This is a genomic window from Rothia nasimurium (assembly GCF_004569295.1).
Taxonomy (GTDB): Bacteria; Actinomycetota; Actinomycetes; order Actinomycetales; family Micrococcaceae; genus Rothia; species Rothia nasimurium_B.
Genome location: NZ_SPQC01000024.1, coordinates 1 through 43,744, shown reverse-complemented (window position 1 = coordinate 43,744; position 43,744 = coordinate 1). Strand labels below are relative to the sequence as shown.

Below are 43,744 nucleotides of genomic sequence, written 5' to 3'. Positions count from 1 at the left end.
CAAGAAATTCATGCTACTTGATAGGCATGTTCATAGCGTCATCCTCTTCATCTTCAAAAGGAAGATTCGCACTTTCTGGCTTTGCCTCTTGCACCGGCTCACCCTCTAACAGGTGCTCCCAGGGGTTCGCCGGTTTCTGCTTGACCTGCGGGGCCGGTTCCGGGGCTGCTGCCGATTCGGTCGGCTGCGGTACTTCCCGCACGGCCTCAACCACAGGGGCGGCCGCTGCTGGTTGTGGCTTCGGCTGCGCTGCTGGTGGTTGCGGTAGCCCAGTCTTACGTACTTTCACCTTTTCCACCATGCGCGGACTTTTGACCACGGCCACCACTTCGCTATTGTCCTAAGTCTGTTCCCTGCTAACCTCCACCATCCTCGCCCGTCCCTAGGTGAGCACAGGCCGCCTTGCTTGTGCTTCTGAGTCTTAAGTAGCCTGCCCCCTTACCCCCTCGTACTGGCCCACAGGCTTCCAGGGTAAGCAAACCCTCCCGCCCTCTGTCGCGCTCTGCGCGTCAAAGAGGGTGGGGTTTTGTGCGGCAGCCGGTCAAGCGCGGCGCTTGCGCGGGTGTGTGTGGGGGGGGCGTCAGCCCCCGCAATACTCTTCTAGATGAGAAGAAGTATTTGTGGAGGTAAGAAGGCTTTTCTCTCTTGTGCAGAAGTTTGAAACGGAACCCTTGTACGAGGGTATGCGACCGCATACACTGAAAGTATGACTACCATCCAAGCGCCCAAAAAAATCCTCACTGTACGAGTGACCCCACAGCTCAAAGAACGCCTGGACACCCTGGCCGCTGCAACCGGTCGCCCGCTGTCCTACTACATCACAGACGCCCTTGAAACCGGACTTGATGCTATCGAACACGCCTACCTGCTGAAGCGGGATGCAGAACTAGCCCGCGCCGGTCGCCTACCTACTCGCTCACTTGATGACATAGCGAAAGACCTCGGTCTATGAAATGGGAACTAGATTTCACCCCTCATGCGGAAAAACAACTGTTCAAACTTGACAAGCTGGTTGCTCGGCGAATTACTAAGGAACTCTTCAAGCTTAGAGACTCATCAAACCCCAAAGAACACTGCAAAGCGTTAACTGCGCAGTATTCTGGGCTCTGGCGGTACCGCGTCGGAAATTATCGTGTGATTCTTGACCTGAATCAGAAGCAGCTAGTGATTTTGGCGCTTGAGGTTGGACACCGCTCGAAGATTTACCGGTGACTTTACCAGTTCCCGTGCTTGTTGGTGCAGCTGGCTTACTCCTCTTTCTGCGTGGGGAGGGGTAGGCTTGTTCATCTTTTTACCCTTATACTTTTTGGCTTACGCTACCCAATGAGATCCCTCAAATAACCGCCCTCAACCATCGAATAATTAAACACCTTATTAATATTCTTAATCGCGCTTCTCAAATCTTCCTTCTGTTTATCCCATCCCCTGCCATCGGTAATATAAATAAACTCGTGATTAGTTTTATGGATATCAGAGCCCAGTCGGGCGAACTCCACCCCCATAGACTTCACCTTAGAACCTGACGAATTAAAATTATTCACCTCAAAGAGATATAACTGCCGCCTCTGCTTGTTATACAAAATACCGTCAAAACGTTTCTTCGCTAAAGAATCCTCTAAGGTAATGCCATACAGCTTTTTAATATCCTCAGCTCTTGTTTGGCCCCGCTGCTCATAGCCAGTCCGCATACTGATTCCTTTAAGTACGGAGGTAAGATAACCCTCACCTGCGTTACCGCTGCGATTTTTCCTGCCGTTAGAATCCATTCCAGCTTCAACGCCCACAGCATAGTCATACGAGGACTTCTTTACCCCAGAGGTCAGCAACCAGCTCAACCCACTATCGCGCACAAAGCGAAGATACTGCTCAATATTTCCTGTCTCAATCGCTTGAAAATTGAGGTCATAGCTACCTGATGAGTCACTAACTCCAAGAATCCGATTCTCTGTTGGCTCTTTGAATGCAGTATTTCGAATCCCCAGAAGGTAGGGAACTAACAATAGAGTCTCAGGTCTGCTTCTGAAGAAAACATCAACATCATCATCAGTCTTCCCGATAAGATAGGTCAAAGAATGAAGGTCAGGGCTGTCATATTTCGCTACATTCTTCTTGACGTTCTCAAAATTAAACCAGTAGGAAGCTACATGACTTATCTCTGAGCGAGTCTTGAGAAAATAGTTATATCTTTCATCAGGAGTGAGGCTGAGGTAGTCAAAGACTGAATATTTTGCCTGGCTCATACTATTTCCCATAGTTCTTGATGAGTACTTCTTTGACAGGTCCTCGTCGTGAGGCCTTGGAATTTACCAAGCGCGTAGCCTCAACTTCTCTAATCGAGGTGGCATACGGTGCGTAGAGGTCATAGACCAAATCGGCTGAGGAATTAGACAGAAGAACCTTCACACCTCGTTCACTCAGATCGATGAAAACGTCTCTTAGGCGTAGCTGCTCATCAAGCCCGAAGCCAGCGGAGGTATAGCTGGTGAAACTCTCTGTCACTGATAGGGGGATGTAGGGTGGGTCGAAGTAGATAAAATCATTCGCCTTTGCTGTGTGCACAGCTTCTTGGAAGTCGCCGTTGACGATAGTGACGTCATTGGTGTTCAGGTAGGTGCTGATACGCCGGAGATTCTCTTCATCAAGGATGGTGGGGTTGACGTATTTTCCGTAGGGGACGTTGAATTGGTTTTTAGAGTTGACGCGGTAGAGGCCGTTGAAGTTGACCCTGAGCATGTAGATAAGTCTGGCTGCTCGTTGAGTGCTGCTCATGTGCTCTAGGGTGCCGGTTCTATCGGCTGCTCGCAGGGTGAGGTAGTGCTCTTTAGAGTTACTGGCTGCGTGGTGCTTGAGTTCTGTGATGAGGCCTTCTATATCGTCTTTGATGCTTTGGTAGGCCAGGATGAGTTCGGTGTTGCTGTCGTTGATAGCTGCTGATGCTGGTGCTAGTTCAAGGAAGAGTGCCCCCCCCCCCGACGAAGGGTTCAAAATATTTCGTGTAGCTGTCTGGGGTCTCTGCTAGGAGGGCTGGTAGTAGCTGTCTTTTGCCACCGACCCATTTGGTGAAAGGCTTCATGCTCGCTTGCTCTTTATCTGTCTAGGGAGTGAGGTGCGGGTTTAAGTTTATCGCTGCTGGGAGGTAGCTACACTAGTGTGGGTAGTAATCGTGGAGAAGGAGATCGGTGATATGACGATTTCAGGTGCAGACTTCGACGCCTGGCTAGATGGTCTGGAGCTGGATTGGACGGTCAAGCTGGCAGCGGAGAAGGGGCAGATAGCTTTATCGACCCTTGCCTTGCAGCGTAAAGAGAACCGGGTGAAGCCTCAGAATATTTTGAAGATAGCTGAGGGGTTCGGGCGTAATAAGTTACAAGAGCTTGCTCGTTTCAAGGGGTATGAGGCTATGTGGCCGGTTGAGGCTACGGATGCATCCCCCTGGTATGTGTGTGTGCCTTTGGTTGATATTGTCACGGAGCTTCTGGTGCGGTCTGGTGTGGTGGATTACGCACGGGGGTATGCTCTTGGGGTGGCTTCTGATGCTTGTGACCGGTGGCATGATGTGGTTGCCAGTAGTGTTCAGCGTAAGGATGTTGCTCGGCAGGTGGGCATTCCGAAGAATCAGTATTCTCGGATGATTGTTGCTAATGAGTTGCAGTTTGACACGATTGTTGAGGTCTCTCGGTCTTTGGGGGTTAAGCCTCATGTTGGGTTGGTGGCCTGTGGATATCTAGGGTTGGAGGATATTGGAGTAGTGGATAAGAGGCGTTCTTTGGCTCACGTGGATAGTGAGGTTTTGCTGGGTGAGTTGGAGCGTCAGGATCGGTCTTTGGTGCGGGTGCTGGGTGATGCTGTAGAAGACCTATAGCCGTTTCTTAGGTGGCGGGTGTCTCGTTGTTCCAGAAAATATTTCGTAAAACTGTACTTATATAAAAAAGTGCATATACTTGGTTATGTTGGTTGTGGCTACACACGGTAGCTCAATCAACCTCCCCCTTCCGGCAGGAATCAGGGTGTGTGTATTTCCCTAAAAGGTATATGTGAGTGGCGAATAAGACCCCTGCCTGCTGCTGTAAGAACGCTTTTTAAGCTATTCTGCACCGCAGTAGTGGTGGCAGGCAGGGCACGCTCGCATGTGCTTGTAAGGGAGTTACCGTCTGAGCACGCACTCCTTTCCCTGATGGGGGATAGCAATACTTTTGAGAACGAGAGAATCGCTCGATTCACGCACCCATTGGAGAAAGGACACCTCTCGTGTCACCTGCACGCTCACACCTGAAGGCCATGACCACTAAAACCGGCGCCCTGGTTGCAACCGGCCTGGTTGCATCCTCCATTTTTGCCTCCATGCCCGCGTCAAACGCGGTCGATACTGGCTCCTTCGGTACAGTCATCTCAGCCACCGACGCCCAAACCACTACCCGCACTGTCCCGGTCGATAACACCGCCCTCCTGGCAGCTGTCGAAGAAGCCCGCGCAGCCGGTATTACCGTTAACGAAGAAGCTATCAAGAAGCTCACCGTTGGCTCTACCTCCGAGGTCACCGGCGCACTAGCTGCCATCACCGCCGACCATCAGGGTCAGGCAGAGGCTCTCAAGCAGCTCATCACCGAATACGCCGAAGCTAAGAAGCAAGCTGAAGCTGACCATGCTGCTGCCCTAGTAGCCTGGGAGCAGGCTAAGGCAGATACTGATGCCCGCAACGCTACGCTCAAGGACGAGTACGAGGCTAAGGTCGCTAAGTACCAGGAAGACCTAGCCGCTTATGAGGCTAAGGCTGCTGCTTACCAGAAGCTCATTGAAGCCTTGGAAAATAACGGGGACGTTGACACCGAAGAATTCCTAGCCCAGTGCCGCCCGCAGAATCTGGCCGTGGTCATTGACGTGACCTGGTCTTTCTCGGCAGGAGATTTGGCGACTCAGGTTGCAGCCCAGCGAGCCTTCTTGCAGAAGATGTCTAAGCTACCGGGCACTACCGTTGATTTGTACATGTACGGCAATATTGGTGGTATCGGTGCCCCCGGTGATAATCCTTGGACTCCTGACCTGGCGACCCAGAACTTTAATATCTCTACCCCTGAGGGCCTAGCAGCAGCTAACGCCGTTCTCGATGGCATCACTAACGAGCGTCGCAACGCTAACGCAGATACCTCGTGGTTCTCTGCCGGCACCAACTGGGAAGCCGGCCTGCGTGACGTGCTCAAGGGCATTAACGAGTCGGGCCGTAACTACACTAATGTCATTTTCTCCTCTGATGGTGCCCCCAATAAGACCCTGTCAGATAGCGGCGAGTGGGAAGATCCCGGCGTGTACGGCTACTGGCAGCCGGCAGCTGATGAGGCTTTGCGCTATGCCCATGAAATCCTCGATAAGGGCATTAAAATTGCCCCGGTCTTTGTCCGCTCTGCTGAGGATTATCTCTCCATCATTCAGCTTGATCAGCGTGAACCGGGCACCTTGCAGCTAGCTCTAGATGCTATTGGCAAGCTCTCGGGTGCTGAGAGTCCTGAACTGGGTAAGGATTACTTCTCTGCTGAGACTATGGACGGGCTTACTGGTGATTTGTGGCGCGCTGCCATCGCTGACTGTTCACCGGCTAATAACCCGAAGCCTACCCCTCCTGCTGAGCCTGACTATGAGCAGTTTGATACTCCTGCTCCTGCGCCTGCTGTGGTTCAGGCTCCTGTAGGTAGCTACCAGCTCACCGAGCTTTCAGCACCTATCCCGGTCGTCGATAAGGTCGCTGATGGTGAGGGTAAGAAGGTTCTGGCCGGTGAAACCACTACCCAGACCGTCTCCTACGCAACCGGCTACGAAGTTCCTAGCTCTTTCGTCATTGGTGATCACATCTACAAGACCGAAGACGGACGTCTACCTGTTTCTGTGGATATGTCTAAGGTGGCTGTCACTGATGCTGAGGGAAATAACGTCACCGCAGATTTCACTATCACCCAGGAAGACGGCACTCTTGGTGGCAAGGCTGGTGTGCAGATCCTTGCTACCGCAAAAGACCCCGCTTCACTAAAACTGAATCACACCTATACTCTGCATGTGAACCAGACTTCCCTCTTTGACGGGGTAGCTGATACCTTGCAGGACGCTGGTTTCTCTATCACAAACGATGAAATCCAGTTCACCGACATCAAGACTTACCACGAGCCAAAGCTGAACCCTGATAAGACTGTGGTGAACTCCGTTGGGGTTGAGGTAGACGGCACTAAGGTACTGCTCGGCGCTGAACTGAGCTACGAGCTGACCCTCTCAGCAGCTGATCTGACCAATACCATTGGCGATGTCACCGTTCTGGGTATGGTTGATGACTACGATGAGACCAAGTGGCAGCCTAACGGTAAGTTCACCGTTAAGGATTCTGAGGGCAAGGATGTAGACGCTGATAAGTTCACTTATGAGGATAAGGATGGCGTTATCACCGTTTTGGCCAAGAACCCCGGTGAGCTGGTCGGTAAGGACTACAGCATTATCCTGTACGGTATGGTCAAGTGGGATGCAAAGCCCGGTTCATTCTCTAACCAGGCCACCCAGCTGACCAACCAGGATAAGATCGTCACCAAGGTTGTCACCAACTATGTTCCAGTCATTACTCCCTCTAAGGTTGAGACTTCCCCCGTCAATGGTGCCAACCTGGATGGTAAGACCCTGATGGTTGGCGATGTCATCAACTACACCCTGGTTGAGGACACTACTGATCTGGTCAATTCTTCTGAGAACATCTCCCAGTCCGGTATGAAGGACGATTACGACGAGTCTGCAGGTGAGATTGACCTCTCTGCTGTGAAGGTCTATCAGGTTCCTGCCGATACCGACACGTCTACTCCTGAGGCAACTGCTGCGGCTATCAAGGCTGCTGGCGCTGTAGAGGTAACCGACTCCTACGACTTCACCATCGGTACTGTTGAGGGCTTTACCAACGGCGGGGCTGAGGGTTATACCGGCTTCATGAAGACCAGCGGTGAGGGTGAGGCTAAGAAGGTTGTACTGCCCATGGGCTACAAGTACATCCATATCCTGCCTTACACTGTGACTGCTAACGTGGACGGCGAAATCAAGAACACCGCCTGGCAGGTTACGAACGGTGTAGAGGCCCAGACTCAAACCGTTGCTAACCCCATGAAGAAGATTCAGCCCTCTAAGGATGTCTCGATTGAGGTGGGTGGTGCGTCTGTCGACGGCGGAACTTTGGCTCTGGGGCAGGTCTTTAACTACAAGCTCACTTCATCTGATCTGCCGTCGGATCGGGTCAAGAATATTGACTCCTGGACCCTAGTTGATGATTACGATGAGACCAAGGATGAGTACCGGGGTAACTACCTGGCTCAGGCCCGTTTTGATCTGGTCGATGAGTCCGGTAAGACTGTTATCAAGGCTGGGGCCGATATTACTGCCTACATCACCCAGGACTGGGATGAGGCCGCTGGTAAGACCACGTTCTCTGCTAACGATGAGCTGCTAGAACTCATTAACCTGGATGAGAATAAGGGTAAGACCGCTGGCTTTGAGGTCTTTATGCAGGCTAAGCGCATCGGAACTGGTGAAATCGTCAATACCGTCACTGAGTTCGTCAATGGCCAGGAAATTATCGCTGACTCTGACACCGTTACTCCTGATGATCCTAACGGTCCCACCACCGTTATCACTCACACTTATGATTCTGATTTGAAGGTCGATAAGGAATGGGTAGATGCTGATGCCTCTGATGGAAAGGTCTCTGCTCGTATTAGCGGCACTAACGTAGGTCAGGGGACGGCTCTGGGGGCTAAGCTCTCTGATGACGTGTTCAAGGGTCTGGGTAACCCCACGATTGTTGATGTTCAGAACGGTACTTCTGGTCAGTACACTGCTGAGAGCACTGCCCTGGTCTTTGAGCAGGTAGCTACCGGCGATGTAGTAAGCATGGTTCTGGAATTTGATGTCGTCCCTGGCGCTAAGGTGCTAGATAACACTGCTTCCTTTGAGAACGAATTTGATAAGGCAGGAGACCCGGATAACATTCAGGAGAACGATGGTCTTGAGGCTGATACCGATCAGCGCGATAAGGTAAGCCTGGAAATTCCTGAGGCTCCTGTCACCCCTGTTACTCCTGAAGCTGGTAAGAATACCCCGGTGATTAAGGGTGAAGGCGCTCGGACCGGTGGTGAAGCTAGTGTGGCTGGTCTCCCGGTGGGCGGTCTGGTTGCTGCTGGTGGTGTACTGCTTGCAGGGCTGGCAGCTATCGGTGCGTGGGCCCTGGTTCACGGGGCCCGCAAGAAGAACAGCTAACTCCCTCTTGTTGAGAACACAGGGGAACAAAGGTAGCTGAACCTTTTGTATTTCCTGTACGTCCATCTGCATATCAATGATGAGGCGGTAGATAGAGAGAACTCTAGATACCGCCTCATCATTGGCTTAACACTTACGATAACCTTGCAATTGCATAGACAACAGCATTGAATGAGTCTTGTCACCTTTTCGGTGATATTTTCCTTATTTTCTTTGACAGTGACGCATAAAGGGGTAAATCCATACTATGAGTACACCCACTACCATGACCGCCGCTCAACTCCCTGTACTCTCACGTCGGGCTGTTCTCACTGGAGCTTTAGCAACAGGCTTCCTAGCAGTTGGCACAAATCCGGCCTATTCTTCTGAGCATCTGCTCATTGGCGCTATTGGGGCTACTTATCGGTCTAATGCGCAGATGCGCTTGGAGCTAGGTGCTCCGGTGGCTGCTGAGAGCGCTTCGGCTTATGGCGGGGCTTATCAGGTCTTTGCCGGTGGCCGTGCTTACTGGCATCCAGCGACTGGCACCTGGTGGGTGCGTTACGGCGGAATTTTTGATTTCTTCCATGCTCACGGTGGGGTAGAGAAATGGGGTTACCCTGTTTCGAATGTGTATTCGAACGGGCGTGGGGTTAACGGATGGTCTCTGAATACTTATCACCCGGTTACCGGGGCTCGGTTCTCTTTAGAATGGGAGAACACCCTGGGAGTGGTTCCGGTCTATTTGAACGGCAGTATTGGCAGCACCTGGGCGTCTAATAAGCGGGGTATCGGTTTTCCTCAAAGTACTGAGCAGTCCTTGAGTTCGGTGGCTGCCTATCAGGTATTCTCTGGTGGGCTAGCCTATTGGAATGCGGCTACCGGGACCAAGGTTTTTAGTCATGGCTCGTACAGCCGTACCGGGGCTCAGAATTATCTGAGGCGTACTGACATGGTACTAGGCCCGATGGATGCGCTGGTGATTGCTGATTCTCAGGCTAATCTGGGCGGTACGGTAGTGGGCGTGAAGCAGGGGGAAGATCCGTCGTGGATTAGCCAGGGGCTGCGGGCGGCCGGCTATAGCCCTGTGCATTATGCTTATGGGGCGGTGGGCGCGGTAGCTGCTCAGTGGTTTTTCCCGTCCTTCCATCAGGGTGTTGTAGGGAACGCTTTTGCGCTGCCGGTGGGTTCGCCTGGGTTGATTTATCTGGGTGGTTCTGGTAATGATTTGTGGGTTGGTCTGGGCTATTGGCAGGTTGCCCGGTATTACCTGGAGATCATCGCTGTTTTGCGGCAGCTTTACCCTGGGGCTCGTATCGTGTTGTCTGAGGTTTTGGGCCGTCGAATCCAGGAGCAGGGTAACCGGGCTGAATTGTCAGCTGCGTTGGCTTCTGCTGGTGCTTCTGTTGGGGTTCCTGTGGTGCCGTGCCGGTATTGGGTGAGCGATTTTGGGGTGACTCATTTGTTGGCTGATGCTGTTCACCTGACAGATAACGGGCATAAGGCGCTGGGGCAGCGGTTTGCTACCTGGTTACGTGCTGAGAACCTCGCGGCGGGAGGTTTCTCGCTTTTTGGTGCTATCGGGGGATACTATCGCTCTGCCGGTGGAGTCGAGAGGTTTGGGTATCCAACTCAAAATGAGTTTGCTTCGGTGGCCGGTGGGGCTGTGCAGAACTTCTCGAAGAAGTGGGCTATTTACTGGCATGAGCGTACTGGGGCTCATGCGATTAAGTGGGGCACTGCTATTGGGAACCGGTATGAGCGCGAGCGGTGGGAGCTGGGTTCTTTAGGGTATCCGGCTACGGACGAATATGCCTATGCTCATGGGGCTGCACAGGAGTTTTATCATCCGGTATCTGGGGGCAGGGCGATTGTTTTGTGGTCTGAGGGTACGGGGGCGCGGGTGGTGAATCAGCGCGGTGCTATTCATCAGAGGTATCTTGCTGCTGGTGGCGTTTCACGCTTTGGTTTTCCGGTGACTGATGAGGCTCGGGGTGCTGATGGTGTGGTGCGGGTGCGGTATTCCTCTGGTGCGGTGATTAGTTGGCGTGAGGGGCGTGGCGTATGGGTTTCGTAGCGGTAGAGACAGCGTAGAGGCAGGTTTTGAGTATGGTTTCAGAGCGAAAGCGGCCGTTGAGGACGGTACTGGCTGCGCTGCTGGCTGCCCTAGTGCTGGTCGTCGGTGCTGTACTGGCCGGTAGATTTTTCTCAGGCTGGGTTATTAGGGATGGGCAGGTCTATGCCCCGTATCAGCTGCGCCACCCGGGCGCGTCGGGTGAGGTCTTCGAGCAGGACGGCCAGGAGTATTATGAGCCTGTGTATGGGTTTATGGCTGAGAATACTGACCCGACGGCCGGGTTTTCTACTCCGCAGGTGGCGAACCTAACCCCAACACCTGCCCAGTGTACCGGTGAGGCCCTCGGTGAGGTGGTCCCTGCCCCTGGTTCGTGGGTGGTGCCGTCTCTTTCTGATGGGGCTGGTGGTGTGGCTACAGGGTATTTCGCGGAGGGGTTGTTTTCTGCTGGTATTCCCTCTGCTCCTGGTGGTGTGCTCTCGGTGTTGTCGGCGCCGTTGGGGACGGTGGGTAAGGCGAGTGTGTTGGCGGGGCATGTGAACCTTGATTGGCCTGATGACCGGCTTTCGGGGTGGGGGTTGTTGCACTATATCGACCCTTGCGCGCATGTATATATCGCCGATAGTGACGGGGTGACGCGCGAGTACCAAGTGATAGTGATTGACACGATTAAGCAGGGAGAGACTGAGACTAATCCTGGCTTGTGGGGTTCTGCTGAGGTGACGCCTGAGGTGTGGGCGCGGTATGGGACGGATGAGGTGGTGTGGTTGCTGACGTGTTCGGGGGCGTTCGTGGGGGATTCTGGGGAGGGAAATAGTTTTCTTTTCCCGTATACGGATAATTTGCGGGTTGGTTTGGTGCCTGTGGGGTAGGCTCTGACGTGGGGATACATAAGAATACATAAAAAGTAGAGGAAGGTGGCTTTCGAAGCTATCTTCTAACGGGATGTAGAGGCTTATTCATTAGGGTAGGTTGAGCAGACTCACAGCGAAGCTTCTGGCTCGGCGGCTAGTGTGAATCGCCTAGTGAACGAAGCGAACCAAGCGAGAGGGGCGGCGGCAAGCGTGAGCCTGCGGAACCCCCTTATGAATAAGCCTCGTAGATTCTTACTCCTGATGCAGCATGACGCGGTACATCTCTTGGGACAGTGACACCACTGCAAGATTTATTTGAAAATAGTGTACATGTGGTGTTAGTCTCAGTTGCTACAGGCTGGCAAGGCCATCAACTCTGCGTCGGTAGCATCATCAAGAACAATGAGGTTTTGAATCATGAAATGTAAGAAACTCTTTGCAGCCGTAGTTTCCTGCGGAATGCTTGTAGGATCTCTATTCCTTGCTGGGCCCGCTACTGCGGCTGCTGATGAAGAGATGCTGTTGGTAGCATCTGCTCCTGTAGCGAGTACTGTCTCAAGTTTGGAAGCTCAGTTCTACCCAGAGGGGCGTGAGGCTGAACCGCAGTTCAAAATTAAAGCCGGAAAGTTTGTCGTCCAAAAAATTCGGGACTATCTACGCTCGGGAAATATTGATGATGCTATCAAGAATATTCCGGGGCTAGACCCAAAAGCAAAAGATTCCTTGAGGAAGAATGCTGGCGGAGTTGCTGATGCCCTGGATGAAATCCTGTATTATGCCGATCTGCCTGAACGTGCTATCCGTGAGAAGCTATTTAACATGCTATCTTCAGCTGGTGTAGATTATGGAAGCGCAGAGGTAATTGCTGAAAGTGTGGCGAGCATTCTATCTTGGACGGTGCTCTAAGCTATGGAAGAATCCCGGGTAGAGATTCTTGAGAAGGAGCTTCAGGAGCTTCGAGAAGCTTATCGTTTCCTTGTTTTGACGGTTCAATACCAGGATAGTCCTAGGTTGCCTTTTATAAAGTTTTGTTCTCAGAATTTTATTTATGGGGATAAGTATTCTGATGTTTATGGGTATCTGATGAAGATGTATAGAGATGGTGAGCTAGACTCAGTGGAGCAGAACCATGAGAGAGTATATCTTCGCTTGCGAGAGTTAGGTGTTCAGCCTGGGGCTGAGGCTGGGTGTTTGTCTGCTTTTCTGGAGCAAATTGAGCAATAAATGGATCGTGTTCCCTTTTGCAAGATGAGTGGGAAGGCAGCTTTATTAGCTGTCTTCCCACTCATCTTGTTCTGTGTACTGGTTGGCAGCTAACTAGAGGGGGCTCACATGCCTAACGCGGCTTTGAGAGCAATCTTAACCCCTCGCATGGCTTGGGTGGAAAGAGCGCATCTCGGGCCGGAAGAATTTAGTTCGTTCTTGAAGATCTCCGTAGTCAATGTGAGCGTAGGTTTGGGGCTTGTGAATCATCCCCTGTTGTATTGTGTTATGAACTGTATAGAACAGTTGCATATCTAAACACAACTGTTCTATACAGTTCTATTCTGTTTTATTTTGTGTTGGTGATAGGAACTGAAGAGCCGAACTCTTCCTCCAGGGCGGTAAAGAGATAGCGCTCTAGAAGTTTGGCCTTGGAAATGTCGAGTTCTTCAGCTGCATAATCCAGCAGGGCTTTCTGGCTTTCGGTGGCCTGGATCGTGTAAATGCCGCGCTTGATGCTGGCCTTAGCGCGCGCTTTGACGCGTTCCTTGGTTTCAGCTGACTCTGTTGTATGTGGGGAGGTGGTGTCTGTGCCTTCTGCGTGCAGGGTTACGGGCTTTTCAGCGGCTTCGATGAAGTCTTCGGCGCTGCGGGTTATTCGTTTGCGAACCATGATTCTTTTAGGCTCCTTCTGTTAGGGCTAGTACTTCTTGGGTGAGAATCTGAATCTCGGCTTTGGCCTTGGCGTCGTTTCCTTCTATAACAGAGCGTCCTTCACTAAGGGTGCTCTGATAGGCCTTGCGGTGATGTATAACGACGTCAGCTAGGGTTGCTTCTGCCGGGAAGTCCTTGAGATAGTCTCGTGCTTCTTCTACTTCGTTACTCAAGGCATGAGTGGAGGCTCTGGTGAGGGCAAGTAGGGCCTTGAGGTCTTCGTTGTAATCCCGTGCAGTTTCGATAGTGGTAGCTAAATCTAGGGTTGCGTCCAAATCTGCCTGGGAAGTGCCGGTGGGAACGATAAGTATATCGGCGCTGATCATGGCTGAGCGTGATTCTGGGGAATCTTTACCGGCTGTATCAACGATAACGATGTCGTTGTGGGTGTCCAGGTCTTTGAGGGTGGCACTTAGCCTGCCTTCTTTGCGGATGGTGATGATGGGTTCTAGTCCGCTGTCTTCTCGGTCGTCGGCCCAGCGGGAGGTAGTGTGAATAGAAGAGTCTGCCTCAAGAATTTGAACTTTTTTCTTTAGGTGCTGGAAGTTGGATGCAAGGTTGATGGCAAGAGTGGATTTACCTACCCCACCCTTGTGATGAGCGATAAGGATAATCATGGTTTTCACTATAGCACTTAACAGAACAGAACACAATAGTGCAGAACTGTTCTGTGTGGTTGTGTTGTGCAGCTGTTCTATATTGTTCAATATTGAACACAATAGTGATATTGCCGAACTGAACTGTTCTATGTGGAACAGTTTTATACTGTTTTGTTATTGTGCTTAACAGTTTTGTAGTGTTCTGTTTAGGGGTGTGGGGTATCCGCAACTGTCTCAGGTGAGACGGTTGAAAGTACGTGCTGACTTACTATGAAAGAGGCTTCTGCCAAGTAAGGAGTATGGGACTCTTTAAGAAAAAACCAGCGACCTACCTGATACAAGATGACGAGGATCTTATCTACCTCGAAGAAGCCAAGACACCTTCACTAGCTGAACGGCTACGGCAAGGAGCTATTGGGCTGCAAGAGGGGCTAGAGCGTGAGGTCAAAGAAGAGAGCCTGCTGGGGCGAGCTGCTGAATGGGCTGAAGCGGGAAAGAGTGGGGCTTCCCTGCGTCTGACCCTGGTGGCTCTTGCCGGGATTCTCTGCATCGCTTTACTCTGTATCCTCGTTCTCTTGCTCACCGGGTTTCTAGCGGTCGACGCTGGCACTGCTGCTCTTGGTATATCTGCTGATGAGGCTGTCGGGAGATATCAGCCCCTTATCGTAGAGAGCGCGCCCGGTGGAAAATACAGCTAAAAATCTGGCTAAAGGGGCGGTAAATGCTGTCTTGACGAAGATTTTCTTGAAGCTACTGGCCGGATTTTTCTCCCTGGTTGCAGCTCTATGGATCCCTATCCTGGCTTTCTTCGTGGTGGTCAATATTGCTGCTTACTTCCACTGGGATCGCGCGCAGAGGGCCGAAAACTCTAGTAGCACAACTTGTATCAGTACAGTGTCGGTCGAGAATGACTCTTCGGCGACGGTTAATGTTCCAGAAGAATACCGCGGTGATATTGATGCTGCTGCCGAAGAATCTGGTGTTCCGGCTCAAACTATTGCGGCGCAGATTCAGGCTGAATCGAACTGGAACGCTCAGGCCGTTTCGCCGGCAGGTGCTCGGGGTATCGCTCAATTTATGCCAGCAACCTGGGAGTCTATAGCCCCGGGAGAAGACCCCTTTGACCCTCACGCTGGAATTAGAGCACTGGGGCGGTACATGAGTCAGCTCAAAGGACAGGTGGAACACCTTGCTGGTGGGGATGCGGCTAAGCTTATCGAGTTGACCTTAGCTGCTTACAACGCAGGACCGGGAAATGTCCTTGAATTCGGCGGTATCCCACCTTTTGTTGAAACTGTGAACTATGTAGAGAAGATTATGGGGGCCTCCCAGATGGTCTATTCCAAGGACTGCTCACAGGTGGGAAGTAAGGTCTGGGATGGAGACTTAGGCCCGGGAGAATGGACAAATCCCTGCCCTGGGTGTGTAAAAACCTCTTCCTACCAGCCACGGAACTTGCCGGTAGATGCACAAAATGGATATTTCCACTGGGGTATAGACCTTGCGACTCCTGGTGCAGGCATGCGGCCAGGGGGTCAGATTATCGCTCCGACCAAGATGATGATTACTGACTACTTCGATACTGATGGTTGTCTTTTTGCTACGGCAGCGGATGATGGGCCGGAATTCGGTTTTTCCTTCTGCCACTTGCATGAGGTGAATGTCTCTGTTGGTACTGAGGTAGAAAAAGGCACTGTGATCGGTATCGAGGGTGGAACAGGTGGTGGTGTGAAAAATAAGTTTGCTACCCACCTGCATTTTGAGATGTATGCCCCTGGGTTCGATTACAGGAACTTCAACTGGTTTAGTGCCCGTAGTGGCGCTGATAACCACGGCGGCAATCTAAACCCTGAGCCTATTTTGATTGAGAAAGGTGCTATGCCTGGCCTGTAGAAAGTACCGCTAGGTTAAGGGTTTCTTCGGCAAGAGTAAGGAGCGGATAGGGATGAGACAGAGTAAAGATAAGTGGATTTGGGTAGGTATTGCCTCGGGGCTGGTTCTGCTGCTGGGGCTAGTGAGTATCACGTTTTGGGGATTATCTCATAATGCTAGGGAGCAGGCGGTGACGGGGGAGGAAGTTTCTGCTTCTGCCCCATCATCACCTGCCCCGGTTTCTCACACAAGTAGTGCAGCTGACCTGGGGACAACGCGGTTGGGGAAAACAGTAGCTGATGGGCATTGTGATGGGCCTATTGAGACGGATAGGTCTAATCCTGAGGAAGTGGCCTACCGCATCATGGAGATTTCTTTCTGTTTTGATACCACGCTTGATGACTCAACGACTGATGCGATGAAACGGGCTAGCTCGTTGATGAGCGAGTCCATGCAGGGGTACTTGGTTGATACCGGTAAGAATGCTCTTGCTAGCCAATTTTTAACCTTTGAGCCCTTGCGGGGGTATACCAACCCGATTGTGAAGTCCATTGGCTCAGATGCTATTGCTCATGACCATGCTCATGGGTTGGAGGACTCGGAAGAGGAGCAGGAGTACGTGACGGCTATGTATGTTCAATGGATTTGGGAAAGCCGTGATGATAATTCTACTGTCACCGGCGGTAGTGCTGTGTGGAATATGAGGTTAGTTCCTGATGGTGCTGGTGGTTGGATGATGGATTCGTATGAGTTGGGGTCTTTCACCCCTACTTTTTAGGGACTTGGTCAACTGTCTCAAATGAGACAGTTGACCAAGCGAAAAGAGAAAGGGCGTTGGCTGTCTTGGAGGAGGCAGCCAAGGCCCTTTTCGCATGGGGGAGGGGAGTGGCTTATTTGGGCATTGCGATGAAGAAGGTAATACCGATGATGGTGAATGCTACCAGCAGGAAACTGAAGAAGTACCCGATAATTATGCGGATGAGATTGGCCATTTTGGGAACGAGAAGGAAGAAGAAGACGAGGGTGATGATACTGAAGAAGGCTTCCATGTGGTTTACTCCTAAAACCTTATAATGGTATATGTGCCATAATAGCCTATTGGGGGTGGAAGGGTGAAGAACAAATCAGGAAATTTCTCAAAAAAATTTGCCCACTGACTTACCAACTAGCCCCTAGCTTCTAAGAAGATACGTAACCGCCCTTATGGAATCCTTGAGGGCAGTGATGAAAGAACCTCTGAGATACAACCCAAGGAAGCACATCATCATGGAAGAAGAAAACGTAGGGTACGAACCCCTACTGACCCAAACTAACGCATTGGGCGGAACCTTCATGGCCATCGGGCTGATTCTCTGCGTTATTGGTTTCATGCTCACCCTCGTTTTGTTCATGGCTCACAAGGGCGGCAAACTCGGTAACTTAAACCCCTGGAAGGTGCTCGTTCCGGTATGGGCTGTCGTAGCCATCGCTTCTATTCCGGGTCTGGTTCACTTTGGCTCTACCCTCTTTCCCAAGCCTCCCATCAGTCAGGCTGAATCAGCGGTTGCAGCTTACGAACAGGGCACTAAGGGCCTTGGGATAGTTGGTAGTGAAAACCGGGCTATGAGGTTGATTATTGAAGAAGACCGAGACCAAGGTCCTCCCACCACTAAGTTCAAAGAACTGATGTACAAGAAAACAGACTCCGGTGAGATGGACTCTTGCACAAAAGTGAAGCTTATCTATATGAGAAATGACCTGTTCCTAGGTCCGCAGGAGTTTGCTTTCTATGCCATCCCGGTAGATTACTCAGAAGAAAAATGCGGTGGCCCTGTCCAGGAATGGACTGAATAACTCCTTACCGTACTATGCTCTCGCGGTTGTATCTTAGACGTTCTTTCACCACGGTTACTAGATCTAGTACATTTTCTACACTTATGTGAGGACTATATTTTCATGAAAACATCTACCCGGTCTCAGCTCTTCCCAGCCATCTTCGCCTTAGTGCTAGCTACCCAGATGGTGCCAGTAGCTGCTCACGCCGATGAATACCGCCCTTCTATTACACCGAACTGGGCTAATCCTTTTACTGACCCGCTGAACAATATCGCCGGTGTCATCTTGGCCGTCACCTTTATCCTTGGCGTTATTGCTTTCATTGTCTCAGCTGTGCTCTTTATCTTCGGTAAGCTCGGCGGGCGTGGAGGTATGCAAGATGCTGGCGTGGCAGGGATGATCTGGACGCTGGTCGGTATTGTCATCCTTGCCTCGATTGCCGGTATCGTCGCCTTCGTCACCGGTACTTTCTCCATTAACTAACTGCCAGCTCGGTAGCCAGCAAGAGGATAGATATGTCTTTTTTCGATTTGATTCTTGGCTCATCAGATGACTGGGATGAACTCATTGGTGAGATCTTCGTATCAGCTAACGATAGCCTCACCGGCGCTTTTGAATCATCCAACATCACAGAGTCATGGTGGGCTGGCGTGGTTGGCTCGTCCTCAAGTCTAGGGTTGCTGGCTACCTGGTTGCCCATCGTTGTTATCTTCAATAGCATTATGGCCAGCATTCAAATCGCTATCAGCGCGATACGAGGCTCTGGGGTAGGGGTGCTGCGAGGTATTTTAGGTGCCATCTTCGGGATACCACTAACCTATATCTCAGTTATCCTTATCCAGTTAATCTCAGCTGTTATTGATGAGGTAACAGCCTATATTCTCTTCGCTGGTTCCACCGAAAACGCTAACGCTTTTATGAAGATTTTCGGTGTGCAAATGGTCAATGGAGAGTTCGTTGGCGTTAATGAGTCGTATGCTGCATGGCAGCATGTGGGAGCTGTAGGAGATTTTTCTATTCTGGTGAAACTTATTCCCCTCCTGTTAGCCGGAATTATCTGGGTATTATCGATGATTCTTTCGATTGTTATGTCGATGCGTTCCTTGGGGATTGTTATTCTTGCTTCCTTTGCTGGGTGGGCTATTTCAGCGCTTAGCAGTGACTTCACTAAGGGCTGGTTTGGTAAGTGGGCCAGTTTGCTTTTAGGGCTTTTCCTGGCGAAGCCTTTTGCTGCTGCCATCATTGTTTTATCTTCAACGGTGTTCAATCACTCGGATTCAAGTCAGCAGTTTATCGCCGGTTTAGCTGGGATTCTTATTTCTATTGCCATGCCGTTTATGCTGATTAAGTTGATTTCTTTCGGGCCGGTGGACTCGGTTGGTTCCCAGGATCAGGTGTGGTCTGGTGCTGGTGCAAGTGGTGCGCGTTTTGTTCGTGGTGGTATGCACCGTTTATCGCGTCTACGTCGTAAATAGCTTGGGCTATTACACAATCACAAAGGTACATTCACTATGGAAGAGCGTCATTATGCGAACTGTCAATGATACATCCCTGGAAGACTATTTTGAGCTTGAAGAGCACGACAAAAAGGCCTTCAATTCTCCTAAAGCTAAACGATACGATAAGTTACTGGCTGAAATTCGACTAAAACACGGCTACCAACCCTACTATGGCGATAACTCTATACTTCAAGACTATGATGAGATTTATAATAACGTCTGTCTCATACTCCCACCCATGAATGAACACGAACGTCATATTTTTAACTATTCAAGCTTTTGGGGCAGGGCAGAGCACAGAACATATCGGCAGTTCGTAGATACTAGCCTGAAGCCCACAGCACCAGATTACGTTCATGTCCAGACCGATAGCATCACAGGTTCACCAGTTATAACGTTCATCCCTAGGCCGGAGACAGGCGAAGGATACAAACAAATCAACACACATCATGATGATATTTATATCCTCTGTAGTGCTGAAAATATGCCATACGTTGTTTTCTGGGTCAACGCTAATGTCCTCAAACATGCTGATTGTCATGAGTGCGAAAAAGCTCCCACGTACTACTCAACAGGCATTGACCTCTTGATTCCAGAGCTTAGCCCTATTCATTTTGAGACGTTTTATTCACAAGAAGTACTTAAAAATATTCAATCGTGAACTCGATGTAAAAACTAGGTAAGGAGATAAAGACTCATGGACGATGAAAATGTTGAACTAGCTAAGGTGCGACTGCCCCGCCAAGAAAAAAGTGGGCTGATTCTTGGGCTGACTGTTATCCCCTTGATAGCGGTGATTGTTTGTGCTTTCTTAGCTATGCTGAACCTTATTTTCGTGCCCTTTCCCTTAAATTTTATTATCGGGTTCTTTTGGTTAACCCTTGGTGGTATCTTCGGATGGGTAAAAATCAAGGGTAGGACACTCTTTGCTTGGATTCCGGTGCTCATTTCTTTCGCGCAGGCTAAGGCTAACGGGCAGAATCAATACAAACGAGGTAGCGGACGGGCTGATGATGAAGCCGATGCGCTGGCTTTGCAGAAGGTGCGGGCTGCTGATGAACGGGCATTATTGGAAGCTATGGAATGGGGAGAGGTTCCTCCTGGTAAAACTCCTGACCCGATTAAGCTCACCTTGCCAGGTCAAGCAAACGAATTTCAGCTTTATCAGTCTCCTGCTGGTCGGGGGGGTTTTATATGACCCGCTTAAACGCCGGGTATCAGTGACCATGGCTGTAAGTAACAACCGTAGTTTCGAACTTCAAGGGGAGCGAGTTAAGGGACAAATCATTACTGACTACGGCAACTTGCTAGATTTGACCTTACCTGTTCATGAGGTGCTAGCCATTATCCCCACAGACATTACCTCTCTTGAAGGGCAGGAAGAAACTCTAGAATACTTCCGCCAGCAGCGGGAACTGAACCAGGCTCAGGACACTAACCCGGTTGCCAGAGCAAGCTACGAGACCTACCTTGCTAATAACCTGATGGCCTTCCATTCTCAGTACTACACCGTGGTACTGAATGTTGAAGCAATGCGCCAACGTATCAAAGAGCATGGGAGTAACATGGCCGGGTTACTCTCAGCGGTCGATAGTATCTGCGATAGTGTCGAACGAGATTTTACCGATAGTAACGTGAAAACTCTGGGGTGGTTAGGTGCTCTAGAGAGGCGAGACGCAATCTATAAGGCCTTAACCTCTCACCAACAGGAGCCTGTGGTGGGCGCTCATGCCTATTGGGATTCTATTCACGTCAATGACCTGTGGCATAAGGCTTACGTGATAGAGGAATGGCCGCAAAAGGAAGTGAATCCAGGTTTCATGTCTAAGGTGACGCGGGATTTGGACTTTGTTCATGCGGTATCTCTGGTGTACCAGAGCGGCGCTGGTGCTAATTCTTTGCGTAAGGTGTCCTGGCAGATCCAGGATAAGGAGACATCTTTAGCAGCTAAAGAAAAGGCAGGCTTCCGTATTTCGACTGCTGATAGGACTGAACTTGATGACTTGGAACAGCGAGAGGCTGAGCTGACGGCTGGTTCTACTGAGATGCTGGTGCGCGGTTTTATCTCTATTACAGCTTCATCGAAGGAAGAGCTGAAGATGAAAGATAGGGATATACGAAGCGCTGCAACTAAGGCGGGGCTAGTGATTTACCCCTGTTGGAATCAGCAGTTTGCGGGCCTGTTGGCGGCCAGCTCTCTGATTGGTTTGGGGCTGGACTAGGAAAGGGTAGGAGAGTATGGAGAGCACAGAGAAGAAAAGTATTGTTCAAGAGCGTGAGGCCCCGCAAGAGTTAGGCATTCTTTCTCTGGAGCTTCCTGGGCAGAGTCGTGAGCTGACTCAGGCGAAAAAACAGGTGGCCAAGCAGCTTCAAGGTGCTTTTGAGCGAGAAGTGAAGTATAAGCGTTCGCACTTCTTGCCGGGGCGACGGTATGAGAAGAAGGGAGCAGCGCGCAAGCATAATCTGCGGGGCTCTTTGAAGCTTAGCGGTAAGAAAAGGCGTATGACCTCTTTCACCGGGGCTGCCACCTATCCTTTTACTGCCTCTTCATCCTTTGGGGTGCCTGGGGTGTGTATTGGGCAGGATCTTTCAGGTGCTGGTGGGTTCTTCTTTGACCCTTGGGAGCTCTACGCTCAAGGGGTTATTAAGGGGATGAATCTGGCTCTCTTTGGGGCTCTGGGCGTTGGTAAATCATCGCTGATTAAAAGTTTTGTCTGCCGTCAGGTTCTGCTGGGTCGTAAAGCGGTGGTGATGAGTGACCGAAAGAATGAGTGGGAGATTGTCACGAAGTATCTTGATGGTAAAAGTATCGGTATCGGCGCGGGCTACGATAACCGGATGAATCCGCTTGATGAGGGGAACCGTCCTTCTGTTGACCCTGATGGTAATCCGATGACTGAGGAGAAGTGGCAGGATATGGTGCGTACTCAGCGTTCAACCTTGTTGACCTCTATTGCGGAGATTATCAAGAAGAAGGAGTTGACGGAGGCTGAGCGGCTTGTGCTGGGTACAGCTCTTGATAAGGCGGTGAGAACTGCCCAGGAGCAGGGGCGGGTTCCGGTCATCCCTGATGTGGTGCAGGTGCTCCATGGTATGCGTACTCAGGGGTTTGATGCGCATTTGAAGAGCCGTGAGGAGGCTGTTGCTTCTATGCACGATACGTTCTCTTTGATGGTCTCGAGTGAGGTTGCTGGTGAGGGCAGTTCATCGAGTGAGCTTGCTGGTCTTTTTGATGGGGAATCCACGATTAAGTTTGATGTGACCGCCCCTATTGTTTCCTTCAACACGTCTGCGTTGGTGACGCTTTCACCGGTAGCTGCCAAAATTGCTCATGCCTGTATCCAGGGGTGGGCTGAAGCTGCGATTACCTCTAATGATTTTGGTAAGCGTCTGGTGATTTATGAAGAAGGTCTGGAGATGTTGGAGGATATTGGTTCTATTAACCGGATGGTGCGCCAGTATAAGTTGGCTCGTCATTACGGGATTTTTAATATCCTGATTTTGCATAAGATTACTGACCTTGATGTTGCCGGGGACGTTGGTTCTCAGGCGCGTGCTGCGGCGCTGTCGCTTTTGGGGGACTCTGAAATTCGTATTTTCTACCGGCAGGAAGATGAACAGAAACAGCTGTTGATGCAGGAGTTCGGTATTACGCATCAGGAGTGGAAGAAAATTTCTTCGTTCCCTACGGGTGTGGGGTTGTGGAAGTTGGGGAAGCATTCTTTTGAGGTGAAGAATACGTTGACCCGGTCTGAGCTTCCGATTTTGAATACTGATAAGTCTATGGCGATTTCCCGGTAGTTGCGGGGGAGAAGAAAGGGGTAGTGGTAACAGATGAGTGGCGTAAAGCTTAAGCCTAGTGATGAAGTTGCACTGGTCTTCCTAGTGATACTGTTTTTTGGTGTCGGTGGGTTTTACCTGTCTCTGGCGGGTGCGTATTTTCTGGCCTGTGGGACGTTCAAGCATGGTGTGGGGATTGAGGGAGTTATCTCTGTTCTCGTTGCATTGGGAGATACCACGGTGTTAGGGGGCCAGGTGTGTGCTCCTGACACAGTCCTGGTGCGGGGACTGTACGTTACCTATTTCTGTGCGGTTATAGTGTTATGTATCTTCGGGTACTTTACGTGGCGGCGATGGATGGAGTCCGATAAAAAGCTCATTAAGGACTTGGTGCGTCGTGAAGGTATTGCTCAGCGCCCTGAGGTCGTGCAGAAAGTAGGAGATAAGGCGCTGGCCTCTAAGGCTAAGTCTATTCGTCCTACGGTGAAGAACCCGGCTCTGGAGGACGTGGGTAAGTGCTTAGGCGTTTCTCAGGGGGCTAGGGTCTGGCTGTCGGCACAGGATACTTTGCTTTTGTTTGGCCCTCCGCGCTCGGGTAAGGGCGTGGGGTTCGTTATCTCGGAGATTCTTGATACTCCTGGTGCGGTGATTACGACCTCAACTCGTGGTGATAACGCTGCTGCTACCTGGAAGGCGCGGTCTGCCGGCGGGCGTCCGGTTGTGGTCTTTGATCCTCAGGGTATTACTGGGGTGCGAAGTAAGATTCGCTGGTCGCCGTATCGTGGGTGTGCCTCTGCTGATACTGCTGCTGAGCGGGCGAAGGCTATCATCGGGGCTTCGGCTATGGGTAGTGGGTCTAATAATCAGGAATGGGCTGAGGCTGCTACTACTATTTTGACCTACTTGTTGCATGCTGCTGCTTTGGGGCAGGTACATATTAGCGTCTTTACAAGTTGGTGCCAGTCCCCGGCGTTGGCTCGGGGTGCAGTGGAGGTTCTGACGTCAGCTCCTGATGCGGCTCCTGGGTGGGCGCAGAATTTGGAAGCTGAGGTGGTCAGTGACCCGCGCGTGGTGACGTCAAAATGGATGGCTATTAAGAATGCTACTTCTGGTCTGATTGTTGGGAAGATTGCAGAACTTTTTGATGTTAGTGGGGACGCTGTTTCTCTTGACCCGGAGGAATTTATTACTCAGAGGGGTACTTTGTATCTGATTGGTACTCGTAGTGGTGGCGGGGCAGTTGGCCCTTTGCTCATTGGGTTGCTGGATGATATGTATTCGGCTGCTTCCCGTTTGGCTAACCGGTCGCCGGGTTCTCGCCTTGAGCCGCCGATGCGTTTGGTGCTTGATGAGATTGGTAATTTCAGCGTGTGGAACCGTTTGCCTGAGGTGATGACATCAGGCGGTGGTATTGGTGTGGGCGCGAGTCTGTATCTTCAGTCTTCGTCTCAGGCTAAAGAACGCTGGGGCGCTGAGGGCGGCGCTATTATCGTGGATTCAGCGAACTATGTAATCCAGTTGGGCAACTCTAAAGAGATTGATAAACTCCAGAGCTTCGTGAATCTGGTGGGTGAGTACGAGAAACGGAAGGAAAGTACCAGTTATTCTCTGCAAGGTGGTATTAGCCGTAGTAGCGACACCCTGTACAGGAATATTATTAGCGCCTCGGAGTTGTCCCGTTTACCGATGGGGTATAGCTTTGTGCTGCCGAATGCTGGCCGTCCTTTGATTATGAAGAGTGAGCCTTATTTTAAGAGGGCTGATAAGGATATGACGAAGGCTTCGCAGGATGAGTTTGTGAAGATTCAGAAGGCCGGTGGCTTCCTTGAAGTAGGTTAGGGGTAGAGATGTCACTGGCGAGAAAGAAGGGCACGGCCCGGTATGAGTACGATAGCTATCTGAAGTCTGCCTCGTGGGCAGCTCGTAAGGGGCGATTCTACCAGGGGATTAAGGACAGCGGGAAGGTTCCCGCCTGTGAGGTGTGCGGGTTGTTAGAGAGGAACAAGTTGGATTTGCACCATATGTCCTATGAGGGGGTGAGCCGTAACGCTCGGGGGGTGTGGATGGCCGCTGAGAAGGATGAGGATTTAGTGATTCTGTGCCGTGAACATCATTCGAGGCTTCACTATCTTTTTGATACTCGGGGTAGGGATTTGCGGGGTCAGTCACGGGCGTGGGCTTCTGCTTACCTGATTATGTTAATGAAGAGAAATTTTGAGAGAGGACGTAGGTAGATGGTGGTTTTTGGAGAGCGTGAGTGTTTTGCTTGCCAGGCTGGGTATCAGTCGGTTTCTGATAAGCGCTTGGTGGTGCGTGTTAATGGGCAGCGGGTGCATGTGTGTTTGGCCTGTTATGAGCGGTGCAGGAAGGAAGCTGTGCGGGCTGGTTGCAGTATCGGTGAGGGGCTGGAGTTGTATTCTGCGGCTCTGGTGAAGGCTCTTTTAGGTTCACGGTAGAGAAAAGTAAGGGGATACGGGTGGTTTCAGAGCTAAGGTCAGAGCTGTCGGAGGCGCTGGAGAAGGCGGAGGCTGAGGTCGAAGAGGGGGCTTTAGGTTTACCCTCGGCAGCGGAGATGCTTGAAGATCCGGTAGAGACCAGCGGGGAGGTTGATATTTCTGTTTTGGGGGACGGGTTCGGCCCTGATAGCTGGGAGGATACGGAACGGGAGTTAGAGGGAAGTGAGCTGACTGCGGCTGTTGCCCGCGGCTTGGGGAAAATTCAGGTTGATGATGAGATAGCTGCCGAAAAAGAAGCTACTTCTACCCAGGGGCAGGAGACTCATTCTAATCCGTTGGTGCAGCAGATGGATGGCAAAGTCCAAGGTGGGGAGGTTCCGCCGTGGGCTGGGGTGCGGTGGCGCTCCATTGCAGCAGAAGACAGGGTGGAGGCTTGGGAGGGCTTGAGGGAATGGGTTGATTGGTTTACGCGAGTTCATAAGGTTCCTAAGAACGTAGTGCCTAGCTGCTGGTTTTTGCATGAGGATGTCGTGGAGATTTTGTGGGCCATGATGAATGCTGAGTTGAATGTCTGGTCTGGTGAGGCCGGGGCTGCTACCACGGGTCCTATGCTCTCATGGCATATGTATCTGCCAGGGTTCTATGAGCAGCTCAAGAATCGGGTGCAGACCTGTACATCAGGGGTTGGTGGGCATAATCCGGATAAGGTCTACACCCCTGGGGTTCACCCCTTTGTCCGTGAACTTGATGAGCAACTTTGGCAGGACTATATCGCTGGTTCTGAGGTGACAATTGGAGACCTGGGCGAGGGGGCCTGGCGGGTTGCTGTGAAGAAGGGCGAGAGTGTTCAGGCTGGTCAGGTGCTTACCCTTGGGCAGGTACCGGCTGCCGGGCCGGTTGACCTAGGTGATGTTTTCGTCATGCGAGAAGGGTCTTCGGCCCCTTATCTTTTCTTCCGCCCGGTAGGTCAGGACGCTGAGGCTGTTGCTGAGGTACAGCGGCAGGTCGGCGGTGCTTGGGTTGCTGCTGGGGAAGAGTACGAGCGGCGGCTAGGGCCTGAACCTGATGCGAGGGAAGATTTGCGTGAGCGTCTGCCGGCGGACGTCCAAGCTGGTGTAGAAGCTGAGTAAGAAAGGTTAGAGGTGTTAATGTATGGCTGAACCGGAGCTGGCAGAAGAGTATCTTCTTCTCTTGCTGGAGATTCTAGAGGCAGCGGCTCGCTCTGCTATCAAGATGGAGAGGGCCGTTTCTCAGAAGGCTTTGAAGAAGGCTGTGAAGCCTCCTGAGTGGCGGGCTAAGGATGAGAAGGAGAAAAAGCGTCACGTCCCGCTCAAGAATAAGAAGGGACGGACCATTGGCTGGGTTGATAAGGATTCGCCTCTGGTGAAGGAGGTGAAGCCTGAGCCGGGTTCTGCGATTGTTCAAGAGCGGGGGCATGAGTTAGCTGGTGAGGCTCTGGATAAGAAGGCTGAGCGTAAAGCTGTCTTGTCTTCTGCTTTGGTAATTGGTGGGGCTGCCTTTGTGGGAGTGGGTGAGCAGAAGAATGAAGGTGGCCAGGTAACTCAGGCCGGTCGTATCCTGTCCCAGGAGGAAGCTAAAGCCTATATGCAGGAGGCTGGGTGGCAGTGGGTGGATGAGCACTCGTCTGAGATCCAGGCCGGGGCACCTGCCTATATCCATGGGGTTTCACCGGCGGTTATTCCTGCTGGTGTAGGTACGGTGATTGTCTCTGATTCTGAGGTTCATACTTCTGGTGAAAGTCAGAAGATTGAGGTGGCCGGCTACTCAATGGTTGATGGAAAGGTCTTTGATGGATGGGATAAGGACTATCAGGAACCTACCGGGCAGATGAGCCATGAACAGTTAGAAGAGCATTTTGATGCTGGGTATGAGCAGATGATTCTTGAGAGTCAATCGCCGAACTCTATGGCCAGTATGTAGATACTGATGATGGTGAGAGAGCCAACTGTCTCAAATGAGACAGTTGGCTCTTCTTTTTTGTGTAAGTCAGTTAGGGTGTGGGGCAGTTTTTCTAAGACCTAGTGAAGGCTTTTTCTTGGTTTGAGTAACTGGCTCAAGGGAAAGGTCGTGTAAGAGCTGGAAGGTTTTAGAGATGTCTCGCCCTCGTATTAATGATTTTTCTGTTACTGGCAATCTGGCCCGTGACCCTCAGACTTTTGACCGGGAGGATGGCAGCAAGCTGGTGGTATTGACCCTTGCTGAGAATCGACGGGTCTTTAATGAAGCGAATAATGCTTGGGAAGATGCTGCTCCGGTCTACTACCAGGTAGGTCTTGATTCTCGGAATCGTTCTTTGGGTAACCTGCCGGAAAATGCGGAAACCTCTTTGAAGAAGGGGGATATGGTTTCGGTTAAGGGTAATTATGAGGCTACTGCGTATACGAATCAGAAGACCGGCGAGTTAGGTATTAATCACCGGATTTGGGCTACTGATGTGGCTCCTTCGTTGAAATTTGCGACGGTGGCGATTACCCGTAATGAGCCGTCGGTGTCGGCGGCTGCTGAGATGGCTGCTGAGGCTGAGATGGGTTCAGACCTGAGCGTTGGGGCTGCTTACCGGGAATCTGTGCGCGAGCAACGGCTGGCGAAAGAAACTGCTGCAGGTCAGGCTCAGCCTGAGTCTCAGCAGCCTGCTGCTACCCTCACGGAGCCTCCTTTGCAGGTCCCTGCTGGCGGTTTCGGTGGCGCGGCCCCTATGGGCGGGCCTGGCATGTAACTGTTTGCAGTTAAGGCGGGGTCTATGAAGTAAGTGTAGGGGCCCCGCCTTTTTCTGGGTGGTTGAGGAAAAGCTAAGAGGAGAAACCGTACAATGGCAGCGAAGAAGCAAGATTCACTCTTTAATCTAGGAGAAGACAATGAGCTACGACCTATACGATCCGTTCAGCGACAGGGGCTACATCAGGGAGCTGATGGAGGAGAGGGACATCCGGGAAGAGCTGGAGTGGGAGTCCAAGGAGGGACGCTGGGCCAATCTGAGCTGGGATTGTCGGATTACCCGGATGGAACAGCAGATGCAGTGGCCTCTGCCGGAGAAGCGGATTCCGGAGTTGGCCGAACTGCCAACCTGGAAGAAGCAGGCGCTGATGAGGTACTGGCAGGAGAAGCTGGAGGACGACCCGCAGAATACCCCGGAGATTCTGGAAGGGGAAGAGGCTCTGAGCGAGAAGGAGCGCCAGCAGATTCTAGCTTTCCTGGCCCCAGCGCTGGAGAAACTACAGGGCGGGTTGGAGGTTCTGGAACTGGAAGAGACGGATTTGCCTATCATCGAGGAGGAGTGGGCCGCTCTTCTGAAGAACTGGGAGGAGTAGATTCTTCCTCAGCACCTGCTGTGGTTTCTGGTGAGCCAGTTGATTACGTTCCTAGCGGGAAAATTACGGTTCCTTCTGGTAAGAAGTCCCGTACCCGTGCGAACTTGCGAGCTATTGAGCTGCTTGATGAGCTTGATAGGGCTGGTAGGTATGCTACGGCTGAAGAGCAGCAGGTGCTGGCGGCTTATTCTGGTTGGGGTGCTATCCCTGAACTGTTTGAGGAGAAGCTAAAGTCTTTTGCTTCTGAGCGGGCGCAGCTGAGGGGCCTGTTGCCGGAAGAAGAGTATGCGCAGGCTCGGCAGGCGATTCTTACTTCTCACTACACTGACCCGGCTTTGGTCTCTGCAATGTGGCAGGCTCTAGAGGGGGCCGGTTTTAATGGGGGCATGGTGCTAGAGCCGGGTTGTGGCTCTGGTAATTTCTTGGGCGCGGCCCCTGAACCTGCTCAGATGGTTGGTGTTGAGCTAGATCGAACCTCAGCCCGTATCGCTCACTATCTTTACCCCTCTGCAACTATCTATGCTCAGGGTTATCAGGAGATTCGTCTGCCTGGTGAAACGATTAGTGCCGCTGTGGGTAACGTGCCCTTTAGTGGGTTTATTGTCCAGGATAAGCAGGATAATACTGAGCAGTTCAAGATTCATAACTACTTCATCAACAAGACCATGAAGAACCTGGCCCTTGGCGGGTACGGGCTGTTCATTACCTCAGAGTTCACTATGAACACGAAGAATTCTCGTGCTCGGGCGGCCATTGCTGAACACTCTGACTTGGTGGCCGCTGTGCGTCTGCCTAACCATGCCTTTAGTCGGGTTGCTGGTACTAAGGTGGGGACGGATATTCTGGTTTTCCGCCGCCGTAAGGACAATGAGGCTATTGACCGGGTCAAGCTCAAGGCTAGCTGGGTTGATGGGCTGCAGAAGACCACTAGCGAGGGCGAGAAGTATTTCACCTCCCGTTTCTTTGACCAAAACCCTCACTACGTTTTAGGCGATATTCAGGAGGGCAAGAATCAGTATGGCCAGGTGAGCCTGGTAGTAACGTCCCCTGATTCATCTGCGGTGCTGGCCGATAAGGTGCGGTTTGCCCTGAACAAGCAGATTCAGCAGGCCAAGGCAGAGGGTAAGGGCTACAGTCCAGATCTAGCTGCTGGGGCTGTTGAACGTATCGAAAAGTTCGCCCCTGGTGGGCTAACCGTTTTCGGGGCTGAAGGGGTCTTTAATGGGGCTGTTCGGCATAACCAGGCCATTAATAACCTAGAAGTCTATTCTGAGGCTACAGGTGAGTGGTCGCCTATTACTAAGAATCGGCCTGCGGCTGCCAAGCTCAGGGAGTCTGTGGCTCTTATTGGGCTGAAAGAGAAGATTAGTGCTGTGCTGGCTGTGCCCTATGAGGAGAAGGCACAGGCGCTAGAAGAACTATCTGGGGCCTATGAGAAGTATGTAGAGACCTACGGGCCTATTAACCGCTTCACCCTGGAAGATAGTAAGCCTAAGGCCCCAGAGGTCAAGAAGCGGTTGCGGGAGGCTCGTGAGAACTGGCTGGAAGGCCAGGACACTGAGGGGCTGAGTCGCAAGGAAATTAAGGAACTCAGGCCTGATTCTGAGGTGCTGGCCCAGTGGGAGGAGGAGGCTAATGCCCCGGAGAAGGTCAAGAGGCAGGCTCACCTGACATTTTTGAAGTCTGACCCTGACTTTGGCAAGCTCGTTGCTCTAGAGAAGTTCGATGAGGACACTCAAAAGGCTCAGAAGTCTAAGCTCTTTGAGCTATCTACTTATGCTCCAAAGCAGCAGGTTCTTACAGCTGAAACTCCAGCGGATGCGCTCTCGGTGTCTTTAGATGAGAGCAGGTCAGTTGACTTGGGACGTATTGCTTCTTTGCTGGGAGTTAGTGAAGAGGCGGCCTTAGAACAGCTAGGTGGCTTGGTGTACCGTGATCCGGTGACGTCTGATTTTGTGCCGGCGGTTTCTTATCTGGCTGGTAATGTGCGCGAGAAACTGGATGAGGCTCAAGCGGCGGTTATTAATAGCCCTGAGTTTGAACGGAATGTTGCTGCTTTGAAGGCCGTTACCCCTCAGTGGGTTCCGCTGGAGAAGATGAACTTGCAGCTAGGAGCCTCTTACCTGCCTGCGAGTTTCTACCAGCATTTTACGCGCGATACTTTTGATAAGGCCCTAGAGATTGCCTGGATGGAAGAGATGGGGAGGTGGTCTATCAAGCGCTCGGATGCGTCTTTGCCGGTGATGGTTAAGGCTAACTATGGTACTAAGCGTCAGGGGCCAAGCCAGCTTTTTGAGAAGGTCATGAACAATAAGCAGCCTAAGGTCTTTGATAAGGTGCATGATTCGGAAACCGGTAAAGAGCAACGGGTTTTGAACATGGAGGAGACCAAGAAAGCGCGGGCTAAGGCTATCAAGATTGAGATGGCTTTCCAGAAGTGGGTGACGTCTTCACCTGATAGGGTGGCTCAGGTTGAAGAGGCCTATAACCGGCGGTTTAATTCCTATGTGGCCCCAGATTACACTGAGCTGGGTAAGGTTCTTGAGCTTCCGGGTATTTCTTCTGAGTTCACCCCTCACCCCTATCAGCGGGAGGCTGTCGCCCGTATCGTCAATGAGCCTGCGGTTTTGCTTGACCATGTGGTTGGCGCAGGTAAGACCGGCTCTATGATTATGGGGGCTTTGGAGTTGAAGCGGCGAGGTATGATTCAGCAGCCGCTTTTTGTGGTTCCTAATCACCTTGTTGAGCAGATTGGCCGTGAGTTTACTCAGTGGGCTCCGGCGGCTCAGGTGCTGATGATTCCTAGCGGTATTACGCTTGCTGAGAGGCGTACCTATGCGATGCAGTCTTTGGCTGGGGACTGGGACGCGGTGATTATGGCTCAGTCTACCTTCTCTAAGGTTGGTATCTCTGCCGGTCGGCGGCATCAATTCTTGCAGGAAGATATTGAGCGTCTGCAAGAGCAGCGAGTTAATGACAGTATCAAGAATGACTACACGGTGAAGCAGCTCCAGGGGGTTATCAAGACCCTTGAGAATCGAGCGGAGAAGCTGAATCAGCGCAAGGATGATAACGTGACCTTTGAAAGTCTAGGTTGCGATTATCTCTTCGTGGATGAGGCTCATGATTACAAGAACCTGGCTCGTATCTCGGATTACCAGGAGTTGAGCCACGCCGGTTCTATGCGGGCAACTGACCTGGAGTATATTCTGCGGGCCTTGCGTGAGAACAAGATTGAGGCCAGCGAGGGGAAGAATACTGTCCCTGCGGTGGCTACTTTCGCAACGGGTACACCGATTGCTAACTCACTCTCTGAGCTATGGGTGATGACTAAGTATCTGCGCCCGGATCTGCTCAAACAGATGGGCATTAGCTCTATTGACGCTTGGGCTAGGGTCTTTGCCAAGCCTGAGATGAAGATGGAAGTTCAGCCCTCGGGTGTGGGCTTTCGGGTCGTTGAGTCCATCAGTGAGTTCAAGAATCTTGAGCAGCTCAAGGTCATGACTAACCTTTTTATGTCTACGGTGCTTCGTCATCAGATTCCTATGGACTTGCCTGATGTGGTCAATGGGGCGGCCACTATTAATGAACGGGTGGCCTCGCATCAGGTGCAGGACTATATGAAGGAGATTGAACGGATTATTCGTGCCCCTAGGGAGGGTGAGTATGTTATTGAGGCGCTGGGGCGGGCTAGGCGTGTTGCTCTAGATCCTCGGTTTGTGGGCCTTGAGCCTGATCCTGATGGCGGCCGTGCCCGTCAGCTCGCTTCCCAGGTGGCGCGTATTGAAGAGCAGTATGCCCAGGCAGAATATCTAGATGATGAGGGGCAGATTTCTGCTCAGAAGGGCGGGTTGCAGATTGTTTTCTGCGATCAGGGTACGCCCGGTGGGGATACTGGTTTTAACTTCTATGAGGCGATGATTGATGAGATGGTTGCCGCCGGTATTCCTGCTGAGAGGATTGCCGTTATCCATGATGCTGGGGACGAGGAAGAGCGTAAGGAGTTGTTCCTGGGCTGCCGTGAGGGTCGGTATTCGGTTCTGCTAGGTTCTACGTCCAAGATGGGTACGGGCATGAATGTGCAGAATCGGGTGACGGCTATTCACCATGTGGATGTGCCGTGGAAGCCTGCTGACCTTGAACAGCGGGAGGGGCGTGGTATTCGTCAGAAGAATCAGAACGCGCAGGTAGAGATTCTGACCTACGTTACTCAGGGCACGTTTGATGCGTATAACTGGCAGGTTATAGCCCGTAAGAGCCGGTCTATTGAGCAGTTTAAGGCTGGTGAGAGTATTGACTCGATGGAGTCTTTAGCTAGCTCTGGTGATCCTCAGTTGATGATTGCCTCTGCTACGAATAATCCTCATCTGGCTGAGTTTGTGCAGCTAAGTGCTGAGGTTGAGCGTCTGAAACTGATGAAAGCTTCTGAGGTTGCTGATATGAAGGAAGTTGAGCAGGAGCTTTCAGTCAAGCGAAACCAGTTTAAGGGCACACAGAACACTATTGAACTATATGGTTCTGCATTGCCTTATACACCTTTTACTGGTGTGCCCATCAGCCTGGGAAAAACTACCTTTGAAAACCGTGGCCGGGAAGCATCTGCCTACTTTCAGAAGCTTGTACGGGCAGCCTATGTGGCTGTTCAGAAGACTCCTGATGCTTACTACAAGCTAGGACAGTTCGGTAATCTGCCGATGGTTGCTGCCTTGAGTAGCCATAAGGGCTTGGATGTGCGGTTTTGTGACCCTGTCTCGGGGGAGGTTATCCCTGGGTCAGGTTCTAGTGTTACTGGCTCTTATGTGATGGGTGATAGTTTCAACTCTAACTATGAGCTCAATAAGCTCTTTAATGCTGGGGCTAACCTTGAAGCTTACCTGCACTCTTACCAGTTGCGTTTGGAGACCTTGGGGCAGGAGATTGAGGCGCTAGAGGCGCAAAAAGCTGAGGCTTTGGTTGGTTTCTCTCGGCAGGCTGAGCTAGATGAGAAGCTGGCCAGGCTGAATGTTCTTCGGGCCGATGTTGAGATTGAAGGCATGGATGATGACGAGGCAGGTGCAGGCCAGGAAGCCTCTGGGCCGGTTCTGGGCGAGGAAGAGCTAAGGAACCTCTACCCTACAACCCGGATGCGTCAGCCCAACGGCGAAGAGCTGCGTGAGGGCGACCTTGTAGTCGATGAGGGCGGCAAACTTCACAGGTTCGTTACTTCTCTTCCTGATAAGGATGAGTCTAAGCCTCAATGGGCTGCCGGGTATCTGGTCGATGATGTGGAAGGCGATAGTGCAGAGTACACCTTTGTCTATGCTCGGAACTATAGTGAGTACACCTTGATGGGGCGTAGGCGAGAGACCTTGACTGCGATGGAAGCTTTGCGTCTAGCTGCCCCTGCAACTGATGTTTATTACCGCCAGGGTCTTACTATCTCCAATCGTGTTGTCACTGAAAGTCTGGAGGGCAAGACTGTTTCGGTAGAACAGAAAGCCGGTTCTGTTCTAACGGGTACAGTCACCGCGTATTCAGATTCTGTGCTTGAGCCGTCGACGGTTCAGTTACCTAACGGTGAAACATTCACGTTCCAGGCATCTACTTCTTCCTTTATTGTTCGGGATGCTAAGACTCCGCAGCAGGTTGAGGCTGAGATTGCTGAGGCGGCGGCCAGGTTAGCAGCTGAAGAAGAGAAGAAACTGACTGAGTATAAGTTGCTACCTGGGGACGTGCTCACCACTGATATAGAGAAGGTTGGCAAGCGTGGATATGTCTTTGACGGCAGGTACTTTAGTGACCCTTTGACCGGCAAGCATGGATATGCCCAAGTTACCTCTGGTCATAGGGTTCATGGTCTTGCACGTGAGGACTTCGTTGCTGGTCGATACCTAGAGACAGAAGAGTTTGAGCAGCTCTTCGGCGAGTTGGGGATGAAAGCACGAGTAGGGGACTTGAGAGCAGGTGATATTGTTGATGCCCGCAAGTTAGACCCTAAGAGCAGTATTACGGGGCAGGTTGTGATTCTCTCAGGTAGTGAGGGTTACTCCAGTTTCAGTGATATTGAGTATCGCGGGGTGGATGAGCCTGAGTGGGTTCCGGCTCATAAGATCCGGCGTAAGGATACTACTGCTATTGGTGGTGTGAGTGGCCGCCGTTTTGGTGCCCTGAGCGTCAGCGAGAAGGCTCGCTTGGGTGGGGCTCAGGTTGAGAAGTTTGATTCTTTTGCTGATTTTGACAGGTTTGTGACTGCTAGCGGAGTCGAGGATTTGATTCTGGTGGAGACTAACCGGGGTCAGGTTGAGGCTTATGGGCGCCTAGTGGACTATGGCACTTATGGGCATAACAGGAATGAAGTGAAGATTACTCTCAAAGACTCTGAAGGTGAGCAGGTAACGCACGAGATGTACACCTATTCACTGGTTTTCTCGGTCATTACTGCCGGTTCCTTGGAAGAGGTAGACCTACGGGGTATTCCCTTAGAAGGGGCTTCGGCGGGTACTGCTGGTTATCACCGATACCTTGATATTCCAGGGTTTGTTGTTCCTAGTTTTGGTTCTATTCGTGAGTATAAGCGGGTGGATATTGCTCAGGATTCTGCCGGTATGCCGATGGAAGCTGAGGGCCTGGTTCAGGGTGATAAGTGGTTTGAGACGGTTCAAGGTCAGGAAGAGGGTTTTGAACCTGTGGCTCTGGAGGGCGAGGTCGTAGAAGAGTCCCCGGTTGCCATGTCTGTGGCTGTTTCTTCTGTTGCAGAAGAGAGTAGCTTTGCACCTGAGATTCTTGATGAGGAAGAGGTAGAGCTTGATGTGCCTGCGCTGACCTACGGCCAGCAGACGCAGGGCCAGGAAGAGCCCGACCTAGAAGATTCTGAGCAAGAAATTGATGGGTTAGTAGAGGAAGTAGCTGAGGCGGCAGAAGAAGCCTATGCTCAAGAGAGTACAGAAAAGACAGGGGCCTTGACCGAGGAAGATGCTGCGGAACTGCTAGAAGAGGCTCCAACCCCGGGGCGTAATCTTGCTGCCGGTGAGCTGTCACCTGGAGATGTCGTGGTCTTCACCCCTCAACGTTTCCATGCCCAGATGAAGCATTCTGGGCCTTTAGTTGGCCAGGTTTACTGGAGCGACGGGCAGAAGATTCAGCTAGATGTGCTCGGCTCTTCTCATAGCCGTAGGTACATTCTTCATGTGAATGGGATGCCAGCTGATTCCATTCACGCTCTCTACAGCTTGGACAGGGTTGAAGAAGCCTTTACCGATTACCCCGAAGCGCAGAACCCGCCCCTTGAGCAGGACGGGAACTTCTTGCTGGCCGCTGGTAGTCAGCTTAACCCCGGCGATAAGGTCAGGTACCTGGGGGATTCGACTGTTCCTCATGGGACTATTGAGGTGCTTGACTGCTGTTTCTACTATGATGACGGGCTTGATAATGAAGCCCCTCAACCGTCCTACCACCTAACCTACCTGGAAGATGGAATCGTCAGGAGCCAAGAGTTTATACCTGAGAACTACGAGCCTTGCTTTGAGATGGTGCAGGTTGCAACCGATGAACAGGCGAAGGCCGCTGCTGCTCTCTATAGCGAGTACGTAAGTACCGCTAAAGAGACGGTGGCCCTTGAAGAAGTAGTTGCTGGTGATAAGGTCGCTGTTATAGGCCATGCTATAGACGGTAAAATTATCGAGGCCAGCGGTGAGGTCACTGCCCTTGAAGTTGAGGCTGATGGGGCTTCTGGGACTGTGGTTCTGGAAGATGAAGCTGGGGTCGAGACGGTTCTTGAGGTTCAGCAGGCTTCTGTCCAAGTGAACGATAAACCTGCACCAGTAGTCGAGATGATGTCTGAGGACTCCCCTGAGCCGGTAGCAGAAGAAGAGAATCTCATTCTATTGGGCCGGGTAGAAGAGGCTGCCGGGGCTATAGAGGATATGACGGTCGATGATGCTGTTACTGAGACAGGCAGCGAGCCTGTGACCTTGCGTTATGAGCAGGTGAGGGCTGGGGATAAGATTGCTGACTCTAACGGTATCTGGTATCCGGTCTACCAGGTTCAGCAGATGCCCTCCGGTGATATTGAGCTGGCTTATGGTTCAGCTGCCGGAATGTTCGTCACCACTCAAGCGGCATCCACCCCGATTACGGTAGACCCTTACCCCTCAAGCGGGGTCTATCCCCAGGATTGGGAGGGGACAGCAGCTAGTAACCTGCGGGCTGGAGATATGCTCAAATTCGCGGGGGCAGAGGGTGCTGTGCACGAGGTGAGGGTAGAGGCTAGTGCCTATGACCAGTTCGGCCAGTTCCAGATGGAGGTCTCTAGGGACGATGGGGTGCGTGGTCAGTTCATTTTCCCGCCGCAGAGCACTGTTCCTTATAAGCGGCCTTTGTGTGAGCAAGAGCGGGCCGGTGTGGCTGGTGCGATGGTGGGTGTTGTAGCCCAGGAGATTGAGCACGGTATGCTGGTTCATTTTAAGAACGGCTCTGCTGGCGTGGTTACTGAGAATGTTCCCTTGCCGGGGAATGGCAAGATCCGTATCGGGGTTCAGCCGCTGGCTAGTGGGGATAGGTCTTTGAAGGTCTGGGACTGTGAGCCTGACTATCAACTAACTACCTACCAGCCGCATGAGCGTGAGTTGATTGCCCGGTTGGAGGCTCAGAAGGTTGAGTCTGAGAAGGCTCGGGCTGAGGTAAGGGGGAATAGACCGGTTCGTCAGCCTCACCAAGTACCCGGTAATATGGTGGGTTTTCAGCAGAATCTAGGTGGGCTTTCTCTTTAGGTTCTGAGTGAGTGTATGAGGGGCTAGCTGCTGTAAGGTAGCTAGCCCCTCTGTGACAGTGGCGTGATAATTGACTTCTTGAAGAGATATTTAGCGGTTGTAGATTCTGGAACGGTGGCCAACTTCCAGCGCGAGGATAATGAGTTCCGTTGCTTGGAAACTTACTATGACTCGGTAATTACCTACTCGGTAGCGTGATAGACCAGCGTATTCTCCGGTAAGAGCTTTGCAATGACCTTGTGGATTCGGGTATGTTGCGAGACGGTCTAGGGCGCTTGTAATTCTTTGAGCGGTTGGCTTATCGAGCTTTTTGATGTTCTTGAGGTATCTGTTGGTGTATTGAAGTTCCCAGGCTTCTTTGGGCATGGATTTAGATACCTAGTTTCTGGCGGAGTTCATCTGGGGTGTAGGTGCGTTCCTCGCCTCTTTTAACAGCTGCAACGAGTTCGTGTAAATGTGCGGCGTGTTCTAGGTCTGAGATGTTTTGTTCAAGAACTCTTTTGACGTGATAAGAGACGGATCGGTCAGTTTTTTGGGCGATAGCGTTGAGGCGTTCTTTGAGGGAGGTAGGGATGCGGACGTTGAGGGTACTAACGGTTGTATTACTCATGGTTACAGTGTAACACATTCTGTGCTGTTTCAATGCTGCAAAAGTACCTATGCAAGATAGTCAGGCTGCGCGCAGTAAACTTGAAGAGCCATCATCATGTCTCAGATATTCTTCTGCACTACCTTGCATAGAATGCTATGAACCTCTGCATCACTGGAGCACACACCATGACTGACGCTATCAACCAAGTGCCTAGCACTACCATGCCTCTTACTGCAGAAGCTACAAACAAGCTCATAGAACTCTTCCCTGAAATAGCTACAGACGGAAAAGTCGATTTTGACAAACTGAAAGAAATCCTCGGGGGGGGGGGGGAGAAGAATCTCAAGAGCGTCATGGACTAATCTGGCTAGGCAAAAAACAAGCTATCAGGGCTACCCAAACACCTACAACAGCAACACTTATACCCGATAGAGATAACTCCCTGAACTGGGATACCACCCACAATGCCATTATCGAGGGTGACAACCTTCAAGTGCTCAAAATCTTGCAAAAGCACTACTACGGGCGCATCAAAATGATTTATATTGACCCGCCCTATAACACCGGGAACGACTTCGTCTACTTTCAGGGCTGACTTGAAACGATTCCTTTTTCTTGCGTGAAGTGTGAACCGAATTCTCTTGCTTCATTCTCTGGAATGATGAAACCTGCGTACCCGAAGGCAGGTGAAGTCCGATAACGTTCGTGTTGCGGAGAAACGAAAGCTCCGGGTTCTCCGATTTCATCAATGTAAGCCAGTAGCATACTGGCGATTCTATCTTAACGACAGAAGCCTGCGTGTGTACGCAGGCTTCTACGGTTGGTGCTCTGGGACTTATTGGACTGTAGGCCTCATCCCTAGCTATCAGAATCCACTGTACCTTTTTTGGGCGCTTGGCGAGCCTGTCCATGTCCCCTGTGTGTTGCGTGTCATGCGTTGAGTCTACATGTATCTATAGCTCCATATCCCCAATGCCCCCGTACAGCTGAGAATGTGAAGACGCATGAATCTGCTCCGAAGATTGAGGAGATACCCCCAACTTTGCGGCCACAATCGTCTCCAGCTCCTTCATATCCTCTAGTGCTCCATCAAGTAGCGCCCCCAACTCCGCGTTCTCAGGGATAAGCGGGGAATTGAGATCATAGAGCATCTGCTGCCGGTCACGCCTCTTCAGATTCCCAATAACAGCATCGAGCCGCCGGTAGTAACGTGAAAGCCTTACCTCATTACTCCTGGGCGCTTCTCCCAAAGGAGCGGGCGCCTCATCCTGACCGCTCAGAGCACGCCAGATAACAACCTGACGGTGAATACTCTTTTGCCCAAAAGGATAGGTGCCGCCCATAGCCCTGTGCCACTCTTCTTCCCTGTCCTTATACAAGATGGCATCAATCCGCTGGTTGATGTTCTCAGTAATCTGAGTCAGAGCCTGACTCTCCTGATCATTAAGGAAGCGTGGGGCCGGGATAAGTTCGGTAGCGTCCTTGGGGTTTTCGGCCCGTTCTTGTAGGTAGGTAGTAGCCCCTTTCAGGGTCTTGATATGTGAGGGCAGCGCAAGAATATCAATATCTGATTCTTTAGCAGCTAAGAGCAGAGCCTTGTACTGCGGGGTATATGCGTAGAGTTCGGGTTCCTGCCCAAGTACCTGTTCTGCCCATGCACTGACACGGCGTGCAGCAGAGGCCTCAGCAAGATACTCCAATTCTGCAAGAGCCCGCCCAAGATTTTTAGCCCAACCGTATTCTTGCTCCTGCATCTCATGTGCGGTCTTATCCACATCACTTTTGTGCATAATACCGGTGAGCACTTCCATGGCTTCTTCTGAGACGATGGCTTTCATCATGCCCCAGGGGTCTGGGGTATCAGGTAGCTGCTCTTCATCTGGCTCAGCATTAATATGAATCTGGTTCTTTTCCTTACCGCGGGTCATAGCTACGTAGAGCTGCTCGCGGTTGTAGCTCGTGTCGATAGCTACATGGCAGGTATCAACAGTTAGACCCTGAGAACGGTGAATAGTGCAGGCATAGCCAAGTTCGATGGAGTCATTGACATAGTCGGTAGGGATAGTGACGCTCGCGCCGGTATCCTCTCGTTCGGCCTTGATATGTCCGCGCCGGATAGCGGTAATTTTCAGGCGAGTGCCGTTTTTGATGAAGTCACCGTCAGAATCTAGAATCTTGCGGTCATTGAGCCTGGCAAGGATAGTATCACCAAGATAGGCAGAGCCGGTGCGAATCTTAATGCTCTTCTTGTCGCTGGTTTTCCCCTCAGCCAAGAATTGGGCTTGAGCGCGTTCATTCAGTTCTTGTACCTGGTCGTTACGCCCAGCAATCAGAACACTGCTCTTACCTGCTGCTTGGTCTTCAACCCAGGCGCTGTAAGCAGAATCTAGGGCGTCACTTGCTTCGGTAATACGGCCCATTTCCAGGTAGGTTTTCAAGACTTCTGTGTCGCCTGCGCGTAGTTGGAGCGAGGCTTTCTTCTCCCACTCTGCCTTGAAACGCCAGACGCTGGTGAGGTGGGAAGCGTGCCCCTTGTTTTCCATCCAGCCGAGGAAACCGCCGGCATCGACTGCGTCGAGCTGTTTGGGGTCTCCAACTAGCAGGAGTTTAGCTCCGGCGGCTTTGGTCTGCTGATAGAGCACCGATAAATCTTCAGTTGAGATCATGGAAGCCTCATCAACAATCAGCAGCTGACCGCGCCGAATCTGATACCTGGACTGGTCACTGATAACTTTAGTGAGTTTCAGGCAGGCTGAATCTAAGGAGCGGATAAGGTAGCGATTGTGGGGATCCTTGTCTAGACGTGCTTCTAGAGTTGCAATCCGTTGTTTCAGATCGATGTATTGCTTGGCCCGGCGGGTGGCTCCTTCCCCGACGGACTCGTAAATCCACTTGGCCACGTTATCAGTTGAGATACCTAGTTCTTGGCCCAGGACAGAGGCAGCGGCGGCTGAGGGGGCTAGGCCGATGATGGTGTTTTGTCCTTGGTGTTTTTCCCAGACCTGGCGTAGGCCTGCAAGGGTGGAGGTTTTACCGGTTCCTGCCGGGCCGATAATAGCTGAGATGTGCTGGTTACTGGTTATCACCTGATGGGCTGCTTCGAGCTGGTCAGCTGCTAGGTGATGCCCTGCTTCACTGGTGTAGGCCTGCAGGTTTTTCCTCGCGGCTTGGGCGTCCTTAACATGTGTGCTGGTGCTTCGGGTAGTGACCCCTTGCATGAGGTCTTTTTCTATCTCCAGCATATATGGGGTGGTGTAGATTTTTTCATCTGCCTGGTTGAAGACACTACGCCCCTTGAGGGACAGATGCTTCTCTGTCAGATGGTCTAGCTTGTAGCGGTCTGGGGTGAGCTCCATGGAGTTGCTCAGGGCCAAATCTACTAGCTGGTTGGCTAAGGCGTTGCGTTCTTCGAGACTCTTGAAGCGGAGAGCGAGGGTAAGGCGGTGAGCTGAGGCTAGAAGATTATTGCGGGTGAAAGTAGGGTGCCGGGTGATGGTACGTTCTAGGATTTCACTGGCGATCTCTTGAAGGGCTTCGGGAGTGAAGTCGGTGGGGGAGTAGTAGGTGATGGTACGGCCGGTTGCGTCTTTGACGATCTGGTTCGGTGAGTAGCCGCGTTGGTAGGCGCGGGAGCGCCATTGGGACATGCGAAAGTTCAGGGGCGGTTTCTTCGTTTGCTTCTGGTCTCGGGTTTCGAGGGTTGCTTGGCGGCGGAAGGTAAGGATGAGTTCATCGGAAGCTGGGCGTCCGTGGGTTTCTTCCCACTGCTTGACCAATTTATCTGTGACTTCTTCGATGGCCATGACGCGTTGTGAGAACTCAGCGATGAGCTCATCGGGCACACCAGCAAGCTCTACTCGGTCGTTGCCTCGGTAGGTTGCTTCCTGGCTTTTGAGCACGGTCATGAGTGGGTCGCGTTGTTCTGCTTCAGCAGAGACCGAATGAGCTAGCTCATCAAAAAGTAGGGCGTTGTACATCTCAGAGATTGTGACAACTGACTTGTGCAGGGCGTAGGAGTCTAGGGTGACCCATTGGCGATCGCTGGAGCGCTGCAGGCGGTTAGCGATAACTGCGTGGGTGTGAAGTTGTGGGTCGCCGGCGCGGGAGTCGTAGTGGTCAAAGAGGGAAGCGATGATACCTTCAGCCCCTACTTTGATGACGCCTCCGTTTCCGGCGCGGGTTTGGATAATCTGTTCTTCTGCCCAGGCGAGGGATTTGCGGACAGCTTCTTGGTGGGCTTGGTGGATACGGGTTTGGGTATGGGTGTCACTAATAGCCCAGAGCACAGAAACACTTTTAGGGACAGAGAAGGTCAGGTCAAAACCTGCAACTGCTTTACGGGTTTTAGCCGTTGATTTTCCGCTGGCGGTTTTCGCCCCTTCGGGCGCTGGAGCATCTTTCATAGGTTTTTTACCAATACGTTGCCCTGTTTTAGGGTGACGTGCTTCTTCGTAAACGGAAATAGCCTCGTGCGCTGATACTTTTTCTTCTGCTGTGAGTGATAGTCCTTTAAGGCCTTTTCCGTACCAGGTTCCGGTGGGGTCGCCTGAGCCGGTGTAGTATTCGGTGAGTTGTCCTTTGGTGTCTGCTCCATCTGATGCACTAATGGTTGATAGATAGTATCGGATGTCCATGCGTGAAATAGATACGGTCACAATTATTGTTCTCCTTACTTGCGTTATAGTTTTTATTTTTTGTTAGGTCGACGGGGAATGTGTTTATTTTTAGCTGCGTGCCAAGCTTCTTTCTGCCTCTGTAACCGCAACCGCTCAACCTCCTGAGCTCCACCAGAAGCTAAAAAGTTTTTCAGTCGCACCAAACGCTCACTATCAGAGGAAGATAAACCCCTATCACCCACAGCCTTGAAATACCACTTCGCGAAATAAACATAATCAAAAATCAGCGCAGAAGAAGCACCTAGGGCTTGCTCTAATAAAACCTTGGATTGTTGTAACCTTGTTACATCTTTTTTGAAAGAAATCAGAGATTTAGCTAAATGTTGGTCAGCCCATTCAACATCCTCTTTTGCTTCATCGAAAAGTTCACTGCGAGGCTGGTGGTAAAACAAAAGGTTTTCTAGATCAGTAATTTTTTCTGCTTGTTCGTCTAGTAGTTCTCTTACGTTATCGATGGCTTGGACTTTTGTTTTGCGGGCTTGGTCTTGGGCTGTGGCTAGGGCGCTGCGGGCGTTATCTAGCTGGTGGTGGAGGGCTTTGTTTTTCTTGGTAAGGCGCCGGTTGTTTTGGGCGAGTTTTCTGGTGTGGGTCTCAAGGCGGGTGATCTGGTCGGTGAGACGGGTGTAGGAGGCTGGGGAAGTAAAAGTGGAAGTTCCACTTTTGCCGTGCCCGGTTTCCACTTCCACTTTCTGCTCAAAAGTGGAAGTGGCTCGGGGTTCTGCTTCCGCTTTTTGGGTTCGGCCGAGGGAAGCGGAAGTTCCACTTTTGGCAGGGTGCACTTCCACTTGCTCTTGTTCACTTCCACTTTTGTGCAGGTGGAAGTGAACATCGGAAGTAGGGTTCCCTCGAGCCTTCCGCTTCCTTGCGCGGTCTTTGCACCGAACTGAGCAGTAGAGGGCGGTTTTCTTCTTGTGCTCAGGGACGGGCAGTGAGCAGGTGCGGCATAGGCGTACCTGGGGTTCTGGGGTCTTAGATTTTGTCTCCATACTTCTTCTTGGAAGTTGGTGGGCAAAAGGTAAGTCAAATTTGCGGGGGAATTTCCCCCGTTGGCGCATTTCAATGCCACAGGTGTGTTGCATTTTTCTGAATGGAGGTGGGGGCTTTGGGCGGGTGTGGTGTTTGGGCTGATGGTGGGTGTGGTTTTTGGGAGTCTGGGTGGTCTTGTTCTTGGTTTGCAGGGGTTCTGAGGGGTTAGTGTATGAGTTTTTATCGTTGGAGTGGTTTGTGCTGGGTAGCTGGGTGATGTGGGTCTGCTGGGGTGTGTTTAGATATGGAGGGGTGGGG

The 43,744-nt window shown here is 51.6% G+C and carries 36 protein-coding genes; 26 read left to right on the top strand and 10 right to left on the bottom strand.

Features of this window, described 5'->3' with window-relative positions:
• Positions 1-13: 13 nt before the first annotated feature.
• Positions 14-289, bottom strand: coding sequence for a hypothetical protein (locus E4U03_RS07660; RefSeq protein WP_135012965.1), 276 nt, complete (start codon positions 287-289; stop codon positions 14-16).
• 417 nt (positions 290-706) lie between these two features.
• Here E4U03_RS07660 and relB (E4U03_RS07655) point away from each other — a divergent pair, with 417 nt between their 5' ends.
• Both relB (E4U03_RS07655) and E4U03_RS13770 read left to right on the top strand, forming a co-directional pair.
• Positions 707-952, top strand: a complete 246-nt coding sequence (gene relB, locus E4U03_RS07655) for a type II toxin-antitoxin system RelB family antitoxin (RefSeq protein WP_135012964.1) — start codon at positions 707-709, stop codon at positions 950-952.
• Positions 949-1,212: a type II toxin-antitoxin system RelE family toxin gene (locus E4U03_RS13770; protein WP_135012963.1), complete on the top strand. Its 264-nt coding sequence runs from the start codon at positions 949-951 to the stop codon at positions 1,210-1,212. The genes relB (E4U03_RS07655) and E4U03_RS13770 overlap by 4 nt, the downstream gene beginning before the upstream one ends.
• A gap of 104 nt (positions 1,213-1,316) precedes the next feature.
• Here E4U03_RS13770 and E4U03_RS07645 read toward each other — a convergent pair whose 3' ends face one another.
• From E4U03_RS07645 to E4U03_RS13765, 3 genes are read right to left on the bottom strand one after another with little or no spacing between them, the layout of a single operon-like run.
• Positions 1,317-2,240, bottom strand: a complete 924-nt coding sequence (locus E4U03_RS07645) for a DpnII family type II restriction endonuclease (RefSeq protein WP_209304141.1) — start codon at positions 2,238-2,240, stop codon at positions 1,317-1,319.
• A 1-nt stretch (position 2,241) separates the two neighbouring features.
• The gene (locus E4U03_RS07640; RefSeq protein WP_209304140.1) at positions 2,242-2,985 is read right to left on the bottom strand and encodes a DNA adenine methylase; all 744 of its coding nucleotides are present in this window, start codon (positions 2,983-2,985) and stop codon (positions 2,242-2,244) included.
• Positions 2,948-3,073, bottom strand: a complete 126-nt coding sequence (locus E4U03_RS13765; RefSeq protein WP_209304139.1) for a DNA adenine methylase — start codon at positions 3,071-3,073, stop codon at positions 2,948-2,950. Before E4U03_RS13765 ends, E4U03_RS07640 begins: the two co-directional genes overlap by 38 nt.
• Before the next feature lie 111 nt (positions 3,074-3,184).
• Between E4U03_RS13765 and E4U03_RS07635 the strand changes: the two genes are divergently transcribed.
• The 6 genes from E4U03_RS07635 to E4U03_RS07610 all read left to right on the top strand — a co-directional run bounded on the left by E4U03_RS07635 (position 3,185) and on the right by E4U03_RS07610 (position 12,402).
• Positions 3,185-3,862, top strand: coding sequence for a hypothetical protein (locus E4U03_RS07635; RefSeq protein ID WP_135012961.1), 678 nt, complete (start codon positions 3,185-3,187; stop codon positions 3,860-3,862).
• Between the two features lie 386 nt (positions 3,863-4,248).
• Positions 4,249-8,271 carry an LPXTG cell wall anchor domain-containing protein gene (locus tag E4U03_RS07630; protein WP_135012960.1) on the top strand — a complete coding sequence of 1,341 codons (4,023 nt, stop codon included), beginning with the start codon at positions 4,249-4,251 and terminating at the stop codon, positions 8,269-8,271.
• 442 nt (positions 8,272-8,713) lie between these two features.
• On the top strand, positions 8,714-10,327 hold the full coding sequence (locus tag E4U03_RS07625; protein WP_167752360.1) for a GDSL-type esterase/lipase family protein: 1,614 nt from the start codon (positions 8,714-8,716) through the stop codon (positions 10,325-10,327).
• A gap of 32 nt (positions 10,328-10,359) precedes the next feature.
• The gene (locus E4U03_RS07620) at positions 10,360-11,196 is read left to right on the top strand and encodes a hypothetical protein (RefSeq protein ID WP_135012958.1); all 837 of its coding nucleotides are present in this window, start codon (positions 10,360-10,362) and stop codon (positions 11,194-11,196) included.
• 399 nt (positions 11,197-11,595) lie between these two features.
• Complete coding sequence (locus tag E4U03_RS07615; RefSeq protein ID WP_135012957.1) at positions 11,596-12,084, top strand: hypothetical protein; 489 nt, start codon at positions 11,596-11,598, stop codon at positions 12,082-12,084.
• 3 nt (positions 12,085-12,087) lie between these two features.
• Positions 12,088-12,402, top strand: coding sequence for a hypothetical protein (locus E4U03_RS07610; protein ID WP_135012956.1), 315 nt, complete (start codon positions 12,088-12,090; stop codon positions 12,400-12,402).
• 328 nt (positions 12,403-12,730) lie between these two features.
• Here the strand turns inward: E4U03_RS07610 and E4U03_RS07605 are convergent, their stop codons facing one another.
• Together E4U03_RS07605 and E4U03_RS07600 are read right to left on the bottom strand one after the other, a co-directional pair.
• Positions 12,731-13,054 (bottom strand): hypothetical protein, encoded by a 324-nt coding sequence (locus E4U03_RS07605; protein ID WP_135012955.1) that lies wholly within the window; start codon positions 13,052-13,054, stop codon positions 12,731-12,733.
• A gap of 7 nt (positions 13,055-13,061) precedes the next feature.
• Entirely contained in the window at positions 13,062-13,712 is a 651-nt protein-coding gene (locus tag E4U03_RS07600) for a ParA family protein (RefSeq protein ID WP_135012954.1), read from the bottom strand.
• Between the two features lie 281 nt (positions 13,713-13,993).
• Here E4U03_RS07600 and E4U03_RS07595 point away from each other — a divergent pair, with 281 nt between their 5' ends.
• The 17 genes from E4U03_RS07595 (at position 13,994) to E4U03_RS07520 (ending at position 37,192) form a co-directional block, all read left to right on the top strand.
• The gene (locus tag E4U03_RS07595; RefSeq protein ID WP_135012953.1) at positions 13,994-14,392 is read left to right on the top strand and encodes a hypothetical protein; all 399 of its coding nucleotides are present in this window, start codon (positions 13,994-13,996) and stop codon (positions 14,390-14,392) included.
• Positions 14,376-15,587: a transglycosylase SLT domain-containing protein gene (locus tag E4U03_RS07590; protein ID WP_135012952.1), complete on the top strand. Its 1,212-nt coding sequence runs from the start codon at positions 14,376-14,378 to the stop codon at positions 15,585-15,587. Before E4U03_RS07595 ends, E4U03_RS07590 begins: the two co-directional genes overlap by 17 nt.
• Positions 15,588-15,639: 52 nt before the next feature.
• A complete protein-coding gene (locus E4U03_RS07585) occupies positions 15,640-16,344 on the top strand; it encodes a hypothetical protein (protein ID WP_135012951.1) in 705 nt (234 codons plus the stop codon).
• 56 nt (positions 16,345-16,400) lie between these two features.
• The gene (locus tag E4U03_RS07580) at positions 16,401-16,640 is read left to right on the top strand and encodes a hypothetical protein (protein ID WP_135012950.1); all 240 of its coding nucleotides are present in this window, start codon (positions 16,401-16,403) and stop codon (positions 16,638-16,640) included.
• Between the two features lie 192 nt (positions 16,641-16,832).
• Entirely contained in the window at positions 16,833-17,399 is a 567-nt protein-coding gene (locus E4U03_RS07575) for a hypothetical protein (RefSeq protein WP_135012949.1), read from the top strand.
• Positions 17,400-17,501: 102 nt separating this feature from the next.
• A complete protein-coding gene (locus E4U03_RS07570; protein ID WP_135012948.1) occupies positions 17,502-17,864 on the top strand; it encodes a hypothetical protein in 363 nt (120 codons plus the stop codon).
• A gap of 32 nt (positions 17,865-17,896) precedes the next feature.
• A complete protein-coding gene (locus E4U03_RS07565; RefSeq protein WP_135012947.1) occupies positions 17,897-18,856 on the top strand; it encodes a hypothetical protein in 960 nt (319 codons plus the stop codon).
• Between the two features lie 52 nt (positions 18,857-18,908).
• A complete protein-coding gene (locus tag E4U03_RS07560) occupies positions 18,909-19,541 on the top strand; it encodes a hypothetical protein (RefSeq protein WP_135012946.1) in 633 nt (210 codons plus the stop codon).
• A gap of 36 nt (positions 19,542-19,577) precedes the next feature.
• Positions 19,578-20,078 carry a hypothetical protein gene (locus tag E4U03_RS07555; protein ID WP_135012945.1) on the top strand — a complete coding sequence of 167 codons (501 nt, stop codon included), beginning with the start codon at positions 19,578-19,580 and terminating at the stop codon, positions 20,076-20,078.
• A gap of 28 nt (positions 20,079-20,106) precedes the next feature.
• Positions 20,107-21,102: an SCO6880 family protein gene (locus tag E4U03_RS07550; protein ID WP_135012944.1), complete on the top strand. Its 996-nt coding sequence runs from the start codon at positions 20,107-20,109 to the stop codon at positions 21,100-21,102.
• 16 nt (positions 21,103-21,118) lie between these two features.
• A complete protein-coding gene (locus tag E4U03_RS07545; protein WP_135012943.1) occupies positions 21,119-22,681 on the top strand; it encodes a conjugal transfer protein TraC in 1,563 nt (520 codons plus the stop codon).
• 33 nt (positions 22,682-22,714) lie between these two features.
• Entirely contained in the window at positions 22,715-24,499 is a 1,785-nt protein-coding gene (locus E4U03_RS07540; RefSeq protein ID WP_135012942.1) for a type IV secretory system conjugative DNA transfer family protein, read from the top strand.
• A gap of 637 nt (positions 24,500-25,136) precedes the next feature.
• Entirely contained in the window at positions 25,137-26,246 is a 1,110-nt protein-coding gene (locus E4U03_RS07535; protein ID WP_135012941.1) for a hypothetical protein, read from the top strand.
• Between the two features lie 22 nt (positions 26,247-26,268).
• Positions 26,269-27,057 (top strand): hypothetical protein, encoded by a 789-nt coding sequence (locus E4U03_RS07530; protein WP_135012940.1) that lies wholly within the window; start codon positions 26,269-26,271, stop codon positions 27,055-27,057.
• 172 nt (positions 27,058-27,229) lie between these two features.
• Positions 27,230-27,853: a single-stranded DNA-binding protein gene (locus E4U03_RS07525; RefSeq protein ID WP_135012939.1), complete on the top strand. Its 624-nt coding sequence runs from the start codon at positions 27,230-27,232 to the stop codon at positions 27,851-27,853.
• A 139-nt stretch (positions 27,854-27,992) separates the two neighbouring features.
• Positions 27,993-28,445 carry a hypothetical protein gene (locus E4U03_RS12850; RefSeq protein WP_167752359.1) on the top strand — a complete coding sequence of 151 codons (453 nt, stop codon included), beginning with the start codon at positions 27,993-27,995 and terminating at the stop codon, positions 28,443-28,445.
• Positions 28,412-37,192: a DEAD/DEAH box helicase family protein gene (locus E4U03_RS07520; protein ID WP_167752358.1), complete on the top strand. Its 8,781-nt coding sequence runs from the start codon at positions 28,412-28,414 to the stop codon at positions 37,190-37,192. The genes E4U03_RS12850 and E4U03_RS07520 overlap by 34 nt, the downstream gene beginning before the upstream one ends.
• 90 nt (positions 37,193-37,282) lie before the next feature.
• On the opposite strand, the gene E4U03_RS13760 is transcribed toward E4U03_RS07520, so the two are convergent.
• Positions 37,283-37,558 carry a type II toxin-antitoxin system RelE family toxin gene (locus E4U03_RS13760; RefSeq protein ID WP_135012937.1) on the bottom strand — a complete coding sequence of 92 codons (276 nt, stop codon included), beginning with the start codon at positions 37,556-37,558 and terminating at the stop codon, positions 37,283-37,285.
• Between the two features lie 4 nt (positions 37,559-37,562).
• Complete coding sequence (gene relB, locus E4U03_RS07510) at positions 37,563-37,802, bottom strand: type II toxin-antitoxin system RelB family antitoxin (protein WP_167752357.1); 240 nt, start codon at positions 37,800-37,802, stop codon at positions 37,563-37,565.
• Positions 37,803-37,969: 167 nt separating this feature from the next.
• Here relB (E4U03_RS07510) and E4U03_RS13150 point away from each other — a divergent pair, with 167 nt between their 5' ends.
• Positions 37,970-38,146: a hypothetical protein gene (locus tag E4U03_RS13150; protein WP_209304138.1), complete on the top strand. Its 177-nt coding sequence runs from the start codon at positions 37,970-37,972 to the stop codon at positions 38,144-38,146.
• A gap of 591 nt (positions 38,147-38,737) precedes the next feature.
• Here the strand turns inward: E4U03_RS13150 and mobF are convergent.
• Together mobF and E4U03_RS07495 are read right to left on the bottom strand one after the other, a co-directional pair.
• The gene (gene mobF / locus E4U03_RS07500; RefSeq protein ID WP_135012935.1) at positions 38,738-42,439 is read right to left on the bottom strand and encodes a MobF family relaxase; all 3,702 of its coding nucleotides are present in this window, start codon (positions 42,437-42,439) and stop codon (positions 38,738-38,740) included.
• A gap of 32 nt (positions 42,440-42,471) precedes the next feature.
• A complete protein-coding gene (locus tag E4U03_RS07495) occupies positions 42,472-43,446 on the bottom strand; it encodes a hypothetical protein (RefSeq protein ID WP_135012934.1) in 975 nt (324 codons plus the stop codon).
• Positions 43,447-43,744: the final 298 nt, after the last annotated feature.

What these genes read in the sequence shown, in the direction of transcription:
- E4U03_RS07560 (WP_135012946.1), top strand. Translation starts at nt 18,909, where the DNA reads ATGCGAACTGTCAATGATACATCCCTGGAAGACTATTTTGAGCTTGAA.
- E4U03_RS07595 (WP_135012953.1), top strand. Translation starts at nt 13,994, where the DNA reads ATGGGACTCTTTAAGAAAAAACCAGCGACCTACCTGATACAAGATGAC.
- E4U03_RS13770 (WP_135012963.1), top strand. Translation starts at nt 949, where the DNA reads ATGAAATGGGAACTAGATTTCACCCCTCATGCGGAAAAACAACTGTTC.
- E4U03_RS07610 (WP_135012956.1), top strand. Translation starts at nt 12,088, where the DNA reads ATGGAAGAATCCCGGGTAGAGATTCTTGAGAAGGAGCTTCAGGAGCTT.
- E4U03_RS07550 (WP_135012944.1), top strand. Translation starts at nt 20,107, where the DNA reads ATGGCTGTAAGTAACAACCGTAGTTTCGAACTTCAAGGGGAGCGAGTT.
- E4U03_RS13150 (WP_209304138.1), top strand. Translation starts at nt 37,970, where the DNA reads ATGACTGACGCTATCAACCAAGTGCCTAGCACTACCATGCCTCTTACT.
- E4U03_RS13765 (WP_209304139.1), bottom strand. Translation starts at nt 3,073, where the DNA reads ATGAAGCCTTTCACCAAATGGGTCGGTGGCAAAAGACAGCTACTACCA.
- E4U03_RS07620 (WP_135012958.1), top strand. Translation starts at nt 10,360, where the DNA reads ATGGTTTCAGAGCGAAAGCGGCCGTTGAGGACGGTACTGGCTGCGCTG.
- E4U03_RS07495 (WP_135012934.1), bottom strand. Translation starts at nt 43,446, where the DNA reads ATGGAGACAAAATCTAAGACCCCAGAACCCCAGGTACGCCTATGCCGC.
- E4U03_RS07605 (WP_135012955.1), bottom strand. Translation starts at nt 13,054, where the DNA reads ATGGTTCGCAAACGAATAACCCGCAGCGCCGAAGACTTCATCGAAGCC.
- E4U03_RS07615 (WP_135012957.1), top strand. Translation starts at nt 11,596, where the DNA reads ATGAAATGTAAGAAACTCTTTGCAGCCGTAGTTTCCTGCGGAATGCTT.
- E4U03_RS07565 (WP_135012947.1), top strand. Translation starts at nt 17,897, where the DNA reads ATGTCTTTTTTCGATTTGATTCTTGGCTCATCAGATGACTGGGATGAA.
- relB (WP_135012964.1), top strand. Translation starts at nt 707, where the DNA reads ATGACTACCATCCAAGCGCCCAAAAAAATCCTCACTGTACGAGTGACC.
- E4U03_RS07555 (WP_135012945.1), top strand. Translation starts at nt 19,578, where the DNA reads ATGGACGATGAAAATGTTGAACTAGCTAAGGTGCGACTGCCCCGCCAA.
- E4U03_RS07540 (WP_135012942.1), top strand. Translation starts at nt 22,715, where the DNA reads ATGAGTGGCGTAAAGCTTAAGCCTAGTGATGAAGTTGCACTGGTCTTC.
- E4U03_RS07635 (WP_135012961.1), top strand. Translation starts at nt 3,185, where the DNA reads ATGACGATTTCAGGTGCAGACTTCGACGCCTGGCTAGATGGTCTGGAG.
- E4U03_RS07530 (WP_135012940.1), top strand. Translation starts at nt 26,269, where the DNA reads ATGGCTGAACCGGAGCTGGCAGAAGAGTATCTTCTTCTCTTGCTGGAG.
- E4U03_RS07585 (WP_135012951.1), top strand. Translation starts at nt 15,640, where the DNA reads ATGAGACAGAGTAAAGATAAGTGGATTTGGGTAGGTATTGCCTCGGGG.
- E4U03_RS12850 (WP_167752359.1), top strand. Translation starts at nt 27,993, where the DNA reads ATGAGCTACGACCTATACGATCCGTTCAGCGACAGGGGCTACATCAGG.
- E4U03_RS07525 (WP_135012939.1), top strand. Translation starts at nt 27,230, where the DNA reads ATGTCTCGCCCTCGTATTAATGATTTTTCTGTTACTGGCAATCTGGCC.
- E4U03_RS07575 (WP_135012949.1), top strand. Translation starts at nt 16,833, where the DNA reads ATGGAAGAAGAAAACGTAGGGTACGAACCCCTACTGACCCAAACTAAC.
- E4U03_RS07570 (WP_135012948.1), top strand. Translation starts at nt 17,502, where the DNA reads ATGAAAACATCTACCCGGTCTCAGCTCTTCCCAGCCATCTTCGCCTTA.
- E4U03_RS07645 (WP_209304141.1), bottom strand. Translation starts at nt 2,240, where the DNA reads ATGAGCCAGGCAAAATATTCAGTCTTTGACTACCTCAGCCTCACTCCT.
- E4U03_RS07600 (WP_135012954.1), bottom strand. Translation starts at nt 13,712, where the DNA reads ATGATTATCCTTATCGCTCATCACAAGGGTGGGGTAGGTAAATCCACT.
- E4U03_RS07545 (WP_135012943.1), top strand. Translation starts at nt 21,119, where the DNA reads ATGGAGAGCACAGAGAAGAAAAGTATTGTTCAAGAGCGTGAGGCCCCG.
- relB (WP_167752357.1), bottom strand. Translation starts at nt 37,802, where the DNA reads ATGAGTAATACAACCGTTAGTACCCTCAACGTCCGCATCCCTACCTCC.
- E4U03_RS13760 (WP_135012937.1), bottom strand. Translation starts at nt 37,558, where the DNA reads ATGCCCAAAGAAGCCTGGGAACTTCAATACACCAACAGATACCTCAAG.